This is a genomic window from Bacillus cereus group sp. MYBK216-1 (assembly GCF_051916495.1).
GTDB lineage: Bacteria > Bacillota > Bacilli > Bacillales > Bacillaceae_G > Bacillus_A > Bacillus_A thuringiensis_K.
The window spans coordinates 57,672-115,342 of record NZ_JBQAGT010000004.1 but is presented as its reverse complement, the minus strand read 5'-3'; the positions used below and the strand labels follow the sequence as shown (position 1 = coordinate 115,342).

The following is a 57,671-nucleotide window of genomic DNA, read 5'->3' as shown; positions in this document are numbered from 1 at the left end:
AAGCCACCGCCGAAGTCTCCTCCGCCGCCAAATCCACCGAATCCTTGATTTGCACCAGCATGACCAAATTGATCGTACTGCGCACGCTTTTGATCATCACTTAACACTTCGTATGCTTCTTGTACTTCTTTAAACTTTTCAATTGCATTTTCTTCTTTACTTACGTCTGGATGGTATTTTTTAGCCAAACGACGATACGCTTTTTTAATTTCATCTGTTGAAGCGCCCTTGCTAAGTCCAAGGACCTCATAATAGTCTCGTTTACTCATAAATTTACAACCCCCGAATCTTTCACATAAACGTAATTTTAACACCGAAAGAAAGTGCTTTGCAACAAAGTTTCCTCACTTACAGTATGCAAAGCGAAAACTTAAGATCCTCACACATCGCTTCTCATTCGTGAAAAAAGCCAAAGTCAAGGCACGCTTGACTTTGACTTTTTGTCATCTTACTTATTATGTTTACAGTTGAATTACTTGTCTTCTTTTACTTCTTCAAACTCAGCGTCAACTACATTATCTTTCTTCGCGCCAGCGTCTTGTGCACCTTGCGCACCTTCTGCTTGACCAGCAGCAGCTTGAGCTTGCTCGTATAATTTAACAGTTAACTGTTGTACGATTTCTTGTAAAGCATCTTTTTTCGCACGAATTTCTTCAAGCTCGTTTTTCTCAATTGCAGCTTGTAATGCTTCTTTTGCTTCTGTTGCTTTTGCAACTTCAGCTGCATCTACTTTACCTTCTAAATCTTTTACAACTTTGTCTGTTTGGAATACAAGTTGGTCAGCTTCGTTACGAAGTTCAACTTCTTCCTTACGTTTTTGGTCAGCGTCAGCATTTGCTTCCGCTTCTTGTACCATACGTTCTACTTCTTCATCAGAAAGACCTGAAGAAGATTGGATTGTAATAGCTTGCTCTTTGCTTGTTCCTAAGTCTTTCGCACGTACGTTAACGATACCGTTCGCATCAATATCGAATGTTACTTCGATTTGTGGAATACCACGTGGTGCTGGTGGAAGGTCAGTTAATTGGAAACGACCTAACGTTTTGTTGTCAGCTGACATTGGACGCTCACCTTGTAATACGTGAATGTCTACTGCTGGTTGATTATCAGCAGCTGTTGAGAATACTTGTGACTTACTTGTTGGAATTGTAGTGTTACGCTCGATTAATTTCGTGAACACGCCACCCATAGTTTCAATACCTAAAGAAAGTGGAGTTACGTCTAATAATAGAACGCCTTCTACATCACCAGTAAGTACGCCACCTTGAACTGCAGCACCTAATGCTACAACTTCATCAGGGTTTACACCTTTATATGGCTCTTTACCAGTTTCACGTTTAATAGCTTCTTGTACAGCTGGGATACGAGTAGATCCACCAACAAGAATAACTTTATCTAATTCGCTTGGAGCAAAACCAGCGTCTTTTAATGCACGACGAGTTGGCTCTAATGTTCTTTCAACAAGACCTGCTGAAAGCTCTTCGAATTTCGCTCTTGTTAACGTTAATTCTAAGTGTAATGGACCAGCAGCTCCAGCACTAATGAATGGTAATGAAATTTGAGTTTGTGTTACACCAGAAAGATCTTTTTTCGCTTTTTCAGCTGCATCTTTCAAGCGTTGAAGCGCCATTTTATCTTGGCTTAAATCAATGTTATTTTCTTTTTTGAACTCAGCTACTAAGTGATCGATGATAACTTGGTCAAAGTCATCGCCACCAAGACGGTTGTCACCAGCAGTTGAAATAACTTCGAATGTGCCGTCTGCTAACTCAAGGATAGATACGTCAAATGTACCGCCACCTAAGTCATATACTAAGATTTTTTGTTCTTCATCTTGTTTTTCTAAACCGTAAGCAAGTGCTGCTGCTGTTGGCTCGTTAATGATACGCTCAACTTCTAAACCAGCGATACGACCAGCATCTTTCGTTGCTTGACGCTCTGCATCGTTGAAGTATGCAGGTACTGTAATAACAGCTTTCGTTACTGTTTCACCTAAGTATGCTTCAGCAGAAGCTTTTAAGTTTTGTAAAATGATTGCAGAAATTTCTTGAGGTGTATAATCTTTACCTTCAACTTCTACTTTGTAGTCTGTACCCATATGACGTTTAACAGACATGATTGTATTTGGGTTTGTAATTGCTTGGCGCTTTGCAACTTCCCCAACTTGACGTTCTTCATTTTTGAAAGCTACAACAGAAGGTGTTGTACGATTTCCTTCTGGATTTGGGATAACCTTTGGTTCTCCACCTTCCATAACAGCTACACAAGAGTTTGTTGTACCTAAGTCAATACCGATAATTTTACTCATGGCGAATCCTCCTAGTTTTATGTAAATTATTGATTTACTTTTACCATTGATGGGCGAATCACACGGTCTTTTAGTTTATAACCTTTTTGGAATTCTTCTACAACCGCGTTTGATTCAAATTCACTATCTTCCACTTGCATAATAGCTTGGTGTTCATTAGGATCAAACTGTTTACCAACAGCTTCAATCACTTCCACACCTTCTTTATTCAGTGCTTCTAACAATTGACGATGCACCATTTCCATACCTTGTAACAAGGATTTCGTTTGCTCATCAGTCGCTTCCACTTGCATCGCTCTTTCAAAATTATCAAGAGCTGGCAAGATGTCTGAAACTAGACTTTGTGCTCTATATTTTTCAGCAGCCTGTTTATCCATTTGGACACGGCGCTTATAATTTTCAAAATCAGCTTGTAGACGTAATGTGCGACCTTCCGTTTCCGTTAGTTTCGCTTGTAACTCATCTACTTTTTCTTGTAAAAGAGCAGCCTCACTTTTTTCTTCTACAGTTTCTTCACTGTTTTCTGGCGTGACAGCTTCTTCAACTTGCGCTTCTTTTACTTCTTCTACCACTTGTTCGTTACGCTCTTCCACAATATTCACCTCCTTAAAAGGTATTAGGTATCATGCACAGCATGATTACCTAAGGATTATATATTACACACAGCAATGAAAATTTCATCACTTGAGCGAATGTATTACTCTCATTTACTTTTTAAGCCCATCAGTAAATTGTCTCGTAAATAACTGTAACAAACTAATTACACGAGAATATTGCATTCTCGTAGGACCTAAAATAGCAATTGTTCCAAGTTGCTCTTCGCCGATCGAATATGTTGCAGAAATTAAACTACAATCCTCCATAGCCGTCGAAGAATTTTCCCTACCAATTTTCACTTGAATCCCGACTTGTTTATGACGCAAAATGTCATAAAATTCGGCTTCATTATCAATCATGGTAAGTAAAGATCTAACCTTTTGAATGTCATGGAACTCTGGCTGCGAAAGCATATTTGCTTTTCCTCCAAAGTATATCTTTTCCGATAACGGAACTTGAAATGTACCATCCAACATTTTTATTGCACTATCGTAATTATGAACATACCCACGTAAAACTGTAACAATCTCTTTAAAGATTTTATTATGAAGTTCTTCCATCGGTACGCCAGATAGCTTTTCATTTAAAATATTAACCATTTTTTCTAAATCTGATAAATCAACAGATTCCGGAACGGTAATCGTTTTACTTTGTACATGCCCTGTATCAGTTACAATAATAGCGACTGCAGTTTGACGATCAAGCGGCACAATTTGTACATTTTTAAGTTTATTTGTACTTAACTTCGGTCCAAGAACAATGGCCGTATAATTCGTAAGTTCTGATAAAATTTGAGCAGATTGCTGTGCAATTTTTTCCGCTTCAAAAATTCTTTCGGCAAATAAATCTTTAATTTGTACAATTTCAGCGTTTGGTAAGTTTTGCGGCGCTAAAAGATGGTCTACATAAAATCGGTAGCCTTTCTCAGAAGGAACACGTCCAGAAGAACTGTGCGTTTTTTCAATAAAACCTAATTCTTCTAAGTCCGCCATTTCATTTCGAATAGTAGCTGAACTAAATGTAATTTCATCTTTTTTAGCCAACGTTCTAGACCCAACGGGCTGCGCTGATCCAATAAAGTCATCAATAATTGTTTGTAAAATTAAGAGCTGACGTTCCGTAAGCATCTCATCATCACCTCTGTTAGCACTCTTTGTCTTTGAGTGCTAAATCTATTAATAACTTACCAAAATTGACATTCAATTGTCAACGGAAACGTCACGAAATAATGAAAATTTTTCACACCTATGGAACATTTAATTAGTCAATCAAAAATGATTGGAATACTTCATTCCCTAATAATTTTCCTTTTCGCGTTAAACGTACATGTCCATCTTCCTCTTCAAGCAATCCCTGCTCTTGATTGCTTTGTAACTGCTTCGCGAAAACTTGATCCATCTCCACATTAAATTTATTGCGGAACGACGTTTTAGAAACACCTTTTGTTTTTCGAATCCCTAAGAACAGTTCTTCTTCCATTCTTTCTTTCTCCGTCACTTTGTGAACATCTAAATACGGAAATCTTGTTTCATCAATTTTATTAAAATATTGCTTCAGGGGACCTACATTTTGAATACGTTCCCCGTTCACATAACTATGAGCTCCAGCTCCAAATCCATAATACTCTTCATTATTCCAGTATGTGAGATTATGTCTACTTTTATTGTCACCTTTTGAGAAATTACTAATTTCATACTGGTTATAACCGTGTTTCTCCATTTCATCCATTACTATTTCATACATTTTCGCTTCATGGTCTTCACCCGGAAGACGCAATTTCCCTTTGTTCATTAAGTTATAAAACACTGTTTTTGGTTCCACAATTAATGAATATGCCGAGAAATGTTGTACACCAAGCATAAAAGCAATATCTAATGTTTCTTTTACATCTTCTATCGTCTGTCCTGGCAAAGCATAAATAATATCTACATTAATATTTTTAAAGCCTACTTCCTGTGCTTCTCGAATCGCTAGGAATGCATCTTCCCTCGTATGCTTGCGCCCAATTTTCTCAAGCAGTTCATCACGGAACGTTTGCACACCAAAACTAATTCGATTCACTCCACCTTCTAGCAGTACATTCAACTTCTCTTTCGGTAGATCTCCTGGATTCGCTTCAAATGTTAATTCACAATTCGGGGCGAACGGACGCAAATGACGATTAATAATCTCGAGTAATTTTTTTGTCTGCTCCATATTTAACGCTGTCGGAGTTCCCCCGCCCACAAAAATCGTTTTCATACTATCAAACGGAACTTTTTGAACCGTATTTATTATTTCCTTCTCTAGATAATCTAAATATTGATCAACCGGTTGGCGTTCAATAAACACTTTATTAAAATCACAATAGTGACAAATGTGCTGACAAAACGGAATATGAATATATGCAGCTTGTACCAAATATAACTCCTACCTTTCTAAAAAGAAAACCTCCGCACTCCGGAGGGTTCTCTACTTCTCTAACGTATTACGAATTTGTTCCATTCGCATTTTTCCCCAATCATACATCATTTCAACGATCGGTAAAAGTGACATGCCTAGTTCCGTCATATAATACTCAACGCGAGGAGGAATTTCGGGATATACTGTCCGATCAACAATCCCATCTTCCATTAACTCTTTTAATTGGTTCGACAAAACTTTATGAGAAATGCTTGGGAATAACCGTTGTAATTCACTGAAACGATGCGGCCCTTCCACACCAAGATGCCACAGTATCACAACTTTCCACTTTCCACTAATAATAGAAAGCGTCAATTCCTTTTCACAATTAAAATTACCATTTTGTATTTTATCTTGAATATCTTTTCGAATATTTTCGGACATTAACAGTCTCCTAACTCTATATGAACTAAAAAGCTCTCTCATTATTGTAAATGAGAGCTGCTCAGATGTCTAAAAAGTAATTATACAGAAAAAAGAAGCCGCACAAACGACTTCTTTTTTATTTCAAATATTAGTTGTCATCCATTTTCAGTACAGCCATGAATGCCTCTTGTGGTACTTCTACAGAACCAACAGACTTCATACGTTTTTTACCTTCTTTTTGCTTATCAAGAAGTTTACGCTTACGAGAAATGTCACCGCCGTAACATTTTGCAAGTACGTTTTTACGCATCGCTTTAATTGTAGAACGTGCTACAACTTTATTTCCGATAGTCGCTTGAATTGGCACTTCGAACTGTTGTCTCGGAATTAATTCTTTTAATTTCTCTACGATTACTTTACCACGGTCATACGCTGAATCACGGTGTACGATAAATGATAAAGCATCCACTTGTTCATTATTTAAAAGAATATCCATTTTCACAAGTTTAGATGGTTTATAGCCAATTAACTCGTAGTCAAATGATGCATACCCTTTCGTATTTGATTTCAATTGATCGAAGAAGTCATATACGATTTCTGATAACGGGATTTCATATGTTAATGTAACACGCGTTTCATCTAAATATTGCATATCAATAAACGTTCCACGTTTACCTTGGCAAATCTCCATTACAGCTCCAACATAGTCATTCGGAACCATAATTGAAGCCTTCACAAACGGCTCTTCTACACGATCGATAGACTGTGGATCTGGCATATTAGATGGGTTATCAACTATAACATCTTCACCGTTAGTTAAATAAACTTTATAAATAACGCTTGGCGCTGTTGTAATTAAGTCAATCTTAAATTCACGTTCAATACGTTCTTGAATGATTTCCATGTGAAGAAGTCCTAAGAAACCACAACGGAAACCAAATCCTAGCGCTTGAGATGTTTCTGGTTCAAACTCAAGAGCAGAATCGTTTAACTCTAATTTTTCTAATGCATCACGTAAATCGTTATAACGAGCAGAGTCAATTGGATACAGACCACAGAATACCATCGGGTTTAACTTACGGTAACCTGCTAACGGCTCTGCAGCTGGACGTTTCGCATGTGTAATCGTATCACCAACGCGTGTGTCACCAACATTTTTAATCGATGCTGCTAAGAAACCTACATCACCTACTGTTAACTCGTCACGTTGTGTAGTTTTCGGTGTAAATACACCTACTTCTGTTACTTCAAATTCCTTACCCGTTGCCATCATACGTACTTTATCGCCAACTTTTACTGTTCCATTTACAACACGGATATAAGCAATTACACCGCGGTACGGATCATATAAAGAGTCGAAAATCATACATTGTAACGGCTCTTCTGAATCACCCGCCGGAGCTGGTACTTTTTCAACAATTTGCTCTAAAATTTCTTCAATACCAATTCCAGCTTTCGCAGAAGCAAGTACCGCTTCTGATGCATCTAAACCAATTACGTCTTCCACCTCTTGACGTACACGTTCCGGATCCGCACTTGGTAAGTCGATTTTATTAATAACTGGTAAAATTTCTAAATTATTATCAAGCGCTAAGTATACGTTTGCTAACGTTTGCGCTTCAATACCTTGCGCTGCATCTACTACAAGAATCGCGCCTTCACAAGCCGCTAAACTACGTGATACTTCGTACGTAAAGTCGACGTGTCCTGGTGTATCAATTAAATGAAGAATATACTCTTCACCATCTTTTGCTTTATAGTTTAATTGTACTGCGTTTAATTTGATTGTAATACCACGCTCACGCTCTAAATCCATAGAGTCAAGCAACTGAGCTTTCATTTCGCGTTGTGTTAACGCGTTTGTTTTCTCTAAAATACGGTCTGCTAACGTTGATTTTCCGTGGTCAATATGAGCAATAATAGAGAAATTACGAATTTTGGACTGTCTTTTTGCTCTTTCTTCTTTATTCATCTATGTTCTCAACTCCTAATAGTCTCGCCAATATACACTAGCACTGATTATATCAATAGAGCAACAAAGATTCAATGAAAACTCGTGCTGCTTACGATACAAATCATTCTATCTATATCTTATGCGAATAAACCATAAGAGACAAACCCTTTTCAAATTTTAAAACGGCTGTCTTACAAATCAGTAAAACAACCTTCTCCCATGTTACTCTTAGCTAAAAATTTCTTTTATTTTCCCAACAACTATATCCGTTCCGAACTTCGTCATTTCATAAGCTACACTTGCTACAGCCATCCCAATTCCTTCTACAACATTAAAACTTCTTAAACGTTCTAATTGTTGTTGTTTTTCTGAGGCCGAAAACGAGCTACCCAAAATTTCTGATTCAGCACCTGTACTTTCTGTCCCTGTCATATGAGCGATTTGTTCATATGACAATTGCTGATAGCCTTTCATACTTTTCAAACCATGATTAGCAAGTGCCACTCCTGCTATCATCATAAGTAAACATAAAGCTACACTACATATACACAAAAGCGTAAAGCGACTCAAACGATAATCATCTGTTCCCCTCAATGTGTATATGCTCCCGTATTATCTTGATTAATTTGATGATGCAGCGCCGCATTTAAACCACTCGCTATTACATTCGCCATATCCTCAATAAAAGTATCTACTTCTTTTGGGGTTACCATTAAATTATGACCAAGAGGAGATAGCACCTCATAAATCAGCCTTCTTTTTTCTTCTTCTTCTAACGTACCAACAGCACCTAAAAACATATTTCTGCTCTTTTCATCCGGCATATCTTCTTCTGTTAATTTTTTCTTTTCTCCAAATGAAAATCCCGCTGGTAACAAAGATCGTGAAGGTTTATTTCCTTCTTTCATCTCCCGGCCAAAATGTTTCAAAATAAAATCAATCGTATCACTTGTAATCGAAACAGCATCGACCACAGTCGGAACACCAATTGCGATAACAGGGATACCTAATGTTTCTTTACTTAGTTCTTTACGTTTATTCCCAACCCCCGATCCGGGATGAATTCCAGTATCAGAAATTTGTATCGTGCTATTTACTCGTTCAATAGAACGGGCAGCTAATGCGTCAATCGCAATTACAAAGTCCGGGTTCGTCTTCTCAATAATCCCATAAATAACATCGCTCGTTTCGATCCCTGTAATCCCCATTACCCCCGGCCGAATTGCACTAACAGGCCTAAACCCTTCTTCTACACTTTCAGGCTGTAATTGAAACAAATGTCTCGTTACTAATACATTTTCTACAACTATCGGTCCAAGAGCATCTGGTGTTACATTCCAATTCCCAAGACCTACAATTAAACAGCTTGCTTCTTTTGTAACGCCAATCTCTTCTAAGAAATAAGAAAATTCTTTTGCAAAAATACGCTCCACTTTTTGTTGAAGTTCTGTATCTTGCTGACGTATACCTTGAACTTCAAGCGTTAAATAATTTCCAGGCTTTTTACCCATCGCTTCAGAGGCAGCCTCATCAATTGTTACTTTTGTAATTATAGTACCTTCTTCTTCCCTCTCTTTTACAATAACTCCCTGTATCCCTTTTTGTTCTTCTTGGCTTTCTTGCAACATTTGATGAGCTTCTACAGCTAGGTCAGTTCTAATGCTATATTTACTTAAATCTAATGGTTCTTTCATCGTATCTCCTCCGTAATTCATAGTAAATATCGTTAGATTTCCCAAAGTTATATAAGGTCATTCTTTCCTTTACGTGAAATTTCATGGATATACTATTGCAATTCTCTTCACCGTTTGATAGAATATCACTTGTTCTATGTAAGAATCGAGTCATTCGATTGCACCAGGGAGGTGAAAAGTATGGCAAACATCAAATCTGCTATCAAACGCGCTAAACTTAGCGAAGAGCGTCGTGCACATAACGCTTCTATCAAGTCTGACATGCGTTCTGCTGTTAAAACTGTAGAAGCTTTAGTTACTAATAACGATCTTGAAAATGCTAAAGAAGCTTTCAAAACTGCTTCTAAAAAACTTGACAAAGCAGCTCGCAAAGGTCTTATCCACCAGAACGCTGCAGCTCGTCAAAAATCTCGCTTAGCGAAACAAGTAAACGCGTAAGGCGTTTAAAAAACGATCCATTTGGATCGTTTTTTTATATACAAAAAAGTTCATATACTTAGTACATGAACTTTTTTGTGTCATCACATATGATTTAATCGCATTAAGAAAAACTCGAGCACAAGCTTCTTATCCATCTTTCCCGTCTTCATACTATAATCAGCTTCCGCTAATTCTATAATCACTTTTTTTAATTCTTCAAAAGAGAAAAACTTCGTTTGATTCATTGCCAACTTTACACGATACGGATGTACACCAATATGAGATGCAATTTGATTTTGGCCATAACCACGTTGCTGTAGCTCTTTCACTTGATACAACAAGCGGAATTGACTCACTAATAACGCAAGCAATTTAATCGGTTCTTCCTGCTGCGTAAATAATCCATCCAAAATTTGCATTGCACCTGCAATATCTTTTTTCACCACTTTTTCTGTCAAAGCAAATACATTTTGCTCAACTGATTTTGGCACAAGCTCTGCAACAAGTTTCGTCGTAATCTCTCCGCCCATACCAACGTATAACGTTAACTTGTCCATTTCCTTCGCCAACATTGTTACATTACTCCCCACAAGCTCTAGCAACAAACTAACAGCCGCGTTATCAATATGCACATGTACTTCATCTGCACGAGCAACAATCCACTTCTGAACATCCTGCACTTGCATCGCATTTGCTTCTACTACATCTGCTGTTTTCTTTAATAGTTTTGTAATTTTTTTTCGCTCATCAAGTTTTTCGTAAGGCGCAACAAAAACAAGAATAGAAAATGGGGAAGGTTCACCAATGTATTCTTCTAAAATTTTTATATTTTGCTCTAACTTTTCTTTTTGCGAAGTCAAAAATAGCGGTGACTTTATTAACAGTACTTTCCGTTCTCCGAAGAAAGGAAGCGTACGCGCATCCTCAACCACATCTTCTAAATACGCTTCTTCTAAATCATATGTCACAACATTAAACTCTCGATCTTCTTCTTCAAGTGCTTCTGTCGTAATAAGCTTTATCGTTTCATTTATAAAAAAAGCTTCCGTTCCATATAGTAAATATAACGGAGCAAACTGTTTCTTTTTAATTTTTTTATGTATATCACTCATACTTTTTCCTACTCCCTAACTTGGCAATATATATTTATACTAATGCCCTAGCTTTTGTTTTACAAGTACAAAGGAACAGGCTTTATAACCCGTCCCTTTATTTATATTAAACGCCACGCAATAAGCCCCGGGTTTCTTATTGGTGTGCGGTAATCACCTTCCCTTTATTATTCACAATAAAAATTTGAGTATAAGTGCCAACTGTTAACATGCTTGGAAACGAAAAACTCACATTACTTCATGATTTAAAAGTAACAAAAAAGCTCGTTTTCTCTTCATATGGAAATTGTAGATTTTTTTCTGACAATATTTTATACTAAAGTGGAATGTTGGGGAGGGATTCTAAATGAATGATTTTGAACAAAACGTTCAAAGTAAACGCAATGACGCTATTGATTCAGGGGTAGGATTTATCGTCTCATTTGGTTTTTTCGCAACACTTTTCATCATTGCAACTGTTATTAAATTTATCGGTTCTTAAAGACTGCCACTTCATGGCAGTCTTCTCTTTTTCATCTATTATGTGTTTTATCATATGTGATTTTACTTTTAAAGGTTCCATTTTTCCCTTTAAAAACATAGGAAATAGCACCTTGCTCGTCCGTGCGCCATATCGCACTCCCCATCTTCTCAAAACGCTCTATCACTTCTTTATGCGGGTGTCCATACCTATTCTGCTTACCAACAGATATAATCGCTACACGAGGCTGTATGACGTTCAAAAAAGGCTCTATAGATGACGTATTACTCCCATGATGAGCAACTTTTAAAACATCTACTCGTAAATTTGGATATGCCTCTACTAAAATCTTCTCCCCGTCTTCTTCCAAATCGCCTGTAAATAGCCACTTCAGCCCTCCAAATTTTGCCCATATTACAATTGAAGCGTTATTTTCGCTTTTTTCTTTTCCTTTTGGAGCTAAAACGAAAAATTCTGCTTCATTTACACTCCAATTCTCCCCTTCCCCCACTTCAGTTATTTTCATTTCCTTTTCTAATGCCTGTTTCTTTACTACTTTTTCTAATACTGCATCTTTTCCCTTCCGGCCAAATACCACTTCTTTTACAGGTATATATGATAATAATTCTTGCGCAGCACCTATATGATCTGCATCTCCATGCGTTACGATTAATTTATCAATTGTTTTAATACCTTCTTTTTGTAAATAGGGTATTAAAATATCATTCCCAACAGAAAATTCATGCTTTTTTTGCTGCCATTCTTCCTTATTCACACGAAGCGTTCCACCTGTATCAATAAGATAAATTCCTTTATCATACGGAAGGCGAATTAATATTGCATCACCTTGTCCAACATCAATAAATGTTACACTTCCGCTTCCTCTAAAATATGGATATACATAATGACATGTGCTAATAAAAAGAAATACACTGGCAACTATACAAACTATTTTTTTCGGCGCTCTCCTTTCCCAAACCATCAATATACTGACAATACTCGCGCAATATACAGCTACAAGATTGAAGGGCGTTTTCCCGAAAATAAGCTGGGTAAATGGTAAACTTTCACAATAACTCAGAAAATCATTAGACATACTCAAGCCTATTGATAATATATCCGCAAATTCTTTTGCGAGAAACGGGACAATTGGCATACACAGTAAAATAATAATGCTACATGGTAATACAATGATAGATAAAAACGGAACGTATAAGAGATTGAGGAGAATGCTATATGGAGAAAAATAACCAAAGTGATATAACAAAATCGGAGTACTAACGAGCTGTGAAATGATAGAAATATAAATAGAATTTCGGATTACTCCGTTGCTACTCCCTAACAATAACGGAGCAGACAAAAGTAAAGCGAAGCTACCTACAAAAGAAAACTGAAATCCAATATTAAAAACAAGATAAGGGTCATATATAAGCATACATATAGCTGTTACACTTAAAGCATCTAAACTAGATAAACGAATCGAGCACATAAAAGCAATCAACATCAAAACTCCTGTTATAGAAGCTCTTATAACAGAGGGTGACGCCCCTGCTAAAACCATATACAAAGGAATACAAACGATAAGGCAAATTGTTGCTACCTCCCTTGTCACACCGCTTCTTAGCAAAATAAAATATACTATCACCATTAACAATACAATGTGCGAACCTGAAATTGCTAACAAATGTACAAGACCAAATTGTTGATATTGCTCTTCCACTTCAAACGTCATTTGTTGTCTATCACCAAATAGTAATGCATTCATAAAAGCACCTGATTGCTCTGGAAACATTTCTGTAACTTTCGAGATTGCTTGTTGCCTCAAAAGAAGAATCCATTGCGTGAGCGATAGTGATGTTTTATAGCATTCAGAAATATATGTAGCCTCAAATGTGAAATAAATATGTTGTTTGTATAAATAATCACGGTAATTAAAACCATGAAAATTCCGAGCTGTTTCCGGTTCTTTCCTCTCACCCTCGAATACACATGATATCCCTATGTATAATTGTTGCATTTTTTTCTTTTCCAAGGCTGATTTGATTCTATAACTTAACTCCACTATATTTTTATTCTGATCTTCAAATTGAAAAGATAGGCGATCCCCATTAACAAGCGGTGTATTTTGTATAACCCCTCTTGTAACTCCATAGGACTCCCCTAGAGGCTTATTCCACGTTTGAACATAGGAAGTGTATATAGCGCTACTAAAGCACGCTACAATACAAAAAATGAAGGTTTTACGCGAAGTGCGATATAAACAGAAGAAAACATTTAAAAAGAGGCAAAAAACTATCAATAAAAGTGACGAGGAAAAGGCAATTGCAACCCCTATTATAAACGAGATTGCAACATACCCCCATTGTTCCTGCAACTTATACTCACTCCTTATAGCATCATTTTTGCTTTCGTGAATACATGCTGTAATTCTTCCATTGATAAATTATCTTTTTCTAAAGGCGCAAATAATTCTTTTAACTCCTTATAACGTTTTTGCTCCTCTAATGCAGCAATATCATATTCTAGCGGAACGTGCTTCACTGTTACATTCGCTTGTTCGAATAATTCTATGGCGTATGGATGATTTTTATAATCCTGCGCATAATAAACCGCTGTAATACCACTTTGAATAATTGCCTTACAACATTGTAAACAAGGGAAATGCGTAACGTAAATTTCTGCTTCCTCTGTTTTCGCACCAAACTTGGCACATTGTAATAAAGCATTCATTTCGGCATGAATTGTCCGAACACAATGATTATCGATTACGTAACAACCATCATCTATACAATGTACACCACCTTTAATTGAACCATTATATCCACCCGCAATAATTCGTTTATCGCGAACGATTGTTGCTCCTACCGCAAGCCTTGTACATGTACTACGTAACGATAGTAGATGGCTTTGCGTCATAAAATATTGATCCCATGAAATTCGTTCCATATTTTCACCTACTTTTTTGTCTACTTGTAGTGTAGCGAAAGAAGAAAAACTTCGTCAATCTTTTACGGAATAATAATTTGATCTTTTATCTTTTCAAGAGATTTCGCACCAATCCCATCAATCTCTAATAAATCTTCTATTTTCTGAAACGGACCATGCTCTTCTCGATATTTCAAAATACTTTCTGCCTTTCTAGAGCCAATCCCTGTAATTTTTTCTAATTGCTCTTTCGCCGCTGTATTTATTCGAATCTTGCCATCTTCCTTAGAAGAAGTAAGCATCCCTTGTTCTGACTCATTTTTACTCGGTATATAAAGAAGCATTTGATCTTGTACAATTTGTGCTAAATTCACTTTTTTCATATCTACCTCTGATAAAAAACCACCAGCCTTTTGAACCGCATCCTTTACGCGATCTCCTTCCTCCATTTCATATACCCCTTCTTTATTAACCGCTCCTTTCACATCAATTATAATTGTTCTTTTCTGTTCCTTTGTATCCGACATTTTCGGTTTACTCTTTTTTTCTATATCCTTCTCTTGTACATTCATTGTAATAGGCGTTCGTTCTACACTCTGATTCGTTTTCCAAAAAACAAGAAAAAGTAAAGTTCCAATAATAGCTACTAAACCTAACCACTTTTTCGGAAAATCCCACATCATTTTACACCTCTAATCATAAATTTATAACATCATTCATATTGTTTAGGAGAAAGCTGTTACGAAGGAGGGATGAAACTTTGAACATAGGAATTATAGGGACAGGAAACATGGGGAATATACTAATCGATGCATTTTTAGAAACCCGTGCTGCCAAACCTTCGTGCCTTACAATCATTAATCGGACGCCTGCCAAAGCATATCATATAAAAGAAAAATACCCTTCTGTTCATATAGCAAAAACTATCCCGGAAATAATCGAACAATCACAACTGATCTTTATTTGTGTTAAGCCGATAGATATATACCCTATCCTAAAAAAATACACTGAACATTTTTCTGATGACACGTGCTTAGTTTCTATTACAAGTCCAATATCTCCATCACAATTAGAGACTCTCGTACCTTGCCACGTCGCGCGTATCATTCCAAGTATCACAAATCGCGCGCTCTCTGGCGCCTCACTATTTACATTTGGAGATAATTGCTCTGAAGAATGGCAACAAAAACTACTTCGTCTATTCAAAAATATTTCGACACCTCTTGTAATAGAAGAAGATATAACGCGCGTTTCATCTGATATAGCAAGTTGCGGTCCTGCTTTCTTTAGTTATTTACTACAATGCTTCATTAACGCTGCTGTAGATAAAACAAATATTACACACGAAGAGGCTACTACTTTAGTAAGTGAAATGGTCGTGGGGATGGGGAAATTACTTGAAAAAGAAATCTTCACATTACCTACCTTACAAGAAAAGGTTTGCGTGAAAGGCGGCGTTACTGGGGAAGGCATCCGGGTTTTAGAAGAACACGTTGGAGATATGTTCCATAAGTTAATTGAGCGAACACATGAAAAATTTGATGAAGATTTAGAATGCGTTGATCAGCAATTCAATAAACACACATAATAAATACGTCATTTTCATTCCAAATCCTTTTTATAAATACTTACTTTTTTACAATACATTTTCACTTCAACTACTATTCCCACACTTTACGCATACAATCTTCAGATTATGCTAGAACTAAAAATATATCTTCTTTATAAAACAAAAGCAACCTTCTCGGTTGCTTTTGTTTTATCCGTTTTTCTTCGCCATGAAGAAAATACGCTCTGTTTGTTCTGTAACTTCAAGTCGCTCAAAATCACCTGTTACACGAAGCACTGTAAAACCTGCTTCTTCAAGCCATTTCGTTAACTCTTCCACTTGATATGCACGTTGCACGTGACATTCGTCAAACCGATGGTACACATCTTCTTCCGGATCTTGAACAAAGAATGTTAAATCATGCTCTACACTATTTGATTCTTCACCAGGGAAGCAATTCCAAATAAGAGATATTTCTTCTCCATTTACTGTATACGTTTCATTTTGAAATACATGATGTATTTTATATAAAGAATGTACATCAAATAAAAACAAACCACCTTGACGTAAATGGTGAGATACTCTTCTAAATGTTTCTTGTACTCCATCTTCTTGCAATACATAATTTAATGAATCACAAAAGATGGTTACACAATCAAACTCACCTGGAACATCAAGCTCGCGCATATCTTGTTGATAAAAAGGAATAAAGTATCCCTCTCCTCCTAGTTTTTGCTGAGCGACTGTTAACATTTCTTCTGAAAGATCGACACCTATTAAATCGTAACCCTTTTGCACAAGCGGAAGGGTTACATTACCCGTACCGCATGCTACATCAAGAATTTTTACCTCTTTCATATCTGCCTGCTGTAAACTTTCCTCTGTAAATTCCACCCATTTATCATAAGGGACATCATTCATTAGTTCGTCGTACAACAATGCAAATTGTTCGTATTTCATTGGCCTAACTCTTCTGTAATATCTTCACGTGGCACGTCGCCCCATAGACGCTCTAAATTATAGTGATTACGCTCATCTTTATGGAATACATGAGCAACTACATCTCCAAGATCAACTAATACCCAACGTGCTTCGTCAAATCCTTCCATACGTTGTACGTCGATTTGGAACTCATGTGCTTTTGATTTAATTTCACGTGCAATTGCTTGCACTTGTTTATCTGAATTACCGTGACAAATAATGAAATAATCTGCAATTGGTGAAATACCTTGCATATTTAGGACAACCATATCTTCTGCTCTCTTATCATCAGCTGCTTTTGCCGCTAATACTAATAAATCTTTATCGTTCATTTACTCATTTCCTCCTTGATAACTGCATTGTATGTTTGGAATGTTAATGGATAAATCGTCTGATCTTTTTCCATTAAAAATTGAATTGTTCTCTTTAACGCAAATAATAAAGCTTGATTTATATCCGTATATGCGAGTTTACGAGCCTCTTCCACTCCTGGAAACTTTCGCCCCGGTTCAATGTAATCAGCTACATAAATCACTTTATCTAACATCGTCATGTTCTCATGACCACTTGTATGATATGTAATAGCTTGCAAAATTTCAGAATCCGTAATGCCTACTTCTTTTTCTACTAAGTATGCCCCAACAGGTGCATGCCATAACTCTTTGTTATAGCAAAGTAAATCTTTCGGCAAATCTTCACGTTTAATAATCTCTTCCATCTCTGAAATTGCTCTACATTTCGCATAATCATGGAATATAGCTGCCATCTCTGCTTTTTTCTCGTCCACACCGTATAACTTAGCAAGCTCAATCGCTGTCTCCATTACACCAATTGTGTGTATATAACGTTTTTCATGCATTTGTTGTTTGACAATATGCAGTGCATTCTCACGATTCATACAACCCATTCCTCTCGATATATACCTGTACTTTTTCAGGAAGTAAATATTTACATGTTTTTTTCTCCTTATATCTCTCACGTAATAAGGATGAAGAAACTGCAAATTCCGGAATTTCCACTGTAGTAATCTTATATGGTGTATGCAATGTATACCCAGGTCTTGCAACTCCAACAAACGTTACAAGATTAAGTAAAGCTTCAATGTTATACCACTTCGGTAAATACTCAACCATATCCCCACCAATAATAAAGTGAAACTGCACATCCGGATATTTCTTCGTCAATTGTAACATAGTGTCATACGTATAAGATGGGCCCTTCCTACTTAGCTCTTCTAAACAAATAGAAAAGTGTTCTTCTGCATCAGTCGCGAGCTCTAACATATGTAAACGACTTTCCACACTTGTAATATTCCGCCCTTGTTTATGTGGCGGAATCTGGTTTGGCAAGAACCATACTTCTTCCAAGTTCAAAGCGTGATATACTTCATTTGCAATTAGCAAATGTCCATAGTGAGGCGGATCAAATGTACCGCCAATGATGCCAATTTTTCTCAAAAGAAACGCCCCTTCCTTTTACATACAGCAACTCTCCTCGGTTAGGAATGAAGAGAGTTGCTATTAATAAAAGTTCAATTGGTTTCGCTCTGTACATCATTACGCATCAGCAATAAAAATAGCGCATGCTAGTCTTTTTATCGAGGAAGCTTAATTTGTTTATTTTCTCTTGATTCTTTGTATAAAACGATTGTGCTTCCAATTACTTGAACGATTTCAGCACGTGCACCTTTTGCAAGTTCTTCTGCAACCTCACGGCGATCGAATTCACAGTTCTGTAGCACACTTACTTTAAATAGCTCACGAGCTTCTAAAGTATCTGCGATTTGTTTAATCATATTTTCATTTACTCCGCCTTTTCCTACTTGAAAAATTGGTGTTAAATGATGTGCTTGTGCACGTAAAAATCTTTTTTGTTTTCCTGTTAACATATATGTTAGCCTCCAAGCTTTCTTATAACTAATTGTTTCATTCGTTCGATATTTGGCGCGCGGCCTGTCCACATTTCAAACGCAAGTGCACCTTGATAAACAAACATATCAATACCATTTTGAATGATTGCACCTTGCTCTTTCGCCTCGCATAAAATTTTCGTTTCAAATGGGTTATAAATTATATCTGATACAATCGTCCCTTTTTTTAACGAAGAAATTTGTAACGGCGTATGTTCAACACGTGGATGCATACCTATCGTTGTCGTCTGAATGATAATATCATAATTCCCTTGCTCTTCTGTTGCTTTTTCTAAAGATAAAGGAACAGAATGAACAGTAGCCGTACATGCAGCAATAAGTTCTTTCGCCTTATCTACTGTACGATTGGCTACATCAATCTCTTTCACACCTACATCGGCAAGAGAAAAATAAATCGCTCGACTAGCACCACCTGCGCCAAGCAATAAAATACGTTTCTCTTGAAGTGGTTCACTACTAACGGACTGCAATGCTCGGACAAAACCAATTCCATCTGTATTGTAGCCAATCAACTTTCCACCCTTATGAACCACTGTATTTACCGCACCAATTTGTTTTGCTAGCGGGTCAATCTCATCCAAATAATCCATAATCGCAACTTTGTGCGGAGTTGTTACATTAAATCCTGAAATACCTAATGCTTTTAAACCTCTTACTGCTTCCCCTAGCTCTTCCTCTTTAACAAGAAAGGCATGATAATGGGCATCCATATTCAAGTGTTCAAATGCATCGTTATGCATAACGGGTGATAGTGAATGTCCAATTGGATTTCCGATTACACCATATAATTGTTTCATAAATCCCTCTCCATATTAAATTAAAGATTTACGCAATGAAACACTTACTCCTTTTGGTACGTGTGCAACAATTTTTGCTCCCGGTTCGTTCACAGTAACCCATCCTAATCCAGAGAATACAACATCCGTTTTTGGTTCACGAATATTAAACTCGTATTTCACTAGCTCTGGCATATTTTCTAATTCTTCTGGTGTTGGCGGGCTTAGTAAATCTCCAGCATGATTTTTATATAATTCATCTGCTTTCTCAAGCTTTGTACGATGGATTGTTAAACGATTCGAGAAGTGACAAGTAAATGCACGACGACCGCCACTTACATAATCAAAACGTGCCAGTCCACTAAAGAACAATGTTTGTTCTTCATTTAATTGGAACACCATCGGCTTAATTTCTTTTGTTGGTGTAATAAGCTTTAAGCTTTGTTTTCCAACATAGTGAGCCATTTGATGGTGGTTAATAATACCTGGCGTATCATATAAAGAAGATTCTTCATCTAACGGGATATCAATTAAATCAAGTGTTGTTCCTGGGAAATGAGATGTTGTAATTACATTTTCAGTCTCATCACTAAATTCTTTAATCATACGATTAATAAATGTCGATTTCCCTACATTCGTACATCCAACAACATAAACATCTTTGCCGCCGCGATAATACTCAATAGCATCTGCTAGTTCAGCAATTCCTTGTCCCTTCGCTGCACTAATTAAAAAGACATCTTCTGGTTTTAATCCTAGCTGCTTTGCACTATAGCGCATCCAATGCTTTACTTTATCATGTTTTACTGACTTTGGAATTAAATCAGCTTTATTTCCAACAAGTAATACTTTATTATTCCCTACGAAACGATGTAAGCCAGGTAACCAGCTACCATTAAAATCAAAAATATCTACAATTTTGACTACTAATGCATCTGATTTTCCAATTCCATTTAAAATGCGTAGGAAGTCATCATCTGTTAACGATACATCTTGAATTTCATTATAATGTTTCAAACGAAAACAGCGTTGGCAAATGACTTGTTCTTTTTCTAAAGATGAGGCAGGAGCATACCCCACTTCGTTTTTATTTTCTGTTTGAATTTCTACACCGCAACCAATACATTTAATTGTTTCAGTCAAACTTTATTCCTCCCAGTTAATTAAACCTTTTTTCTTCATATTTTTCATAATTCTTCGTTCGATTTTTCGATTAAAGCGCGTTACTAATCCGTCCGTTTGTGCCACCGGTACAACTAAAATTGTATGAAGGCCTACTCGGTTTCCACCAAGCACGTCAGTCAGTAACTGATCTCCAATTACTACAACTTCATCTGGCTGCAAACGCATCTCTTGTATCGCACGCTTAAATGCGCGAACAAATGGTTTACGTGCACTATGAATAAATGGAATACCTAATGGATCAGCAAAATCTTTCACACGTTGCTCATTATTATTTGAAACGACCGTTACTTGGATGCCTTGCTCTTTCATCTCCAAGAACCATTTTTCAAGTTGCGGCGTTGCATTAGGACGATCCCATTCAATTAAAGTGTTATCTAAGTCAGTAATAACGCCTTTAATCCCACGTTTTTTTAAATCTTCTGGTTGAACATGATATACATTTTTTACATATTCATTTGGTAAAAATAGTTTCAATTTCTTTCACCTCTTTGAGGATTTTTCATAAAATTTTTCGACAACATTTTTCGATATATAACCTGTGGATAAAATTGTACACATTTTCCACATTAATTTTTCAGTTAATTTGGAATTTACTAACAAACTATACACACTTTATCCACCTAGGTATGTGGATAACCACTCGTTTGTGGCTGTCATATTTTTTTGGTACATTAAATGCATCAACGAATCAATCCTTATATTATTAGGAGGTGACTCACCTTGAAAACAAAACATATGGAACAGTTATCCACTGAGTTACTCACTGAGTCTTATTATAAAGCAAAAGAACTAAAATTAAATCCCGACTTCATTTTACTTATAAAACAAGAAATCATTAGACGCTCATTAGAGGACAAGCTTGTCAAATCATCTTGATTACATATAGAGTGAAAGTTTAATCAGCCCGTACCAATTAAACAGTTAAAGGATACATTATTGGATGCCCTGTAAAAAGAGCCATCCTACGATGGCTCTCGAATAAACAAGTACTCCCATCTAGGGGATTTCATCATTAAGTATCTTTGCCCATAACTCTTACTTACGGTTATAAAAGCTTTTCTTTATTTATGAGCTAAGCGAGTAGCTATTTTTTCACCAAGACGAAGCTCTTGTCCACTCTTTAATTCCTGCACTACTTCTATCATATCTTTTTCAAACAATAACACAACTGTTGAACCAAATGTAAAGTATGCCATTTCTTCACCTTTTTGAACAGTGTCTCTCTCATGCAAAAGCTCAATACTATTAACAAACATGGCACCTACTTTTACAAGAGCCATATGCTCGCCATCACTGCTTACTTCTGTAACAGAACGATAATTTTTTGACAGTGGTTCTTTCCCGTATTCCATACCAGCTGCATTTACCGGATATGATTTTCTACCGAGTACAAATCTTTCAGTCACAGAACCAGAAAGCGGACTATGAATACGATGATAATGACTTGGGCTTAAATAAATAACCATATATGTACCACCTGCATATCGCTGTGCACGTTCTTCATTACCTAGCATATCCACAATCGAATAACGCTTTCCTTTAATATCAAATGTTTTTGTATCCTCAATAGGACCATGATCTGCAAAAACACCATCAACAGGACTAACGATACTCGATGCATCTGCATCAATACTACGCTTTCCTTCTTTTAGCTTACGCGTAAATAATTCATGCAATGTTCTATATTCCTTCAAACCCTTTTCCATCTCATCTTGATTAATTTGAAAAACTTTCGCATACGATGGAATAATGATAGAGCTCAAACGAGATTGTGCAAATTTACGTAATATATAAGAAGTAAAGCGACCATTTGTAAGTTCTATCATAAGTCGATATAATGTACGTCGCAAATTGCGAAACCCCCTAATCAGTCTATAACTTTAGTTTTCCCTTCTTTTCTTTCTATATCATATGTAAAATTGGTTCTTATTCCCACATATCATATAAAGCAGCCTTATTATACATACAGAAAACTAAGTATGGTATTATTCTTAAATTATTTAGCACCTTCTAATATTACAGATAGAATCCGTCATTTTCAACAGTGAACATGTATTTCTTCTTAGCATAACGCGTTTTCTTTTCTTATTTACAATAAGAAAAGCAGCCCATTTTAAAATATGGCTGCTTCTAATACACTTTACTCTTTCGCTTTTTTCTCTTTCTCTGCCCTTACAAACTCGTGGAACATTTTCATTAAAGCACGCTTTTCGATCCGTGATACGTAGCTTCTAGAAATACCAAGTGCCTTAGCGATTTCCCGCTGTGTTTTCTCCTTATCTAGCCCAAGTCCAAAACGTTTCACAATCACTTCTTTTTCTCTTTCGTCTAAAATATCGATATACTCTTTAATTTTTTCTAACTCCATACTAAGCTGAATCATATCAATTACATCTTCAGACTCTGATTTTAATATATCAATAAGCGATATTTCATTGCCCTCTTTATCTTGCCCGATCGGATCATGAAGTGAAACATCTTTTTTCGTTTTCTTTAGTACACGTAAATGCATCAAAATTTCATTTTCAATACAGCGTGCTGCATACGTCGCAAGCTTCGTTCCCTTTCCTGCAGAATAGCTCTCGATCGCTTTAATGAGCCCGATCGTACCAATTGAAATTAAATCTTCTGCATCTTCTCCTGTGTTCTCAAATTTTTTAACGATATGAGCTACAAGCCGTAAATTATGTTCAATTAAAAGATTTCTCGCTTGAGCATCACCTTGCTCCATTAACTCTAAGTACTTTCTCTCATCATCTGATGATAACGGCTGCGGGAACGCATTATTCTTTACATAAGAAACAAAGACAAACACTTCTCGAACCATGTATCCAATTGCGGCGAATAGACTCAAACCTTTCACCTCCGCCAAAATAGTGGTCTTTATTATGTGTATGTGGGCGTGAGGTTGTTTGTGTCTGTACAGTTTATTTATAAAACTCAACACTTCCAACATTTAAAATATTTTATCGTTATATTATAATTAAATAAAATTGTTATTTATATGAATATGCTATTAAAGGGGACACTATTCATGATTACATTAGATCGATTATTAAATGTAACAATTTATTTAGGGGTATTTTTACTTTTCATTTCGTTCATTACTTTTGTTATTAAAAGAGGGCCTGATTTATTATTTTTTCAATTTGGAATTTCTTTATTTTTTGGAGCTCAAATTATAACTGGAATAAATTTTTTTCATAACTATGGTTTCTCGTTTCACTCAAAACTAGAACTACTTATCTTTATTTTCTATGTAATTGGAATTATTACATGTATACTACTGTTCTTTCACTTTCAAAATCCGTATCGAATTTTTTTATTAATTTGTAGTTTTTTATTTTTAACTGGTTCCAATTATTACTTTAAAGAAACATTAAATTTTAGTAAAAAAACTCCAAATCAACATAAAACTTTTTTAAGTACACAAGAAGACTCTTTTCCAAAAGAAGTCCGTAAATTTTCAGAGGATTATAATAACATAATAAGGAATGATTTTTATGAAATACCGATGATTCCTACTGAATTACAGATTACAAGCAAAAAAGATTCTTCCCATAGTACATCTTTCTTAGTTGAACTTCATAATAGCGAGAATGAAATTACTGATGACTCTGTACAATTAACTCCATCAGACCGTTTTTATATACTGTTAAATACACAAAAAACAAAAATATCAAAAATAGTATATGAAGGGCAGAATTTTTTCACATTTACAGTCACACTAAAAGCTTTTAATTTACAGCAAGAACCAGAAATTCATAATATGTTTTTAGAAATAGATAAACGTAGAGCAATGAATCTTCTTAATTTTGAAATTAAAGCCCATACTAAAGAATGGAACGTAATATTTAAAAGTGATAATTCTTCTTCCCATCTTCCTATCACATTTACTTTTGAAAAACGAACAGGCAAAGTATAAAAATAAAAAGAGTTATTTTCTTTGAAAAATAACTCTTTTTATTTTACTTACTCCAAATCTTTCTCCCAGTTTTGGCATCAATATAACGAATTTCTCGACTACAATCAAAAGGTTCTTTATGTTTTTCATCTGTCGTTTGTTTGTACAGTAGTTTGTACTTGGTTTCCTCTGCATCATGATCTACAAACCATTCTAATTTAACTCGGATAGCCTCTCTGTATATTTCTAATGCTTTTTCTTTTGTTACTTTTGGTGTTGTTTCATATGTAAGTAATTCTTTTATAAAGTTGCCACACTCTCCAGAGTAGTGCATCACAGCACCATTTTCTGCATTGATGTTGATCATAATATATTTCCGCTCTACATGAATGTCATTTACATAGATTGAAAAGGAAAACCTCTCTATCCCCTCTTCCTCCTCATAATTATCCCAAAGTTGAACATACTTTGTCGCATCTGGGATAATATGCTCTAAAAATTGAAGTGCCTTGCTTAAACATTGCTCTCTTGATAAGATTGTTTTCCTTTTTTTCTCATCCTTCCACATAAAAAAAGAAAGCAATTGATTTGTTTCTTTATCTAGAGTAATTACAACGAATTCATCATGTTTCAACATTGGAAAATGTTTTTTATAAAACTCATCCATTGAATATGAATCCTTCTCTTCTATTTCTTTTTGTAATTCTTCTTTTAATACAAATTTTATCCGGACTTCATCCTCATCTACTTTTTCATCTATTTTGACAAACTTCCCCTTGTCCCAATCAAATAAATCAAACACATCTTTTTTTTGACTACTCTTTAGCGGTTTATCAACAAGTACTGTAGAAGGTAATTTATAATGTTCTGGCCCGTATAAATCTTTGCCTGTACTTGCATCAATAAATGCATGACTAGGCTCTGGTTCATATACAAGATGGTACCCTTTTACTTCTTCCCCGTTTTCATACTCCCACGAAGAGTATGTTAAATCTACAAATACAAGTCTCATATCTTGTCTAGCTTTCAAATTTTCTAAAACGACGTTCTCCTCAACAATTTCACTTGGCCATGACGGCTTTTTCTCTATCGCTTTTTGTCCATTATAATGGAAATTCACAATATTTCCTGAAGGATGAACTCGCACAACACACCCTGTATTCGGCAATGGATAGCCATTCACTTCTTGCATATAATTTACTTCTTTCCAACTGCGCCTGTCATCCTTAACAGTTACATATGTATAAAATTCAGATCCTTCTTTTGTATATTTTTTTAAGAATGTATTTGCAATCGCTCTTGCTTTATTTTCCTCTATCGCTTCCTCACCGCTCGAAAAAGCTTTTTCATCCTCTATCCTAAGGTCAACTAAACTACCAGTATGTCTATTCAACGTAATCTGTATTGTTCTCTCCTCATCCGCTTTATGCTCCCACCATAATAGATGATATGGGTCATCCACACCTTCTTGATCATCTACAACAAGCCTATAATCATCTGGAATGTTAATAATATGAGCCACCTGCTCTTTTCTTTCTTTATCTTTTTGATTCATCATACCGCTCCCTTTATTACAATTTAAGGTAATTATAACAAACACAACCAAAAAATATAAACAAAAAAAGACTAGAGATATCTCTAGTCTTCTACTTCGTCTCACGATGCAACGTTACTCGCTTTAATCGTGGACAATATTTTTTTAGTTCGATGCGCTCTGGATTGTTTCGTTTATTTTTTTTAGAAATGTAATTACGATCACCGCACTCCGTACAAGCTAGTGTAATATTTACACGCATATGTAATTCTCCTTTCTTTTTAAGATTGCAAACTAAAACGTAATGATTACGATTTATATATTATATAACTTCATTCTATTTGTCAATTACAAAACAAAAGGGTCTAAATAGAACCCTTTTGTTTAAGTAATCTATGCTTTGTATTAAAATGTTTCGTATGTAACAAACTCACTAATCGGCTTTCGATATCCTCGTGGGCGAGTTTTAGTCGTATCACTTTTTCCTATCGTAATCATTAAAACAGGTACTATATGCTCCGGCATATTTAATTCACTTTGTACTGCTTTTTCATCGAAACCAATCATTGGACATGTATCATAGCCATAATATTTAGCTGCGTACATAAAAGTCATCGCGCTTAACGAAGCATTTCTAATCGCTTCATCCTCCATGAAACGCTCTCCTTTTCCTTCATATAAACCTTTCGTTTGCCTAATTGTATCTTCATATTCACATTCATCAATCATTTTTAAAACTTTCATACCGAAGTAAATATTTTCAACATTTTGGTATGCTTTTTTATCACCACAAACGAGCACTACCGCTGATGCACTCGATACTTTATATTGACCGAAAGCTAATTCTTTTAATCTTTCTTTTCGCTCTTGATCACGAATTACAACATAATGTGTGTGCTGCAAATTATAGCAAGATGGAGAAAGCTTAGTTAACTCAAATATTTTTTTAAAGTCCTCATTAGAGATTTCTATACCTTGTATAAATTTCATTGCAGAACGTCTAGCAATTGCTAATTCTTCAAAGTTCACCATATATCCTCCTCAATAACTATAAATTTAACTATAAATTTAAATATACATTAATTTATACAAATGGATAAATAAAATAAAAACACTTTAAATTCGAATAATAATTATGATTAACAGCAAAAAAGACAAAAAGCTGAAACAATTAGTTCATACGAAATTCACACGAATCTATTACTATAGAAACTGTACATAGTGAACTTATTAACAATCACGTTTATTTATATAAAATCTTACTCGAAAGGAGTTGAAAGTATGAAAACTAAATATCGCTTTATGATCTCATCATTTGCTGCTTGCGCTTATATGATTTGGTATTTAGTATAATAACGACCTCACTTGCAAATAGGAAAAGGTGTGTATATAAATGGAATATAATCAATCAACAGTTAACTACTGGAAAGCTTTTGTATTACCATATACATTTGCTTTAGAAGAGTTAAAAACTAAATTTGAAATTATGAACCGGGAAGCTCAATTTCTAGAGGATTACAACCCGTTTGAACATATAAAAACAAGACTAAAACAACCTGAGAGTATTATTAAAAAACTAGAGCGCAAAAGCTTATTACCAACAGTTGAAAACGCTCAAACACATTTACAAGATATTATTGGTATTCGTATTACATGTTGCTTCGTAGAAGATATCTATCATTTGAAAGAAGTCATTCAAAAACGCGAAGATATGGAAGTCATAGAAGTAAAAGATTATATCGCTAACCCAAAACGAAACGGATATAAAAGTTTACACATGATTATTAAATACCCTTTATCATTAAATTCTGGTACAAAAGATGTATTTGCAGAAATTCAGTTACGTACACTGGCAATGGACTTTTGGGCAAGTTTAGAACACAAACTTTATTATAAATATGAAGGGAAAATACCGGAGTATTTAAAAGATGAACTACATGATGCAGCAATGAAAGCTGAAGATCTTGATAATAAAATGGCCACAATTCGTCAAGATATTGATGATATTGAGGCATGCTCAAATCAAATTATGCTACCACTATAAAAAAAGGTTCTCGCCAATGAGAACCTTTTTTTATACCATTTTGGGAAATATGACTCCTACACTTATTAAAGTTTCACGTTATTTTTTCTCTATTATTCGAACCTCTTCAATCTTCCATTTATCCTCTTCTTTTCCAAGGGCATACTGTACTTTCTTTTGAAGAGTAATGCTGTCGTCTACTTCCTTTTCTTTCGTTTCAACAATAACATACCCTACTTTACTAACTTTCATATCTATATGTTCCAATTCAATTTTCTTATTTCCCTTTTGAAATGCGGCTTCTTTTTGTATTTTTAAGTCTTCGGCACTAGGCATCTTCTTTGAAAATAACTCCATATGTTCTGCAAGATTTTTTTCATTCGTCGTTCGCACAAATGCATTAATAACATCTTGAATAGATCTCTCTTCTTCTTTTGGTATTTGTACCTTTTCCTCAGTTTTTTGAGTAGTAGATTTTTGTTCTACGTTATTCTCTTCTTGTTGACATCCAACTAGTAATACTACAAATACTAAAAGGAACCTTAATTTTCTAAATAATTTTTCCATATTCCCAACTCCTAAAAAGAAAAGTGAGGCATTTCGCCTCACTTTCGCTCTTAATTAGCGTCTTCCTTTATTCGGATCGCCACCGCCAACAATATCAAAGACACGTTTCGCTATATTTGTATTCTCTTGAACGCCAGAGAACAAGTATTTACCTGGACCAAATGCATACACGTTCACATCTTCCCCTGTATGTCCACCCGTTGTCCAGCCTGTAACCGAGCGCTTATTGAAAATATCTTCAATTGCATTATCAATCTTTGTTACATCTTTTGACGGAGCTATATCATTTACAGCTTGAATTTCTTCTGGAGTTAATTGTAAATCAATATACTTTTTCAATGTTTCTTCTACATTTGCACCTTTTGCAATCTCATTTGCCATAAAGTCTGGTGTGCGCTTTGCAGCTTTAATTGGTTCTACTTTAAAGTTATACTCGCCATTGGCACCTAAAGATAAGCCACCAGTAGCGTGATCTGCCGTTGCAACAACTAACGTATTTTTATCTTTTTTCGCAAACTCAATCGCTGCTTTGAAAGCTTTTTCGAAGTCTTCCATTTCACTCATTGCACCAACAATATCATTATCATGTCCAGCCCAGTCGATTTGACTTCCTTCCACCATTAAGAAGAAACCATTTTTATTTTTGTTCAAACGCTCAATTGCTGCATTAGTCATTTCTTCTAATGAAGGTGTTTTTTCATTACGGTCAATCATTTTATCTAATCCACCTGGTGCAAATAAACCAAGAATTTGATCATTTTTATCATTTAACAATTGATCTCTATCCGTTACATAGCTATAACCAGATTTCTTAAACTCTTCTGTAAGATTACGATCTTTTCTAACAAAGTTCTTTACGCCGCCGCCAAGCATAACATCTACCTTATGCTTCCCTTTAATTTTTTCATCAAAATAATCATTTGCAATTGCGTCCATATTTTTACGGCTAATGTCATGCGCACCGAAAGCAGCTGGTGTTGCATGTGTAATTTCAGAAGTTGCAACGAGTCCCGTTGATTTCCCTTTTTCTTTCGCTTGCTCAAGAACTGTTTTCACTTCCGCTTTATCATTATCAACTGCAATTGCAGCATTATATGTTTTAATCCCTGCTGACATAGCTGTTGCTGCCGATGCAGAGTCTGTAATATTTTCATGTTCATCTTCTGGGTATGTTTTTTGTGTTCCTACAAGATGCTTATCAAATTCTGTAGATTCCATTTCAAAGGTTTTCGGATTATCTTTCATATAACGGTGAGCCGTCATATATGAAGGGCCCATACCATCCCCAATTAATACGATAACATTTTTAATCTTTGCATTGCTTCCGTTCTCATCTGCATTAACCTCACTAGAACGAGTAAAATTCCATGTTGCTACCGAAGTAACTGCTAATGATGCCACAACTGCAAATGGCCATGCTTTTTTCACAAACTTTTTCACTGTCTTGTCCCCCTAATTAGGTTATTCATTTCCCACTATCAAATTTAATGGAAGACTATTAAGAGAAAATTAGCTGTATGTAAATTTTTTGTTAACTTATGTAAATATCAGTTATAATTTGTATAACTTTGTCTTTTGGTATCAATCATCCCGCCCTTTACAATTTAAATATAAACAAGTTGGATTTCATTTATTAACCTAAATCTCTTTTTTACATTTTGACTCTATTTTTATGAAAATAAATAGAAATGCGGTGAGCCTTTATGAAAATAGTAAAGCTAAATGAGTCTTTTATTTTTGAATTACTTAATCTTTGCAAATCTGTTGGATGGTTACACGATGAAATTTTTATGAAAAAACAATTCGAAATGTATCTTTCTATCGGCACACTTGTAGGTTACATTCATGAAAACAAACTCATTGCGACTGGAGGAGTATTTCCCTTTACACGTAACTTCGCTTCCATTGGTATGTTAATCGTTCACCCTAATTTTCAAGAACGAGGAATAGGGCGCATGTTGCTAAATCATTGCTTGGAACAAATTCATCCAAAACAACCCATTGCACTTATTGCGACAAAAGCTGGCGAACCTCTATACACATCATGCGGATTTCAAACAGCAACAAAGATTCATCGTTTTGAAAAGCAAACTATTAAGACGGACCCTTCTCACTTACAAGAAGTACAAGAAGAAGACCTTATATCTCTTACTTCTCTCGATCAAATTGCAACTGGTATGAATCGTTCTCTACTTTACTCTTTGCTACTACCAAGGGCCGTACACTCTTTTAAAATTGAAAGAAATAACTGTATAGAAGCTTTTTCATTATGCATACAAAAGGGCAATATATTATGTATCAATCCACTTATCGCCAAGCAAGAAAAAGATGCTATTCAATTATTAAAAAAGATATGTGAATGTTGGAATGGTATAGTACGAATTGATGTCCCACACTCACAATTTACATTTCGTAAATTTCTTCAAACAGAAAATTTCCAAGAAACGCTCCTTTCACCGCTTATGATAAAAAATGGTAGCCGACTTCCTGGAAATCGTAATATGCTATTTGCTATGATAGATACAGCGTTATGTTAGAAAGGAGACACCTAATTGAAGCCATTTAGCTATTTTATGGTAGGTTGTCTTACTCTTACACTATTAGTAGGATGTAGTGCAACAGAAAAGCCAGTAGAACAAGTAAAGCAAGTGAAAAATACAATTACAGCGAAACTAGCTACCGAGGAAAAAATGGTAGAAATAGATGGTCAAACCATTTACTTTAAAAAAATTGGTAATGAAAAACCACCTTTACTTATGATTCATGGCTTTGGAGGGTCATCAGATGGTTTTCAAAAGATTTACTCCGATTTAGCAAAAGATCATACAATTATTTCTGTAGATGCTTTAGGATTCGGGCGCTCATCTAAACCAATGGATTTTTATTATTCTTTTCCAACTCATGCAAATTTGTATTATAAATTAATGAAAAAACTAGGGTATGATTCATTCGCAATACTGGGTCATTCCATGGGGGGAGAAATTTCTCTAAATTTAACATATTTATATCCTGAAGCAGTTACTCACCTTATTTTAACTGATGCTACAGGTGGCCCTCATACATTCGTTAATAAACAAGGCTCACCAAAACCACAATTGTCGACTGATTTAAATGCCGTTTCTTCTATTGCAGATTATGATGAAAGCAAAGTGAAATTCAAACGTAATGATGAAGAGCATTATAATAAAATGAAATTATGGCCTAGGCGTCTTAAAATTAATGCAAATGAAATGAAACAGCCAACTTTAATTATATGGGGAAGAAATGATAGTAGCGTTTCATGGAAAGAAGGAGAAACGTATCATCAATTCTTAAAGAATAGTACCTTCCATATTATCGAAAAAGGTTATCATGCACCGTTTCGTCAAGAGCCACAAGAATTTGTTGGTTATGTAAAAGAATTCTTTAAAAACAATCCGATACAATCTGAAAAATAACATAAACGGGTATCTCATTTTGAGATACCCGTTTTCATATATTAAGCAGCTTGCTTTTGGCGTTTTTGAGTTTTTGATCCTAATACTTTTGGGATAACGAAGCCGTCAATTCCAAATTTACCAGCATTCATACCAGAAACCAGAACGAACATAGATAAGATAACCATTTCAGGATTCACTCCAATTGACCCACTAAACATATAGGAAAAGTTCATTACAAGGCCAAAAAAGACCGCTGTTTTTGTTAAACAGCCTACAATTAAACCAATTCCTACTAAAATTTCTCCCCATGTTACAAGTGTATTAAACAAATCTACATTTGGAATTGCAAATTCTTGTAAGAATGATGCCCACCAAGATTGAACAGCCGGTTGTGCACCTTTAGATTTTTCAATTGCACCTTGCAAATAACCTGTTGCATCGAATCCTTTCCCTTGTAGTTTACCGATTCCAGCCATTAACCATGTGTAACCAAGATATACTCGAATTACTGCTAATACAAAAGAAACTGCTTTGTTTTCTCTTAAAAATTGAATAACCATATCTTCCTCCTAAAGTTGTAATTAAATTAGTTACAGATAATATAATAACATTAGTTACTTATTTTTCAAACGTTAATTATGAATAATCCGTGACATGTGTATGAAACATTAAAAACTAACGTTTATATAGTAACTTTTATTACCTGTAAAAACTTGAACATATCATACCACAGGTGATAATCATTTTCATTGAAAAAATTGTAAAAAAAATGTGAGTTAAATGTGAAACACGTTTATTCGAATATAGAATAAACGTGTTTCACACTAATTATAGAATCGAAATGTATGTGTCTCCTCATCAATTAAACTTGCTTCTTGAAACGCTTCTTCTAACGTTTTCCCATGGTTAATAACCCCATAAAATAAGCGTATAGTAAACATAAGTGCTGCATTTCCATCTACATAATCAATCGATCCAATATACGATTTCGCACCACTATGTAAAAAAGATTTTGCTAGATTTTGCTCCCCTAACGTGCACCCGCTATTTACAATATGTGTATTATGCAATTTTGCATATTCATAAATTTCTTCTGTACCAAAATACCCTCTCGGTTCATCTTGTTCATATACTTCTTCGCCTAACTCTTCCATGACAAACTTCCCTTCTTCACCATGAAAGCAAAAAATAATATAATTAATACCATTAAATAAGTTCTTTCCAGAAAGAACTTCCACAAAATCTTTCGGTCTACCAATCCAATATGTCACAACCCTTGCACCAAAATATTCAAGAGATGCTCGGATTGATTGCGCCTCTAAATCCGAATTAAAACCAACTACTAATGCAATATTCAACATACAACCCCATCCTATAATCAGCCCTTATCAATCAGAATTTTATGGTATAAATCCATTTCATATATGCCCGTTTCCTGCAAAAAATCTGATCTAGTTAAAACGACTTTCTGTAAATATTGCCTATATGCTGTAATTGTTCCATCGTGGGATACAATGCAAATTCTTTCAACACTCAGTTCATAACACCAAAGAAGAAATTCATCTACTATTTGCTGAAAACTATTCTTTGAAATAGTGTTTATACCTTCCTTCCATAACTGATTATTTGAGCTTTTCTCTATCGAAAAATGCGGAAATAACTTTGTTATCATTCCCTGATCTACTATATAATCGCACGGTAATGTTCTCGCTTCTTCTCGATAAGGAAAAATACGCGGGGATACATATGGATGGACGATTTTTTGACAAGCTACCTTCTCACTCCATATTGTCGCCGTTTGTAAAGTTCTAAGTGTAGGACTAGCAATTAATATATCCGTTTCTTGCAATGGCACATTGCATTGAAGTAATTTAGCCTGATTCCTTCCCTCATCCGTTAATGGGGGATGCAACACTTGTAAACTTGACGGCAAGTCCTTTGTATGTTCTCCTTCACCGTGCCGAACAAAGACGAGTTTCATACCCACCCTCCTCTCTCTATGAAATCCTTCAACATAATTTCTTCCCTATCTCATCCATTATTCCTGCTATATAAAAAACCGATATGTCAAATACTTTTTACAAGAGAGAGGGGAATCACAAATATGAAATGGATAACCATCTTAATCGGAATGATCATATGGGTATATATAAACGGATTTTTTAGTAGTGATAAAACTGCTAATCCTTGGATTACAGATGATGAACGGGAAACAAAAATTAAGCAGAAAGCAATTATTGCAAGCTGGTCTGGTGTTTTTATGTTTTGTATCATTAACCTCTTAAACAAATGGTTAGGTGTAGAAACGAGCAACGCGTCACCTTACTTACCACCTTCTGTCGCAACTATTTTAAAAGAAAATGTAGAGCTACAAATTTTATTTATGCTATTTATTACGTATGGCATATTTTACGTATACTATAGAAGAAAACTAAGTGCTTAACTTTTATCTCATGATTATCCTCCTAAATGGTTATAGTAATTAGGACGAAATGAAAGGAGCGATATAAAAATGAGTAACTCGAATGATTTTTTAGATACACTGCATGAAAAACAAGCAAAAGATGAACAAAATAGAAAGCGCCAAGGGAACGGAAACCCAGCGAAAAAAAAGCCAAATAAAACGCATAAATAACAATAAAAACCTGCCTAAAATTATCTTTTAGGCAGGTTTTTTATTCTTCTTTTACCGAAATGACATTTTCCCAATTCCATTTCTCATAATACCACTCTGGTACATCTATATTTTCAATCCACTTCTTTTCTTGCTTTCCATCACTATTGGCAAGCCATACATTGGCTTTCTTACGGTCTGAACGTATCCATATTAAGTGATTGTTCTTCTTTATAAAGATTGGATGATAATCACCCTGCTCATGAGGTGGCTTTGTAATTTGATGTTGTTTATCGCTTGTACGATCAATCTCATATAAAGATGGCAGTGGCCTTTTTTCCGGCGGAGTTTCTATTCCTGCCTCTTTTGCCCTCGAAACGATAATTACTTTGTGGTTCTTCCATGCAAAATCCCAATCGACATATCCTTTCGGCGTAAATGTGTTCTGCTGAAGTACTGGCAATTCTTTTACTTTTAAATGTTTATTCTCTAACGCAACTCTCCCGCTTCCTTCAATATAGGCTAATATGTTGCTAGATGGCGCCCATTTGAACCATTGTGTGTTTAATAACATTTGGTCTATCTTTTCAAACCGGCTGCCATCTGCTCGAACTAAGCAAAGCGTATTACTATCAGCTGACCATGAAGCTGTCGGTACCGCTAAAAATGAAATCCACTTTCGATCTGGTGACCACTCAAATCCACTTGCAACTAGCGCTAGAAAATCATCATGCTCATTTGGCAATGCATACAACTGCTTCATTTTGTGAGGATTCATATGTGCATCTTTTTGCACTTCATATAGCTGGGCTCCTGTCCATCCTGTTGGAAGTAAGTGTGCTTCAGATGATATAAGAAAGTTCTTTCCATCAGGGTACCATGCATAATCACCTACACCAGCTGATACATTTTCAAAATCAGCATTCTTTTTTTCTACCTCAAATGTATGTAATGTACCTGTAAATATAAATGCAATTATATTTTCTATTGGTGACCATTGATAATTTGATACTTCTAAGTGAAACGGCGTAACTTTCTTTCCATCTTTCAGCCGATATAACTCAAGAGTACTTTGTTTCTTCCCTTTTACATATGCTAGCCACTCCCCATCATATGACCATTTCGGTCCTGTTATGTATTCTCCTTTTGTAAGTTGTTTTTCTTTTCCATCAACTTTAATCCAGAGGTCATGATGACGAATAAAAGCAATTTTCACTCCACTATTTTCTGCTTTAGTAATAGTAATTGAACTTAAAAATATGAATAATAATGCGGTGACACTTGCTATAGCCTTTTTCATAACACTCCTCCATTTCCCTCATAGCATTCCTCAATGTCCACCTACAATATGTGAAAAATACCTATTCGACATAATCAGAAAAAATTTCTCAAGAAATTTTCAATTCATAGAGGATTAGTATGAATTATACCGAAAATATAGTTTAGCTAACATCCGATTATGTAATTTAAGAGAAATTTGTAAGATTATATTTCGGAATATTAGCACTTTTTATTAGGGGGAGTCTCAATGAAAAAAACTACATCTACACTATTAAGTATGGTACTCGTCTTTTCTAGTTTTGGAGCTTTAAGCGCTCATGCTGAATCAATACAAAAGGAGAAGCAATTTAGTCCACAATTAAAAACAACGATTGAACAGTGGGGAGAACATAAAATTGCTCAAAATGTTGAAACGAAAACAACAAAAGAAATATCTGTAATTGTAGAATTGCAACATGCGCCTCTTGCTGCGCAAAGTAACATTCAGCATGCTCCAGATTTACAAAATAGTAATGCACAGTCTTATCATGCCGAGCTAAAAAAAGCACAACAAGAGACGACTAAGAAAATAAAAGAAAAAGCACCTGGTGCAAAAATTAAAGAAGTTTATAATACGTTATTTTCCGGTTTCTCTATTTCAGTTCCAGGAGATCAAATTACTGCTCTTGCTTCTTTACCTGAAGTAAAGACAATCTATCCGAACTTAACATATAAATTGCACGAAACAACGAAAAGCGCTACTAACGAAGAAGTACCTAATATCGGTGGACCGACAATTGGTGCGCCTAAAGCTTGGAATTTAAAAGACCCCTCTGGCAAACCTCTTGATGGAAAAGGTATGAAAGTAGCTATTATCGACTCTGGCGTAGACTATACACACCCTGACTTAAAGGCAAATTATATTGGTGGATATGACACTGTCGATGAAGACAACGATCCAATGGATGGTAACGTACATGGTACTCATGTAGCTGGAATTATTGCTGGTAATGGAAAAATTAAAGGCGTTGCTCCAAATGCTTCTATTTTAGCTTATCGTGTCATGAATGACGGTGGTACTGGTACAACAGATGATATTATTCAAGGTATTGAACGAGCGATTCAAGATGGTGCTGATGTGTTAAATCTATCCCTTGGACAAGATTTAAATGTACCTGATCAGCCTGTAACTTTAACGTTAGAACGTGCAGCAAAGCTTGGGGTTACTGCAGTCGTTTCCAATGGAAATGATGGTCCAAAACCTTGGTCTGTTGATGCACCTGGGAATGCAAGTAGCGTGATATCAGTTGGAGCATCTACAGTTTCTATTCCGTTTCCAACATTCCAAATAGCTGGTTCCAGCAAAACCTACCAAGGATTACCGTTATCAAAATCAGATTTCCCAATAGGAAATGCTTCTGCACTTGTATATGTTGGCTATGGTAATCCAAGCGATTATGCAAAACAAGATGTGAAAGGAAAATTTGCACTTGTTTTACAAGGTACTTCTAGTACGTTAGTAAAAGCTGAACAAGCGAAGCAAGCTGGTGCAATTGGTGTACTATTCATTTCTACAGAAAAAGAAATCAATATTATGCCTGAATACTTTACACGTGAAAACCTAGCCCTTCCAGTTATGCAATTATCCAATGTAAACGGTGAAGAGTTGAAAAACTTAATTACAAAGCGCAAGAAAAATATAAAAATTAGACAACCGGTTCCGACTGAATTAATTGGAAACTTTAGTTCCAGAGGTCCGTCACAAGGAAGCTGGCTTATAAAACCAGATATCGTTGCACCTGGCGTACAAATTACTAGTACAGTACCACGAGGCGGCTATGAATCGCATAACGGAACAAGTATGGCTGCTCCGCAAGTAGCTGGAGCGGTTGCCCTCCTGCGTCAAATGCACCCTGATTGGACGACGGAACAATTAAAAGCATCACTTGCCAATACAGCAAAAACTTTAAAAGATGTTAATGAAAATACGTATCCTGTTATGACGCAAGGATCTGGCTTAATTAACATTCCAAAAGCTGTTCAAACAAATGTATTAGTAAAGCCTAACAATATCAGCTTCGGTCTTATAAAGCCAAACAGTGGTAAAGTAAAACTGATGCAAAATATTACGTTACAAAATCTTTCTAGTAAAAAGAAAAGCTTTTCAACTCGTGTAGAATTACTAGATGCAACCACAAAAACAAAAGTAAAAGCTTCTGTTCCTTCATCGATTAGCGTACAACCAAATAGTAATACGGAAAAACCATTTACTATCACTGTCGATAGCTCACTACCACAAGGTGTGTATACTGGGAATGTATATGTAAAAGAGCAAGGAGCAAAAGAAGAAATTCGAATTCCATTTACATTTAGTATCGATCCTAAAGATTATAAACGAATTGATGGTCTCGAAATTGTGAATTCTACTTTTAGTCCAAACGGGGATAACATATTAGATGATAATCTCATCAACTACTATTTAGTTTCTCCTGTTGAAGATGTAACGTTACATGGTAACTTAGTTACAAAAGAACGTGTGACATACGAAGGAATCATTTATGAAGGTAAAAATGAAACAGCAGGTTATAAACCGTTCAAATGGGATGGTACAAAAGTAGATGGATCACCACTCGCGGATGGTTTATATCAAATTGAAGCAGTTGCTTCTAATTCTGGCGGAGAAACAAAGCAAACAGCTGCTGTATTCCTTGATCGAACTGCACCTAAGTTAACACATGAGGTTGACCAAGAAAATCTTGTAATTAGAGGAAAAGTTGATGATATTCTACTAGATTGGATGTCAGAATCTGGTTGGATAGCACCTGGCATTCCAGTGAGAATGCAATATGAAACTAACGGAAATGGTGTATGGGAACAGGCATTCCTGAACCCTTGGGAGAAAAGCTATGACATTTATTTCGATCGTACTCAATTACAAGAAGGAAAAAATACTATTCACATTGTAGCAACTGATGCAGCTGGCAATACCTCTAATTTAACTGTTAATTTAGAAGTGAAATAAAGTGAAACTTTAATCAGTGGAGATTTCGTTCATCCCCACTGATTATTAGCCTTCACCAATCGGGGGTTCACGAGCAGTTAGGCTCCCATCTTACTTCTTTACTTCCACTGAATTTTGAGGTAGGAATTTTACTGCTCATTAACACGGGATAAAAAATTTTTGTTGACAATTTTTTTAATATAGTTTTATAATACAAAACATAGTTTAGTTGAACGAATTATATATCGGCTTTGAAGGAATACTAGTAGCGACTTATATCACTGTCTCAGAGAACTGATGGTTGGTGCGAATCAGTACATATACAAGCGTGAATTACAATTCTGGAGCTTCTTTCCCGTAATGCTTTTTATGCATGAAGAGAAAGACGGATCTTTCCGTTATCGTAAAGTGAGTGGTAAACAATTAGTTGTTTACAAATAGGGTGGTACCGCGATTTTTATCGTCCCTATCGGATTTTCCGATAGGGACTTTTTTGCATCCATCCTCTTACACAATTTCATATATACGCGTTGAAAGAATCGCAGTAGTATCTTATATCCCTGTTACAGAGAGCTAATGGTCGGTGGAAATTAGTACATATATAAGTATGAATTACAATTCTGGAGCTTCTTTTTCGTAGTGCTTTTATGTATGAAGGAAAAGACGGAATTTTTCCGTTATCATTAATTGAGATGTAAGTATATTTTCACTTACAAATAGGGTGGTACCGCGATTCTTTCGCCCCTATCGGATTTTCCGATAGGGGCTTTTTCTATTTCTCATAGAAACATATGTTAAATAATTCCGAATCTTATGATAAAATTTTATAAGCGCTTACAAAAATGAAAGGAGGTGATACAAGCTATACGAAATCGATATTCAATTTTATTGAAAAAAAGGAGGATGTCTAAATGACAAAGAAAACAGAAATTCCATCGCATTTAAAACCATTCGTATCCACACAACATTATGATCAATACACACCGGTGAATCACGCTGTGTGGCGTTATATTATGAGACAAAATCATAGCTTCTTAAAAGACGTTGCTCATCCAGCCTATGTGAACGGACTACAATCATCTGGTATTAATATAGATTCAATTCCAAAAGTAGAAGAAATGAATGAGTGTTTGGCACCAAGTGGCTGGGGCGCTGTAACGATTGACGGACTTATTCCCGGCGTAGCATTCTTCGATTTTCAAGGACACGGATTACTACCAATCGCAACAGATATTCGGAAAGTAGAAAATATCGAGTACACACCAGCTCCAGATATCGTACACGAAGCCGCAGGACACGCACCGATTTTACTTGATCCTACATATGCAAAATATGTGAAACGTTTTGGGCAAATTGGTGCAAAAGCTTTCTCTACAAAAGAAGAACATGATGCATTTGAAGCTGTTCGTACATTAACGATAGTAAAAGAAAGTCCTACTTCTACTCCTGATGAAGTTAAGGCTGCTGAAAATGCTGTAATTGAAAAACAAAACTTAGTTTCTGGTTTATCAGAAGCTGAACAAATTTCACGTCTTTTCTGGTGGACAGTAGAATATGGATTGATTGGAAATATAGATGATCCAAAAATATATGGTGCTGGTCTCCTTTCTTCTGTTGGCGAAAGCAAACATTGCTTAACAGACGCTGTAGAAAAAGTTCCATTTTCTATCGAAGCATGTACAGGGACAACTTATGACGTAACAAAAATGCAACCACAACTATTTGTTTGTAAGTCCTTTGAAGAATTAACAGATGCGCTTGAAACATTTTCTAAAACAATGGCCTTTAAAACAGGTGGAAAAGAAGGTTTAGAAAAAGCAATTCGCTCTGAGAACTATGCAACAGCTGAGCTAAATAGCGGATTACAAATTACAGGTACATTTAGCGAGACAATTGAAAACGATGCAGGTGAATTAATTTACATGCGAACAAATTCGCCAACAGCATTAGCGCTTCATAATAAACAGTTAGCGAATCATTCTACTTCTGTACACAGTGACGGATTTGGAACACCAATTGGATTACTCACTGAAAATATTGCATTAGAAAATTGTACAGACGAACAACTACAATCATTAGGAGTTACAATTGGAACTATCGCTGAGTTTACTTTTGCAAGTGGTATTCATGTAAAAGGAACAGTAACAGATATTGTGAAAAACGATAAGAAAATTGCCCTTATTTCCTTTATCGATTGTACAGTTACTTATAACGCCCGCGTTTTATTTGATGCTTCATGGGGCGCATTTGATATGGCTGTTGGCTCACAAATCACTTCAGTATTCCCAGGTGCCGCAGATGCAGCAGCATTTTTCCCAATGGATGAAGAAGTTCAAGAAATTCCTGCTCCACTTGTACTGAATGAACTTGAACGTATGTATCAAACAGTTCGAGATATTCGAAGTGAGGGGATTTTACATGACGCGCATATCGATCAATTAGTAGCAATTCAAGAAGTATTAAATAAATTTTATGCGAAAGAATGGTTGCTGCGCCTTGAAGTATTAGAGTTACTTTTAGAGCATAACAAAGGGCATGAAACATCGGCAGCATTACTACATCAACTTTCTACTTTCACAACTGACGAAGCTGTAACACGCCTTATTAACAATGGTCTTGCGTTACTTCCAGTAAAGGATGTGAAAAATGATGCTAAGATTAACTGAAGAAGAAGTTCACGAGGAATTATTGAAGGTAGATAAATGGATGGTAAAAGATGAGAAATGGATTGAACGAAAATATATGTTTTCCGACTACTTAAAAGGAATCGAATTTGTCTCTGAAGCCGCCAAACTATCAGAAGAACATAATCACCATCCATTTATCCTTATCCAGTATAAAGCAGTTATTATTACTTTGTCATCTTGGAATGCAAAAGGTTTAACGAAACTAGATTTTGAGCTTGCAAAACAATTTGATGAACTATTTTTACAAAACGAAAATGCAATTATAAGAAAATAAAAAAGAGAAGCCTTTTTAGGCTTCTCCTTTTATTTTGAAATGGATACAATGTCCAAATGGATCCTCGACTTGTAATATTCCATCTTTGTACGTAGCAATCTTGCCAATATTTTTTAAGCTTTCACATACTTGCTCTTTTTGTTTTTCATCCGCTAGTACAATTGTGAAATATTTTAAACCAACAGAACCTGGCATTTGCGGTGGCACCCCTTCACCTTGCCACGTATTTAAGCCGATATGGTGATGATAACCACCTGCTGATACGAACAACGCTCCATTACGAGCTGGGATCGTTACTTCAAAACCAAGACCATCAACATAGAAACGTTTCGCTTCCTCTAAATCAGCTACATGGAAATGAATATGCCCCATCACAGTACCAGATGGAAATCCATTCCATGTACTTCCTTGCTGTAATAATTCTTCACCAGCTAACGGGTTACTAACAAATGGGAGTTCTCCATTCTCATCACGCCAAACTTCTTTTTGTCGATCATGATAAATTTCAATCCCGTTTCCATCTGGATCAGCTAAATAAAGAGCTTCACTAAAGTAATGATCGGCTCCGCCATGTAGTGGATATACCATCTCTACAAGATGACGAAGAACATTCGCTAAATCCTGTCTACTTGGTAATAAAATTGCGTAATGATATAACCCTGTTCTTGCTCTTTGCTTCGGAAAAGCTTCTTTCTTTTCTTCAATGATAAGAAGTGGTTCATCATTTTCATTCCCAAATGTAACGACTGCTTCTTCTTCTTTTAGCACCTTCATACTTAGTACTTCCGTATAAAACTCTAGTGATTTCTTTACATTAGATACGTATAAATGAACAACATCAAGTGTTGTATCGGGATGAAGTTGAAAACTCATCTTGTTAGCCCCCATTTAAATTAGTTCTTCTTTGACATTTTTTCTTTTAAGAAATTATCTACAAAACCATCAGCTTTTGCAACAAATAAGTATGCACCCATTGCTAATAATGCAAGTTCTAATTCGAAACCAGGATTTTTTCCATCTCCCAATAAACCAGCTGACCATTTCACTTTTACGATTGCTCCAACCATAACAAGTGCAAATAATAATCCAATATATCTTACACCTAAACCTAGAATTAATAATAGGCCTCCAACTAATTCAAATGTTGCTACACCGTATGCAAGTCCTCCTGGTAAACCAATGCTTGTAAACCACCCTGCAATATTGTCAATTCCTGATTGGAATTTTGTTAAACCGTGCATGAAGAATGTTACCCCTAACACGATACGAATAATTAAGTTACCAATATGTTGATTCATTTCTTTCTCTCCTTTATAGTTTTCTTATACAAATCTTTTATTTATATTACAAAACATACACTAATTTTTTTTATTCGTCAATTCATTTTCACTGGGAAAATATATATTTTTTTTGCTATGATACAAATAGTTGTTTACAAAAAGGAGCTTGATTTTATGAATATTGGTTCTGCAATACGTGAAATTCGTCAACGTAGAGGCATAACAATCGCACAAATTTGCGAGGGAACAGGTCTTTCTAAAGGATTTATGAGTCAGGTTGAAAATAATAAAACATCACCATCTATTTCAACTTTAGAAACGATCTCCAACTTTTTAAACGTTCCCCTTCCCTATTTATTGTTAGAGCAAAAAGATCGATTAAAAATTGTCAAAAAAGAAGAACGGAAATACAGTGTATACGGAAAAGATGAACAAAGAATTGAACATGTCGCTGAGCAAGGGGGCCTTCGCCTATCTTTAGTAGAAATACCTACTGGATTCCCGAAAGAAAACTCACCAAATGCCCATGAAGGGGAAGAATGTCACCTTGTATTACGCGGAAAACTAGAAGTTCAGCACGGTGAAGATATTGCAATTGTAGAAGAAGGTGATTCTTTCTCATGGAATGCATGCGTTCCTCATATTGTTCGTAATATAGGAGAAGAAACTGCATTACTACTCATCTCTAGTTATGCGGAAAATCGAAAACGTGTTTACTAAATAATAAAAAAGAAGCCTGCTAAACAGGCTTCTTTTTTATCCCCTTATAATTCCATAACTTGTCCCCACTAGTACAGTCTTTTCGTGTTGATTGCGATAAACTGACTCGATTGAAACTTTTTTATAGCCTTCCATTTGCTCAACATTTGTTAAAGTTAATTCACAAGTGATTGTATCTCCTGTGAAAACTGGTCTAATAAACTCACTTACTAATTCTCTTGCTATGTAATGTAATTCTTCGCCTACTTTCGTTCCAATGCTAGCAGTCAATAAACCATGGACCATTAATCTTCCATTTTCATCATATTCCACATGGTGTCTGCCTTTATCTCCGGTAATATTTGCAAATTCAAAAACCTCTTCCTCAGTAAATCTTCTTTCATATTTAAATACATCCCCAACTTTTATGCTCATTTTTATCCCCCTAACAATAAACAGAATTTTCTTTTATTTTATCATAAAATGAGCCTCAATCCATTCTCTATTATCAATAGCCTCAAAATTACCTCGCTAAACTTTTTACTTTTCATTCATTTATCGGTGACCATCTCTTCTCGCGACTTGATATCCATAATACGCACATGTTCCATTTCTCGATAGCTCTCTAACTTCAAATCCACAGCTTCTATAAAAATCAAAATTGTTCGCAGAAGTATGTGCAAACCAGTCACCATGTGGTAGCTTTTGCAAACAAAGAGCGACAAGTTTCTTACCTAATCCCTTCCCTCTATATTCACATTTCACAACTAAATTTACTATGTTCGCGACCATGATTCCATCAGAAATGACTCTAACCATCGCAACCATCTCTTCTTCATCCCAAATTGTGAATGCCCATGTTGAATTTTCAAATGCTATCGTGAATTTTTCAATTTGCCAAGAAGGGATATTATCATTGCTCCAACCGGCATCTTCGAATAAAGTCTTAATTGCATATGCAGGTACACCATTCGTTCCCTCACGAATAATAAGTCCATTATGATAAATGTACATGTAATCCCCCCTTTATTTTTATATACCATTCTTCAAAAAATGAAATTAACCTTTTTTCATCCAATGCGCCTAATGGAATAAACGAGAACATCCATCCCATGAAATGAAGTTGTTTTCTCATAACTAAGCCCCGTTTTTCTAGCAACAAAGATTGAGGCGGGGTGGTCTGGATTAATAAGAGAAATTAATTTATTCATTCGTAACGCTTGGAAGCCATAGTCTCGAAATGCTGCCGCTGCTTCTTTCGCATAGCCTTTTCCCCAATACTGAGGTAATAACCAATAACCAATTTCAATTTCCTCTTTTCCATCTATCTGCTGCTTTACTAATCCTGCATGACCAATCCGTATCCTCGTTTCCTTTTCAATTAATACAAATAAACCGAGGCCATTTTTATAGCTAGGAATTACCCACTCCTCCAAACTTTTTTTACATTGCATATATGTTTTTAACGTCCCATTTCCAATATAGCGCATTACTTTTTCGTTTCCCCATAGTGAAGCGTAGAACTGTAAATCATCCATTGTATATTTACGAATTTGTAAACGGTCTGTATGAAACATTCCTTCACTCCTTTCTACTAATTTCTTCTTAATTTCACGATCATATTTTGTATGCACAATAAATGTTACCATTTATTATAAATGAATCAACTACATAACGCAGAATATTCAATCTTATAGAAACAAAAAAAGCAGTAGACAAATATTGTCTACTGCATCCATATCATAACTAGCATAAAGAAAACTACAATTGAGGGGGGTGTAGGATTTTCAAATATACTAGATACTTATCCCGTTCTAACGGGCGGTAAACTTTCCAATTGTTTCAAGTGAAAAGTTTACCGCACATAAGAACTTCCTTCGTTCATTAAGATAGTATTGCTAAATAATCATATACACGCTTAGCTTTCTCTCCACCCATTCGTGCATGCTGAAGAAGAGAAATACCATGAGGACCAGATGCACGTAATGCTTCTGGTTGAGCTACTAAAATAGCTTGTACGACTTCTAATTCCCCAAGCATAGCTGCCGCGAAAATATCCATACGAGCACCCTTTTCTAGTAAATAAAGAGCAATATCTTTACGACCTACATGTGCCGATGCGCCTAACGCACTTTCCCAATCTGATCCACCCCAATTATAAGAGGCGTGAAGTAAGCTTGGTGATTCAACCAATAGCTCTTGTACTTTCTCTAAATCCCCGTGAGCTGCCATAACAAATTCTCTTACTAATTCAGTGGTAATACGCTCTTCTGTTTGCATCGCTCTTCTCCCCTTTTAAAAATTCGTTTCGGTGTAAAAAAAGGCTTGTCACTTCCCTGAAAAATATCTACATCTATGCCAAATACATGTTGAAACATTTCGTGGCATAGTACTTCTTCTGGTATACCATCATACTGAATTTTTCCTCGCTTTAATACAAGTAAACGATCGCTATATTGAGCAGCTTGGTTAATGTCATGTAAAACCATTATAATTGTCATTCCAAACTCCTCATTTAATCGTTTCACAAGTTCCATTACTTCCAACTGGTGAACGATATCTAAAAAGGTTGTTGGTTCATCCAATAATAAGACATTTGTACGTTGCGCTAGCGTCATCGCAATCCAAGCACGTTGCCGTTCCCCTCCTGATAAAGAATGTAAAAGACGATATTCATACCCTTCAAGATTTGTAACAGACAATGCCCAATCAACAATTTCTTCATCTTCTTTATTTAAGCGGCTACTCCATGATTTATGTGGACCTCTTCCGAACTCAATTAGTTCTTTCACTGTTAAATCTAATTGATGATCATGCATTTGTGGTAACATTGCTAATTGCTTCGCTACATCAGCACTCTTCATCATATGAATATTTTTCCCATCTAAAATGATGTCCCCTTCGCTTTGTTTCAGTAGCCTTGCTATTAAACGAAGCAAAGTAGATTTTCCCGATCCATTCGGACCAATTAAACTAACGATTTCTCCAGCCTTAATATGTACATTCATATTTTGCATTTGAAATCTTTCAGAGTGTGCGTAAAACACTTTGTTAACGGAAATCACTTTGTTTTCCTCCTCTATGAATTAAATATAAGAAGAACGGACCACCTAAGAAGGACAGTAAAATACCAACAGGCAATTCGATTGGGTCAAACCAACTTCGAGCTATTGCATCCGCAAAAACAAGTAATACCCCGCCGCCAAGGCATGATAAAGGTAGCAAATATCTATAATCATTTCCAACTAATAAACGTAGCATATGTGGTACGACAAGACCGACAAATCCAATAAGACCAGACACACTTACTGCAATTCCAGCTAATAATGTACTTACTACGATTAAATAAAACCGACTTTTTTCCACATTATGTCCTAATAACTTTGCCATTTCATCTCCAAGCATTAACACTCGAATATGCTTAATACCAAAGAAAGCTAATATAATGGCGAATATTGCATAATAAATAATCATGTTTAAATGTGCCCAACTTACACCACCAATACCGCCCGCTAGCCACGGTAACACCGATTGTACTTTGTCACTATGTAATAACATTAATGCTGACGTTGCTGCACCAATTAATGCATTGATCGACACCCCTACTAAGACGATTCTTGAAGGTGGTGCCCCTTTTTGCCATGATAAAGCATAAATAACCATCGCTGTTATGAAAGCTCCTAAAAACGCCCCTAGTGGTAAAAAAGCTAGATGCTGTGGGAATAAAATCATGATGACAATTGCTACAAGGCCTGCTCCAGATGAAACTCCGATAATACCAGGATCTGCAAGAGGGTTTCTCATAACCCCTTGTAGCAGTGTACCAGATGCAGCTAAACATGTTCCTACTATAAACCCAATAAGCACTCTCGGTATGCGAAGATCCCATACAATTCGATGAACTGTCGAACCTTCCTCTTGTATACCTGTTAAAATATCTCGTACAGAAAAGGATAAACTTCCTGCGAAAAGACCGTAAAAGAGAACTAGGATTGTTAATACAACTAAAGTGAATGCTATTATCCATCTTTTTTTCGCAAAAGGATGTTCCTTTTCTCTTACTACTTCACTACTTTCCATACGTATCATTTCCTTACATCTTGTATACTTTTATACATAAAGTCCATTGCTTCTGTAACTTTTGTACCAGGATTAGATCCAAATAAATCAGGTGGCAAAATAACTACGCGGTTTTGTTTTACTGCCGCTAAATTTTTCCACGCTTCATTTTTCATCATTTCGCCTTCGAATGCTTTTTTCACACTTTTTGGATCTCCGTGTGTAATTAAATAAATCACATCTGGATTCGCCTCAATAATACGTTCTATACTTAGCTGTGCATATTGCGGATATTCTTTCGTTTCTGGAAAATCAGAAGCAATATTTTTCCCGCCTGTTTTTTCTAAAATATCACCTGATAAAGATGTTGGTAATGCCGCTAAATAAGTACCTGGTGCGCCATACACTAGCAATGCTTTCACATCGCTCTTTTTCTCATATTTCTTTATTTGATCATTCATTTTTTGATTAATTGCTTTTGCTTTATCTTCTTTCTTCATTACCGTTCCATATAATTCAATATTCTTTTGAATATCTTGTACAGAATTCGCAGAAGAAATGATAACTTGCGTTCCTTGTCTTTCAACCGTTGGCACATTCTTTTGGAATCCATTGTTAGCAACAAGTACATCGGGCTTTAAACTAGCAATTTGCTCAAAGTTCGGTTGATGTGCATTCCCAATTACTTGTGCTTTCTTTAACTCCTCTGGAAGAGTTAATTTCGTATCTGGGCGACCTACTATGTTTCCACCTAAAGCATGAATAATATCCATGTCTCCCATACTTAATGTTGCAAAACTTTCTGGCACTTTATCGAATGTTACCTTTCTTCCTGATAGGTCGGTAATTTCGATTTTCTTTTTTCCTTTTTCTGTTTTGGTTGCAGACGCTTTTCCGTCCCCTTTGGCACTGCAACCTATTAACAAGAAAAAAATAGATAAAATCGCTGTAAATAGCGTAATAGATTTTTTCATTTCTTCACCTCTAATTGATAATGATAATCATTAACCACTATTCTACTTTAATTGATAAGGATTATCATTGTCAACACGAAACGCATACATTTTTCTACAAAAAACAAAAAGCGTGACAAAAAGATTTTTTCTTTTCGCCGCGCTCTAGTTAACAATATTATTCACATTCATTTTCCTCTAGCTGTTCACGCATCACTTTCACACGCTGAAAGAAAAAGAACGATAAACTTAAAAATATAACGATGCTCCCCATCATAACAAAAAATTGGATTGTCTCTTTTGCTCCACTCGGAATCAATAAGCCAACCATTAACAATGTACTTACAGCGAGAAGCATTTGTCCAAACCGAGTATAATCTTCTATTTTTCCTTTTAATTCTTTCATTATATTCTCACTCCTCCATTTCACTGTATCATATTCTATGAAACTGAAAGACCAGTAAATACAGCCATTCTGGGAGATGTTTTCCAATAAAAAAAGAGCCGCTTTTACTGCGGCTCTTTTTTTATCATTATTCACCTTTATATGCTTCCATATAAATTTCTTTCAGCTCTGAAATAAGCGGTAACTTTGGATTAGCAGTTGTACATTGATCTTCAAAAGCTCTTTCTGCTAATACTCCAACAACCTCTTCAAATTGCTCTTTATCGACTCCTTGTCCCGCAATACTCATATTAATATTTAAGCTTTTTCCAAGCTCAATAATTGCTTGGACGAGTGATTCCACCCCTTCTGCTACCGAACTTGCTGGAAGCCCGAGCATTCTCGCTATATGTGCATATCTTTCATCTGCCACAAAGTGCTCATATTTTGGGAACAATGCGTGTTTTCTTGGCTTAATAGCATTATAGCGGACTACGTGCGGCATTAGAATGGCATTTGCGCGTCCGTGCGGAATATGGAATTCTGGTCCAATCTTATGTGCTAAGCTGTGATTAATACCGAGGAAAGCATTTGCAAATGCCATCCCTGCAATTGCAGAAGCGTTATGCATTTTTTCTCTTGCTTCTTCATCATTTCCATCTTTATATGCTCTCGGTAAATATTTGAATACGAGATCAATAGCTTTTAATGCTAATCCATCTGTATAGTCATTTGCCATAACAGACACATACGCCTCAATTGCATGTGTTAAAACATCCATACCAGTATCTGCTGTTACATGTGGTGGTACTGTCATTACAAATTGTGGATCAACAATTGCTACATCTGGTGTTAATTCATAATCTGCGAGCGGATACTTTATATTATTTTTCTTATCTGTAATAACCGCAAATGGTGTCACTTCTGATCCCGTTCCTGATGTCGTTGGAATCGCAACAAACTGCGCCTTATTTCCTAATTCCGGATATTTACATGTACGTTTTCTTATATCTAAAAATTTCTGTTTAATGCCATAGAATGTCGTTTCTGGATGCTCATAGAATAACCACATTCCTTTTGCTGCATCCATAGCTGAACCACCACCAAGTGCGATAATTACATCTGGCTTAAAACTTCTCATCATTTCCGCACCTTTAAACACAGTTTCATCTGATGGGTCCGGCTCAACCTCAAAGAAAACTTCCACTTTCACATCATTTACATGTTTACGTAAATAATGCGTAACCGTATCTACATATCCATGCTCAACCATTCCTGGATCCGTTACAATAAATGCTCGTGAAATGTTAGGCATATTTGCTAAATAAGCTGTAGCATGTTTTTCAAAATAAATTTTTGGTGGCAGTTTGAACCACTGCATATTCTTTTTTCTATTTGCCAGCCTTTTTATATTTAATAAATGAGTCGCTGTTACATTTTGGGAAACTGAATTCTTTCCGTATGAACCACAACCAAGTGTAAGTGATGGAATAAATCCATTATATATATCCCCTATTCCACCTTGTGATGAAGGTGCATTTACAATGAGACGGCAAGCTTTCATACGTAACCCAAATTGCTTTTGCACATCTTTATTTGTAGAATGGATAACTGCTGAATGTCCTAAACCACCGAGATTTAACATTTCTTCGCAATATGCAAATCCTTCTTCTAAGGAATTCGCTTTTACACAAGCTAATACTGGGCTCAGTTTCTCACGAGATAGTGGATACGCTGCTCCGATACCTTGTATTTCAGCTACAAGCATTTTTGTATTTTCAGGTACAGTAATCCCAACTAATTCGGCAATATACTGTGCTGATTTCCCAACAATATCACTATTTACTGCACATGTATTTTCGTTAATAACAAGCTTTTCTAATTGCCTTCTCTCTTCTTCTGTTACAAAGTAACAATTGTTTGCAATCATTTCTGTTTTCACATCATCGTAAATTTCCTTATCTACAATGATTGCTTGCTCAGATGCACAAATCATACCGTTATCAAATGTTTTTGATAAAATTAAATCATTAACTGCTCTTTTTACATGCGCCGATTTCTCTATGTAGCATGGTACATTACCAGGGCCTACACCTAGCGCTGGTTTCCCAGTAGAATAAGCCGATTTCACCATACCAGCCCCTCCAGTTGCTAGAACGAGTGCTACACCATCATGGTTCATCAATTGTTTCGTCGCTTCAACAGACGGTCTTTCAATCCATTGAATACAGTGTTTTGGGGCACCAGCTTTCATCGCTGCATCATATACGGTTTTCGCTGCTGCCACAGAACATTTTTGTGCGGAAGGATGAAATGCGAAAATAATTGGATTTCTTGTTTTTATCGCAATTAACGCTTTAAACATTGTTGTCGACGTTGGATTCGTTACTGGTGTTACTCCAGCTACTACACCGACAGGTTCCGCGATTTCTATTATTTCTTCATGAGGATCTTCGTGAATAATCCCTACCGTTTTATCTTGCTTTATACTATGCCAAATATATTCAGTGGCAAAAATATTTTTAATGCATTTGTCTTCATATACACCACGGCCAGTTTCTTCAACTGCCAATTTTGCTAGCGGCATATGTTGATCAACACCTGCTAATGCCATTTCATGAACAATGTTGTCAATTTCTTCTTGTGTAAAACTTTCTAATGCTTGTAAAGCTTGTTGACCATTATTTACTAGCGTATCAATCATCTTTTTTACTTCCTGCATTTCATTTACAACTTTCTCTTTGACTACCATGTGAATTTCCTCCTATTCTACTATTACGGTCCTTATATGTCCCTGTAGGTCAAAATAAGTCCCAATTAACACAAAAAAATAGAGATGCTTTCCTACATGAATTTCATTGTTTGTGAAATATTTCACAAGTTTATTTGTGAGTAACATTTCCTGAATTCAATATACACGAAATCATTTCGTTTGTGTATGTCTATTTTGTGAAATATTTCACAAAATAACATAATACAAAATACACTGCTAATATTAGCAGTGCATTTTGTATTATGCTAGCGCTTGTGCTAAATCTTCAATTAAATCTTCACCATCTTCAATACCGACAGAAATACGAATTAATGTATCTGTAATTCCTAATTCTTTGCGGCGATCCGCTGGGATTGATGCATGTGTCATTTGAGATGGAATAGAAATTAAACTTTCTACCGCTCCTAAGCTTTCAGCAAGTGTAAAGTATTGTAGTTTCTCAAGTACTTTATTTAATGTTTCTTCACTATCTACATCAAATGAGATAATAGCACCAAATCCGTTTGCTTGTTCTGTTGCTAATTCATGATTTTGATGTGATTCAAGACCTGGGTAATATACTTTATTTACTTTTGGATGATTATTTAAGAACTCAGCAATAGCACGTGAATTCGTTTCATGTTCTTCCATACGAATTCCTAATGTTTTTAAACCGCGAAGTAGTAAGAAGCTATCTTGTGGCCCAAGAATACCTCCTGTTGAGTTTTGTACAAAATGAAGATCTTCTGCTAGTTGTGGGCTATTTACAACTACTAAACCTGCAACTACGTCACTATGACCTCCTAAATATTTCGTTGCACTATGAAGCACAATATCTGCTCCTAAAGAAATCGGCGACTGCCAATATGGCGTCATGAATGTGTTATCAATAATTGTTAATAGGTCTTTCTCTTTAGCAAGAGTAGATATTTTCTTAATATCAGTAATTTTTAGTAGTGGGTTCGTTGGTGTTTCCACATAAATTGCTTTCGTATTTGGACGAATTGCTTCTTCAACTTCCTCTAAGTTTGTTGTATCTACAAATGTATGCTCAATACCGAAACGGTTTAATACTTTCGTAATAACGCGGTATGTTCCACCATAAACATCATCTGTTAAAATAACGTGGTCACCTTTTGAGAACAACATAATTGTCGCTGTAATAGCAGCCATTCCTGAACCAAATGCAAATCCAGCATGCCCGTTTTCTAATACAGCAATCATTTCTTCTAAAGCTGCACGTGTTGGGTTACCTGTACGTGAATATTCATATCCTTGATGCTTACCAACTGCTTCTTGTTTGTACGTACTTGTTTGATAAATCGGTACGTTTACAGATCCAGTTGAAGGTTCTCCTATGCGAATACCATGAATTAACTTTGTCTTTGCTCTCATTTTTTATTCCCATCCTTTGTATATGTCTTTACTTAAATAGCGCTCACTGCTATCAGGAAAAATGGTTACAATATTTGTACCTGGTGGTGCCTTCTCTGCCTCCAGTAAGCTCGCATGAAATGCTGCTCCTGAAGAGCTCCCAACGAGAAGTCCTTCTTTTTGCGCTAATTCTTTCACTCGTAAAAATGCATCTCGATCAGAAATCGTATGAATTTCATCAAAATAAGATGTCTTCAAAAATGGCGGGATAAATTCCAGTCCAATTCCTTCGGTCTCATGTGAACCAGCCTTACCACCATTTAAAATAGATCCTTCTGGCTCTACGATAACTGTTTTAATATCTATATTTTTTTCTTTCAAATAAGATGCAGTCCCCATAAACGTACCGCCAGTTCCTGCTCCAGCAACAAATATGTTAATCTCTCCATTCAATGCGTCCCACAATTCAGGTCCTAATGTTTTAAAATATGCACGAGGATTTGCCTCATTTGCAAATTGACTTGGAGAGTATGAATTCGGTATTTCATTTACTAACTCTTTTGCTTTTGCAATTGCACCGGTCATTCCTTGCTCAGTCGGTGTGTGCACGACCGTTGCACCTAGCGCTTTCATTAATTCTTGTTTTTCAATACTAAATTTCTCTGGTACACAAACGATAACACGTAAATCATATTCTAATGCTGCAAGTGCCAGTCCAATACCAGTATTCCCAGCAGTGGGTTCAATAATTGTTCCACCTTGGGTAACAAGCCCTTTTTCTAGCGCATCTTCGATTAATTCTCTTCCTAAACGATCCTTAACGCTTCCGCCTGGGTTATAAAATTCAAGCTTTGCAAATAAACGGACCCCTTTCGGAAGTGGAAAACGAGTAATTTCTACAATTGGTGTATGACCAATTAACTCATGAACTCCACGATATACATTCATCGTGTTCTCCCCCTTGTTTGCCAATAAAGAAAAGGCAACTGTATGTATTTTCTTTATATGAGACAGTTGCCTTTTTGTTACATTACTTTAACTCTTCTAACACTTTTACGATAAAGTTTGTAGAATGAAGAGCTGCTTGATCTAAAAACTGATCAAATGAAACATTTGATTCTTTACCAGCAATATCAGAAAGTGCGCGAATGATAACAAACGGAATTTCATATTGGTGGCATACTTGTGCAACAGCTGCTGCTTCCATTTCTACCGCATAAAGATTTTCAAATTTATCACGGATGGCTGCAACGCGGTTCGGATCACTCATAAATGAATCACCTGTTGCAATCATACCTTTTACAACTTGAATATTTTCTTCAGCCTGCATACATTTCTCAGCTAATGCAACTAACGCCTCATCAGCTTTAAATCCAGGCGGCATTCCTGGTACTTGACCATATTCATAGTTAAATGCTGTTACATCTACGTCATGGTGACGAACTTCAGTGGAAATAACTACATCACCAACGTTTAGAGAGTGATGGAATCCACCTGCTGAACCAGTATTAATTACTTTTTCAGGCTTATATTTTTCTAATAAAATTGTCGTTGACATCGCTGCATTTACTTTACCAATACCAGACTTTAACAAGATTACTTCATGCCCTGCTAATAGCCCTTTCGTAAATTCACAACCTGCAACCGTTTCTGTCTCTGCTTGTTCTAATTTGTCACGTAAAATACGTACTTCTTCTTCCATTGCTCCAATTACAGCAATTCTCAATCTAATCCCTCTTTCTATTGCTTAGTTGCCTCCATTACCCAAACGAAATGATTTAATCTCGTGAACGTTACATGGAAGCCATTGTTTTCAAAAATAGTCTGCATAACTGGAATACGTGTATAGTATTCCGTTTGCAAATCGTTTGCTAACTGGTGGAAACCTCTTTGTTTTGCTGTTTCAACAGTTTTATCATATGCATCTTGATCTGCAAATATCGTATCAGCAAACACTATTTTACCACCTTTGTTTAGCAATTGACTATACTTCGCAATCGCTACATTTTTTTCATCATCTGTTAAATGATGAAATGCATAGGTGCTTACAATGGTATCAATTGAATTTGGAACTTCAAATGAAAGAAAATCACCGTCTGTAATTGAAAATTCTTTTGGCAATTTCTCTTTTGCAATCATGCGCATTTCACGCGACGGTTCTATACCGTAAACTGTGCGGCCAGCAAGTAATAATTTATTTGTTAAATTACCTGTACCGACACCAAATTCTAATACATTACCAAATGACTTGTTAACTACATCCTCTAGAATGTCCTCATAATGGGCGAAAACTTCTTTATATTGTATATCTTCGCCTTGTACAAATGAGTCGTACGTATGAGCCCACTCATCAAATAAACCATTAAATTCTGTACCCATAAAAATCCCCCTTTTTCTTATCGGTTTTATCAGTATGATATTCCCTCTTTCTAAAAATGTCAATTGAAATGTACATGGTATTTCCTTCTTTTCTTTGTTACACTATAGTTGATTACATAGGAGAGGGGCCGTCTTCATGTCATTTACCTTTGAAATGTTAGAAGATAAAGTAGAGTTTTTTGAAGCGGGAGACTTAGCTTCTTTAGAACGAAAAATTAGTGAACAAATTGATAATAATAAAGCACTTATGCTTGAAGTTCATCACATCTCACATCAAATGGTTATGGATCCTGAAAGCAAAAGACCGTATTATAGCGCGGTTGTTCATTTTAAATTAAAGAAATTGCGTTAACAAAAAAGAGAAGCTCCTAAGGAGCCTCTCTTTTTTAGTTTAGAGTTTGAACAAGTACTGGTTTCCAGCCCTCATTGTCTACCCAATCAATATTTACATAATATCTTTTCCCACTTTGCTTATCTTGAACATCACCATAAGCTTTGCTCTTTCCAGTTTTGTCTCTTCCAACAAAATGGAATACTAATTGCTCTTTCGGTACTTCAATACCCGCAGCAATTGCACTTTGCATCTCATTCCAATCTGATGACCCCTGTTTAAACGTCATCGCCGGTGATGAACCTTGTTCTGTTCCTACAGCTTTCCAAGAAGGTTTTGTGTAAGCCTCTTTTGCCTTGGATACAGTTTTTTCAGCTGATACTTTCTCGTTAGCTTTCGCTTCTTCTTCAGCTTTTTTCTGTTCTTCTTCAGCCTTTAACTTCTCTTCTTCAGCTTTTTGCTTAGCTTCTGCTTGCTCTTGTTCTTTTTCTTTTTTCTTAGCAGATTCTTTATCTTCTGATTTTCCAGCTTTCTCATTCTTTGTTGTTTGTTGAGAGACTTTCTTATCAGTAGAAGATGCTTGCTCTTTCGTACTAGGAACGAACAATTGATATGCTACAATAGCTACTAATAGTAATACAATAGCGATTGCAATATTTAAAACACCGTTTTGACGACGTTTTTGTTGTTTCTGTTGGAATCTTGATCCTCCTGCCATTCTCCAAACCTCCATGCAGTTTTTCCTAATTGCTATTGTAACATTAAATCTAGAAAGGTTGAACATTTACAATGATATTTTCATGAAATGAAGACATTTCACTATAAATTGCAAGATTACTTTTCATTCTCCAATTGATAGATTGCTCCTACCATATCTTTAAAAATAGGTGTAACTTTATTCACTTTGCTATCAGTCTCTAGATCAACAACAACTAAAGCATATCTTGGATTCTCATACGGAAAATAACCTGCAAACCAGCGATTCACCCTCGTCCCTTTCCCTGTTTGCGCTGTCCCGGATTTTCCAGCGACACTTAGTGGCAACGAACGGAATGCCGTTCCTGTTCCTTTCTCCCTTGTTACAACGCCTCTTAATAACTCTTGTAATGTTTTCACTGTTTCATACGAAAGCTGTTTTCCATTTAACGTATGACTCTCAAATGTAAAAAAATCCGCTCCATTTTTATATACTATTTTTTCGACAGCTTTCACTTCCATCTTTTCCCCATTCCTCGCAATCGTCGCCATCATATTTGCAATTGCTAGAGGTGATATACGTACATCTTTCTGTCCAATTGCTGTTTGTTCTACCGCTTTTTTACTATTTTTATTTTCTTCATTCCCCCAAATAGTAGTACCCTTTTCTTCCGGCATTTGCTCAAAATGAGGTGTATGAAATACAGAACCTTTCCATCCAACCTTTTCATTTGCTCCTAAAGCTGCTACGTATGTTTCTAGCACCGTCTTATCCTTTTGT

At 35.8% G+C, this 57,671-nt stretch carries 64 protein-coding genes and 2 other annotated features (2 of these 66 cut by a window edge); of the genes, 15 read left to right on the top strand and 49 right to left on the bottom strand.

The features are described from left to right. The 9 genes from dnaJ to gpr form a co-directional block, all read right to left on the bottom strand. Positions 1 to 269, bottom strand: the beginning of a protein-coding gene (dnaJ, locus tag ACTFRH_RS14990; RefSeq protein WP_000043947.1) for a chaperone protein DnaJ. It extends 847 nt beyond the left edge of the window; 269 of the gene's 1,116 nt are visible here — the first part of the coding sequence; the start codon lies at positions 267 to 269; its stop codon lies beyond the left edge, outside the window. A 203-nt stretch (positions 270 to 472) separates the two neighbouring features. Beyond that, positions 473 to 2,308 carry a chaperone protein DnaK gene (gene dnaK / locus ACTFRH_RS14985; RefSeq protein ID WP_000034700.1) on the bottom strand — a complete coding sequence of 612 codons (1,836 nt, stop codon included), beginning with the start codon at positions 2,306 to 2,308 and terminating at the stop codon, positions 473 to 475. A gap of 26 nt (positions 2,309 to 2,334) precedes the next feature. Beyond that, positions 2,335 to 2,901 carry a nucleotide exchange factor GrpE gene (gene grpE / locus ACTFRH_RS14980; RefSeq protein WP_000392710.1) on the bottom strand — a complete coding sequence of 189 codons (567 nt, stop codon included), beginning with the start codon at positions 2,899 to 2,901 and terminating at the stop codon, positions 2,335 to 2,337. Between the two features lie 114 nt (positions 2,902 to 3,015). Next, the gene (gene hrcA / locus ACTFRH_RS14975; RefSeq protein ID WP_000954941.1) at positions 3,016 to 4,032 is read right to left on the bottom strand and encodes a heat-inducible transcriptional repressor HrcA; all 1,017 of its coding nucleotides are present in this window, start codon (positions 4,030 to 4,032) and stop codon (positions 3,016 to 3,018) included. Between the two features lie 133 nt (positions 4,033 to 4,165). Then, positions 4,166 to 5,305: a radical SAM family heme chaperone HemW gene (gene hemW, locus ACTFRH_RS14970; RefSeq protein WP_440048765.1), complete on the bottom strand. Its 1,140-nt coding sequence runs from the start codon at positions 5,303 to 5,305 to the stop codon at positions 4,166 to 4,168. 51 nt (positions 5,306 to 5,356) lie between these two features. After that, a complete protein-coding gene (locus tag ACTFRH_RS14965) occupies positions 5,357 to 5,731 on the bottom strand; it encodes a winged helix-turn-helix transcriptional regulator (protein WP_001293539.1) in 375 nt (124 codons plus the stop codon). A gap of 130 nt (positions 5,732 to 5,861) precedes the next feature. Next, positions 5,862 to 7,685 carry an elongation factor 4 gene (gene lepA, locus ACTFRH_RS14960; protein ID WP_001030949.1) on the bottom strand — a complete coding sequence of 608 codons (1,824 nt, stop codon included), beginning with the start codon at positions 7,683 to 7,685 and terminating at the stop codon, positions 5,862 to 5,864. Between the two features lie 210 nt (positions 7,686 to 7,895). Next, complete coding sequence (locus tag ACTFRH_RS14955; protein WP_001215036.1) at positions 7,896 to 8,261, bottom strand: YqxA family protein; 366 nt, start codon at positions 8,259 to 8,261, stop codon at positions 7,896 to 7,898. Continuing rightward, positions 8,258 to 9,361: a GPR endopeptidase gene (gene gpr / locus ACTFRH_RS14950; protein WP_000662623.1), complete on the bottom strand. Its 1,104-nt coding sequence runs from the start codon at positions 9,359 to 9,361 to the stop codon at positions 8,258 to 8,260. The genes ACTFRH_RS14955 and gpr overlap by 4 nt, the downstream gene beginning before the upstream one ends. A gap of 180 nt (positions 9,362 to 9,541) precedes the next feature. Here gpr and rpsT point away from each other — a divergent pair, with 180 nt between their 5' ends. Further along, on the top strand, positions 9,542 to 9,799 hold the full coding sequence (gene rpsT / locus ACTFRH_RS14945; protein ID WP_001274011.1) for a 30S ribosomal protein S20: 258 nt from the start codon (positions 9,542 to 9,544) through the stop codon (positions 9,797 to 9,799). Between the two features lie 83 nt (positions 9,800 to 9,882). On the opposite strand, the gene holA is transcribed toward rpsT, so the two are convergent. Further along, a complete protein-coding gene (holA, locus tag ACTFRH_RS14940) occupies positions 9,883 to 10,893 on the bottom strand; it encodes a DNA polymerase III subunit delta (RefSeq protein WP_001279923.1) in 1,011 nt (336 codons plus the stop codon). A 346-nt stretch (positions 10,894 to 11,239) separates the two neighbouring features. Between holA and ACTFRH_RS14935 the strand changes: the two genes are divergently transcribed. Further along, positions 11,240 to 11,374: a YqzM family protein gene (locus ACTFRH_RS14935; protein WP_000997609.1), complete on the top strand. Its 135-nt coding sequence runs from the start codon at positions 11,240 to 11,242 to the stop codon at positions 11,372 to 11,374. A gap of 31 nt (positions 11,375 to 11,405) precedes the next feature. Here ACTFRH_RS14935 and ACTFRH_RS14930 read toward each other — a convergent pair whose 3' ends face one another. The 3 genes from ACTFRH_RS14930 to ACTFRH_RS14920 all read right to left on the bottom strand — a co-directional run bounded on the left by ACTFRH_RS14930 (position 11,406) and on the right by ACTFRH_RS14920 (position 14,961). Beyond that, on the bottom strand, positions 11,406 to 13,727 hold the full coding sequence (locus tag ACTFRH_RS14930) for a DNA internalization-related competence protein ComEC/Rec2 (RefSeq protein WP_001157842.1): 2,322 nt from the start codon (positions 13,725 to 13,727) through the stop codon (positions 11,406 to 11,408). A gap of 14 nt (positions 13,728 to 13,741) precedes the next feature. Continuing rightward, entirely contained in the window at positions 13,742 to 14,299 is a 558-nt protein-coding gene (locus ACTFRH_RS14925) for a ComE operon protein 2 (protein ID WP_000439771.1), read from the bottom strand. Between the two features lie 62 nt (positions 14,300 to 14,361). Beyond that, complete coding sequence (locus ACTFRH_RS14920; RefSeq protein ID WP_000989933.1) at positions 14,362 to 14,961, bottom strand: helix-hairpin-helix domain-containing protein; 600 nt, start codon at positions 14,959 to 14,961, stop codon at positions 14,362 to 14,364. 77 nt (positions 14,962 to 15,038) lie between these two features. Between ACTFRH_RS14920 and comER the strand changes: the two genes are divergently transcribed. Continuing rightward, entirely contained in the window at positions 15,039 to 15,866 is an 828-nt protein-coding gene (gene comER, locus ACTFRH_RS14915) for a late competence protein ComER (RefSeq protein ID WP_001020536.1), read from the top strand. A 171-nt stretch (positions 15,867 to 16,037) separates the two neighbouring features. Here comER and ACTFRH_RS14910 read toward each other — a convergent pair whose 3' ends face one another. From ACTFRH_RS14910 to ACTFRH_RS14875, 8 genes are all read right to left on the bottom strand, one after another. Next, on the bottom strand, positions 16,038 to 16,787 hold the full coding sequence (locus tag ACTFRH_RS14910; RefSeq protein ID WP_000873073.1) for a class I SAM-dependent methyltransferase: 750 nt from the start codon (positions 16,785 to 16,787) through the stop codon (positions 16,038 to 16,040). Next, a complete protein-coding gene (rsfS, locus tag ACTFRH_RS14905; RefSeq protein ID WP_000998173.1) occupies positions 16,784 to 17,140 on the bottom strand; it encodes a ribosome silencing factor in 357 nt (118 codons plus the stop codon). Before rsfS ends, ACTFRH_RS14910 begins: the two co-directional genes overlap by 4 nt. After that, positions 17,137 to 17,706 (bottom strand): bis(5'-nucleosyl)-tetraphosphatase (symmetrical) YqeK, encoded by a 570-nt coding sequence (yqeK, locus tag ACTFRH_RS14900; protein ID WP_001078477.1) that lies wholly within the window; start codon positions 17,704 to 17,706, stop codon positions 17,137 to 17,139. The genes rsfS and yqeK overlap by 4 nt, the downstream gene beginning before the upstream one ends. Then, a complete protein-coding gene (gene nadD / locus ACTFRH_RS14895) occupies positions 17,696 to 18,265 on the bottom strand; it encodes a nicotinate-nucleotide adenylyltransferase (RefSeq protein WP_001226043.1) in 570 nt (189 codons plus the stop codon). The genes yqeK and nadD overlap by 11 nt, the downstream gene beginning before the upstream one ends. 137 nt (positions 18,266 to 18,402) lie before the next feature. Beyond that, entirely contained in the window at positions 18,403 to 18,696 is a 294-nt protein-coding gene (yhbY, locus tag ACTFRH_RS14890; protein WP_000955224.1) for a ribosome assembly RNA-binding protein YhbY, read from the bottom strand. A 5-nt stretch (positions 18,697 to 18,701) separates the two neighbouring features. Then, entirely contained in the window at positions 18,702 to 19,535 is an 834-nt protein-coding gene (gene aroE / locus ACTFRH_RS14885) for a shikimate dehydrogenase (protein WP_000812084.1), read from the bottom strand. Between the two features lie 15 nt (positions 19,536 to 19,550). After that, positions 19,551 to 20,657, bottom strand: a complete 1,107-nt coding sequence (gene yqeH / locus ACTFRH_RS14880) for a ribosome biogenesis GTPase YqeH (RefSeq protein WP_000140800.1) — start codon at positions 20,655 to 20,657, stop codon at positions 19,551 to 19,553. Positions 20,658 to 20,660: 3 nt separating this feature from the next. Beyond that, positions 20,661 to 21,173 carry a YqeG family HAD IIIA-type phosphatase gene (locus tag ACTFRH_RS14875; RefSeq protein ID WP_000765314.1) on the bottom strand — a complete coding sequence of 171 codons (513 nt, stop codon included), beginning with the start codon at positions 21,171 to 21,173 and terminating at the stop codon, positions 20,661 to 20,663. Positions 21,174 to 21,419: 246 nt separating this feature from the next. Here ACTFRH_RS14875 and ACTFRH_RS14870 point away from each other — a divergent pair, with 246 nt between their 5' ends. Next, entirely contained in the window at positions 21,420 to 21,575 is a 156-nt protein-coding gene (locus tag ACTFRH_RS14870; RefSeq protein ID WP_000850094.1) for a sporulation histidine kinase inhibitor Sda, read from the top strand. Between the two features lie 185 nt (positions 21,576 to 21,760). Here ACTFRH_RS14870 and ACTFRH_RS14865 read toward each other — a convergent pair whose 3' ends face one another. Both ACTFRH_RS14865 and sigK read right to left on the bottom strand, forming a co-directional pair. After that, complete coding sequence (locus ACTFRH_RS14865; protein ID WP_001254988.1) at positions 21,761 to 22,549, bottom strand: phosphatidylserine decarboxylase; 789 nt, start codon at positions 22,547 to 22,549, stop codon at positions 21,761 to 21,763. Positions 22,550 to 22,839: 290 nt separating this feature from the next. Continuing rightward, positions 22,840 to 23,553, bottom strand: coding sequence for an RNA polymerase sporulation sigma factor SigK (gene sigK / locus ACTFRH_RS14860; protein WP_000051382.1), 714 nt, complete (start codon positions 23,551 to 23,553; stop codon positions 22,840 to 22,842). A gap of 150 nt (positions 23,554 to 23,703) precedes the next feature. On the opposite strand from sigK, the gene ACTFRH_RS14855 reads away from it, so the two are divergent. Beyond that, on the top strand, positions 23,704 to 24,624 hold the full coding sequence (locus ACTFRH_RS14855; RefSeq protein ID WP_003302736.1) for a hypothetical protein: 921 nt from the start codon (positions 23,704 to 23,706) through the stop codon (positions 24,622 to 24,624). A 43-nt stretch (positions 24,625 to 24,667) separates the two neighbouring features. Here the strand turns inward: ACTFRH_RS14855 and ACTFRH_RS14850 are convergent, their stop codons facing one another. The 3 genes from ACTFRH_RS14850 to ACTFRH_RS14840 all read right to left on the bottom strand — a co-directional run bounded on the left by ACTFRH_RS14850 (position 24,668) and on the right by ACTFRH_RS14840 (position 27,169). Beyond that, positions 24,668 to 26,161 carry a YcdB/YcdC domain-containing protein gene (locus ACTFRH_RS14850; RefSeq protein WP_003302734.1) on the bottom strand — a complete coding sequence of 498 codons (1,494 nt, stop codon included), beginning with the start codon at positions 26,159 to 26,161 and terminating at the stop codon, positions 24,668 to 24,670. An 88-nt stretch (positions 26,162 to 26,249) separates the two neighbouring features. Then, complete coding sequence (gene rpmG / locus ACTFRH_RS14845; protein ID WP_001265617.1) at positions 26,250 to 26,399, bottom strand: 50S ribosomal protein L33; 150 nt, start codon at positions 26,397 to 26,399, stop codon at positions 26,250 to 26,252. 143 nt (positions 26,400 to 26,542) lie between these two features. Then, positions 26,543 to 27,169: a nitroreductase family protein gene (locus ACTFRH_RS14840; RefSeq protein WP_000245986.1), complete on the bottom strand. Its 627-nt coding sequence runs from the start codon at positions 27,167 to 27,169 to the stop codon at positions 26,543 to 26,545. 361 nt (positions 27,170 to 27,530) lie between these two features. Here ACTFRH_RS14840 and ACTFRH_RS14835 point away from each other — a divergent pair, with 361 nt between their 5' ends. Beyond that, positions 27,531 to 28,181: a GTP pyrophosphokinase gene (locus tag ACTFRH_RS14835; protein ID WP_000456230.1), complete on the top strand. Its 651-nt coding sequence runs from the start codon at positions 27,531 to 27,533 to the stop codon at positions 28,179 to 28,181. Positions 28,182 to 28,259: 78 nt separating this feature from the next. Here the strand turns inward: ACTFRH_RS14835 and ACTFRH_RS14830 are convergent, their stop codons facing one another. Both ACTFRH_RS14830 and ACTFRH_RS14825 read right to left on the bottom strand, forming a co-directional pair. Beyond that, positions 28,260 to 28,727 carry a hypothetical protein gene (locus ACTFRH_RS14830; protein WP_000413045.1) on the bottom strand — a complete coding sequence of 156 codons (468 nt, stop codon included), beginning with the start codon at positions 28,725 to 28,727 and terminating at the stop codon, positions 28,260 to 28,262. A gap of 54 nt (positions 28,728 to 28,781) precedes the next feature. Then, positions 28,782 to 30,167 (bottom strand): alkaline phosphatase, encoded by a 1,386-nt coding sequence (locus ACTFRH_RS14825; RefSeq protein WP_000714913.1) that lies wholly within the window; start codon positions 30,165 to 30,167, stop codon positions 28,782 to 28,784. 263 nt (positions 30,168 to 30,430) lie between these two features. Between ACTFRH_RS14825 and ACTFRH_RS14820 the strand changes: the two genes are divergently transcribed. Next, positions 30,431 to 31,264 carry a GNAT family N-acetyltransferase gene (locus ACTFRH_RS14820; protein ID WP_000706690.1) on the top strand — a complete coding sequence of 278 codons (834 nt, stop codon included), beginning with the start codon at positions 30,431 to 30,433 and terminating at the stop codon, positions 31,262 to 31,264. A 15-nt stretch (positions 31,265 to 31,279) separates the two neighbouring features. Then, positions 31,280 to 32,164, top strand: a complete 885-nt coding sequence (locus ACTFRH_RS14815; protein ID WP_000802153.1) for an alpha/beta fold hydrolase — start codon at positions 31,280 to 31,282, stop codon at positions 32,162 to 32,164. Positions 32,165 to 32,205: 41 nt separating this feature from the next. On the opposite strand, the gene ACTFRH_RS14810 is transcribed toward ACTFRH_RS14815, so the two are convergent. The 3 genes from ACTFRH_RS14810 to ACTFRH_RS14800 all read right to left on the bottom strand — a co-directional run bounded on the left by ACTFRH_RS14810 (position 32,206) and on the right by ACTFRH_RS14800 (position 34,127). Then, the gene (locus ACTFRH_RS14810) at positions 32,206 to 32,706 is read right to left on the bottom strand and encodes a DoxX family protein (protein ID WP_000236609.1); all 501 of its coding nucleotides are present in this window, start codon (positions 32,704 to 32,706) and stop codon (positions 32,206 to 32,208) included. A gap of 264 nt (positions 32,707 to 32,970) precedes the next feature. Next, positions 32,971 to 33,507: a hypothetical protein gene (locus tag ACTFRH_RS14805; protein ID WP_000931926.1), complete on the bottom strand. Its 537-nt coding sequence runs from the start codon at positions 33,505 to 33,507 to the stop codon at positions 32,971 to 32,973. A gap of 17 nt (positions 33,508 to 33,524) precedes the next feature. After that, positions 33,525 to 34,127, bottom strand: a complete 603-nt coding sequence (locus ACTFRH_RS14800; RefSeq protein ID WP_000779734.1) for a histidine phosphatase family protein — start codon at positions 34,125 to 34,127, stop codon at positions 33,525 to 33,527. A 123-nt stretch (positions 34,128 to 34,250) separates the two neighbouring features. Between ACTFRH_RS14800 and ACTFRH_RS14795 the strand changes: the two genes are divergently transcribed. Both ACTFRH_RS14795 and ACTFRH_RS14790 read left to right on the top strand, forming a co-directional pair. Continuing rightward, positions 34,251 to 34,589 (top strand): hypothetical protein, encoded by a 339-nt coding sequence (locus ACTFRH_RS14795; protein WP_000871283.1) that lies wholly within the window; start codon positions 34,251 to 34,253, stop codon positions 34,587 to 34,589. 69 nt (positions 34,590 to 34,658) lie between these two features. Beyond that, positions 34,659 to 34,781 carry a DUF4023 domain-containing protein gene (locus ACTFRH_RS14790; protein ID WP_000071861.1) on the top strand — a complete coding sequence of 41 codons (123 nt, stop codon included), beginning with the start codon at positions 34,659 to 34,661 and terminating at the stop codon, positions 34,779 to 34,781. Positions 34,782 to 34,821: 40 nt separating this feature from the next. Here ACTFRH_RS14790 and ACTFRH_RS14785 read toward each other — a convergent pair whose 3' ends face one another. After that, positions 34,822 to 36,060, bottom strand: coding sequence for an eIF2A-related protein (locus ACTFRH_RS14785; protein ID WP_000709064.1), 1,239 nt, complete (start codon positions 36,058 to 36,060; stop codon positions 34,822 to 34,824). Positions 36,061 to 36,288: 228 nt separating this feature from the next. Between ACTFRH_RS14785 and ACTFRH_RS14780 the strand changes: the two genes are divergently transcribed. From ACTFRH_RS14780 to ACTFRH_RS14770, 3 genes are all read left to right on the top strand, one after another. Continuing rightward, positions 36,289 to 39,042 (top strand): S8 family peptidase, encoded by a 2,754-nt coding sequence (locus ACTFRH_RS14780; RefSeq protein WP_000754189.1) that lies wholly within the window; start codon positions 36,289 to 36,291, stop codon positions 39,040 to 39,042. 221 nt (positions 39,043 to 39,263) lie between these two features. Next, positions 39,264 to 39,492, top strand: a binding site (T-box leader). 50 nt (positions 39,493 to 39,542) lie between these two features. Continuing rightward, positions 39,543 to 39,770, top strand: a binding site (T-box leader). A 162-nt stretch (positions 39,771 to 39,932) separates the two neighbouring features. Continuing rightward, positions 39,933 to 41,687, top strand: coding sequence for an aromatic amino acid hydroxylase (locus ACTFRH_RS14775; RefSeq protein WP_000163215.1), 1,755 nt, complete (start codon positions 39,933 to 39,935; stop codon positions 41,685 to 41,687). Then, entirely contained in the window at positions 41,668 to 41,982 is a 315-nt protein-coding gene (locus ACTFRH_RS14770) for a 4a-hydroxytetrahydrobiopterin dehydratase (protein WP_000979536.1), read from the top strand. The genes ACTFRH_RS14775 and ACTFRH_RS14770 overlap by 20 nt, the downstream gene beginning before the upstream one ends. A gap of 15 nt (positions 41,983 to 41,997) precedes the next feature. Here the strand turns inward: ACTFRH_RS14770 and ACTFRH_RS14765 are convergent, their stop codons facing one another. Both ACTFRH_RS14765 and ACTFRH_RS14760 read right to left on the bottom strand, forming a co-directional pair. Further along, positions 41,998 to 42,855 carry a VOC family protein gene (locus tag ACTFRH_RS14765; protein WP_000009836.1) on the bottom strand — a complete coding sequence of 286 codons (858 nt, stop codon included), beginning with the start codon at positions 42,853 to 42,855 and terminating at the stop codon, positions 41,998 to 42,000. 20 nt (positions 42,856 to 42,875) lie between these two features. Beyond that, positions 42,876 to 43,280 (bottom strand): DoxX family protein, encoded by a 405-nt coding sequence (locus ACTFRH_RS14760; RefSeq protein WP_001071553.1) that lies wholly within the window; start codon positions 43,278 to 43,280, stop codon positions 42,876 to 42,878. Positions 43,281 to 43,436: 156 nt separating this feature from the next. On the opposite strand from ACTFRH_RS14760, the gene ACTFRH_RS14755 reads away from it, so the two are divergent. Next, positions 43,437 to 43,982 carry a helix-turn-helix domain-containing protein gene (locus ACTFRH_RS14755; protein WP_001020693.1) on the top strand — a complete coding sequence of 182 codons (546 nt, stop codon included), beginning with the start codon at positions 43,437 to 43,439 and terminating at the stop codon, positions 43,980 to 43,982. A 36-nt stretch (positions 43,983 to 44,018) separates the two neighbouring features. On the opposite strand, the gene ACTFRH_RS14750 is transcribed toward ACTFRH_RS14755, so the two are convergent. From ACTFRH_RS14750 to ACTFRH_RS14690, 13 genes are all read right to left on the bottom strand, one after another. Beyond that, the gene (locus ACTFRH_RS14750) at positions 44,019 to 44,396 is read right to left on the bottom strand and encodes a MaoC/PaaZ C-terminal domain-containing protein (RefSeq protein WP_000025015.1); all 378 of its coding nucleotides are present in this window, start codon (positions 44,394 to 44,396) and stop codon (positions 44,019 to 44,021) included. A 120-nt stretch (positions 44,397 to 44,516) separates the two neighbouring features. Next, positions 44,517 to 44,975: a GNAT family N-acetyltransferase gene (locus ACTFRH_RS14745; RefSeq protein WP_000276119.1), complete on the bottom strand. Its 459-nt coding sequence runs from the start codon at positions 44,973 to 44,975 to the stop codon at positions 44,517 to 44,519. 56 nt (positions 44,976 to 45,031) lie between these two features. After that, a complete protein-coding gene (locus ACTFRH_RS14740) occupies positions 45,032 to 45,610 on the bottom strand; it encodes a GNAT family N-acetyltransferase (protein ID WP_000256013.1) in 579 nt (192 codons plus the stop codon). 235 nt (positions 45,611 to 45,845) lie between these two features. Continuing rightward, a complete protein-coding gene (locus ACTFRH_RS14735; RefSeq protein ID WP_001192765.1) occupies positions 45,846 to 46,241 on the bottom strand; it encodes an ankyrin repeat domain-containing protein in 396 nt (131 codons plus the stop codon). Next, a complete protein-coding gene (locus tag ACTFRH_RS14730) occupies positions 46,208 to 47,026 on the bottom strand; it encodes an ABC transporter ATP-binding protein (RefSeq protein WP_000626529.1) in 819 nt (272 codons plus the stop codon). The genes ACTFRH_RS14735 and ACTFRH_RS14730 overlap by 34 nt, the downstream gene beginning before the upstream one ends. After that, complete coding sequence (locus ACTFRH_RS14725; RefSeq protein WP_002164188.1) at positions 47,013 to 48,041, bottom strand: FecCD family ABC transporter permease; 1,029 nt, start codon at positions 48,039 to 48,041, stop codon at positions 47,013 to 47,015. Before ACTFRH_RS14725 ends, ACTFRH_RS14730 begins: the two co-directional genes overlap by 14 nt. A gap of 5 nt (positions 48,042 to 48,046) precedes the next feature. Then, the gene (locus ACTFRH_RS14720) at positions 48,047 to 48,994 is read right to left on the bottom strand and encodes an ABC transporter substrate-binding protein (RefSeq protein ID WP_000748478.1); all 948 of its coding nucleotides are present in this window, start codon (positions 48,992 to 48,994) and stop codon (positions 48,047 to 48,049) included. A gap of 157 nt (positions 48,995 to 49,151) precedes the next feature. Continuing rightward, the gene (locus ACTFRH_RS14715) at positions 49,152 to 49,379 is read right to left on the bottom strand and encodes a YrhC family protein (RefSeq protein WP_000661266.1); all 228 of its coding nucleotides are present in this window, start codon (positions 49,377 to 49,379) and stop codon (positions 49,152 to 49,154) included. A 127-nt stretch (positions 49,380 to 49,506) separates the two neighbouring features. Further along, positions 49,507 to 52,110 carry a bifunctional acetaldehyde-CoA/alcohol dehydrogenase gene (gene adhE / locus ACTFRH_RS14710; RefSeq protein ID WP_000260496.1) on the bottom strand — a complete coding sequence of 868 codons (2,604 nt, stop codon included), beginning with the start codon at positions 52,108 to 52,110 and terminating at the stop codon, positions 49,507 to 49,509. A gap of 261 nt (positions 52,111 to 52,371) precedes the next feature. Beyond that, entirely contained in the window at positions 52,372 to 53,505 is a 1,134-nt protein-coding gene (locus ACTFRH_RS14705) for a bifunctional cystathionine gamma-lyase/homocysteine desulfhydrase (RefSeq protein ID WP_001201908.1), read from the bottom strand. A gap of 3 nt (positions 53,506 to 53,508) precedes the next feature. Then, positions 53,509 to 54,432: an O-acetylserine dependent cystathionine beta-synthase gene (locus ACTFRH_RS14700; RefSeq protein ID WP_001103851.1), complete on the bottom strand. Its 924-nt coding sequence runs from the start codon at positions 54,430 to 54,432 to the stop codon at positions 53,509 to 53,511. Between the two features lie 82 nt (positions 54,433 to 54,514). After that, positions 54,515 to 55,210, bottom strand: coding sequence for a 5'-methylthioadenosine/S-adenosylhomocysteine nucleosidase (gene mtnN, locus ACTFRH_RS14695; protein ID WP_001217024.1), 696 nt, complete (start codon positions 55,208 to 55,210; stop codon positions 54,515 to 54,517). Positions 55,211 to 55,224: 14 nt separating this feature from the next. Beyond that, positions 55,225 to 55,863 (bottom strand): class I SAM-dependent methyltransferase, encoded by a 639-nt coding sequence (locus ACTFRH_RS14690; protein ID WP_000536315.1) that lies wholly within the window; start codon positions 55,861 to 55,863, stop codon positions 55,225 to 55,227. A gap of 136 nt (positions 55,864 to 55,999) precedes the next feature. On the opposite strand from ACTFRH_RS14690, the gene ACTFRH_RS14685 reads away from it, so the two are divergent. Then, the gene (locus ACTFRH_RS14685; protein ID WP_000010984.1) at positions 56,000 to 56,215 is read left to right on the top strand and encodes a YrzA family protein; all 216 of its coding nucleotides are present in this window, start codon (positions 56,000 to 56,002) and stop codon (positions 56,213 to 56,215) included. A gap of 34 nt (positions 56,216 to 56,249) precedes the next feature. On the opposite strand, the gene ACTFRH_RS14680 is transcribed toward ACTFRH_RS14685, so the two are convergent. Continuing rightward, complete coding sequence (locus ACTFRH_RS14680; protein WP_000897101.1) at positions 56,250 to 56,912, bottom strand: YrrS family protein; 663 nt, start codon at positions 56,910 to 56,912, stop codon at positions 56,250 to 56,252. A 116-nt stretch (positions 56,913 to 57,028) separates the two neighbouring features. Beyond that, positions 57,029 to 57,671, bottom strand: partial view of a peptidoglycan D,D-transpeptidase FtsI family protein gene (locus ACTFRH_RS14675; protein WP_000695154.1) — the final stretch only. It continues 1,112 nt past the right edge of the window; the window shows 643 of its 1,755 coding nt (coding positions 1,113-1,755); the start codon falls outside the window, past its right edge; its stop codon occupies positions 57,029 to 57,031.

Coding starts and splice junctions, on each gene's coding strand:
- dnaK (WP_000034700.1), bottom strand. CDS start 2,308: ATGAGTAAAATTATCGGTATTGACTTAGGTACAACAAACTCTTGTGTA.
- hrcA (WP_000954941.1), bottom strand. CDS start 4,032: ATGCTTACGGAACGTCAGCTCTTAATTTTACAAACAATTATTGATGAC.
- ACTFRH_RS14965 (WP_001293539.1), bottom strand. CDS start 5,731: ATGTCCGAAAATATTCGAAAAGATATTCAAGATAAAATACAAAATGGT.
- lepA (WP_001030949.1), bottom strand. CDS start 7,685: ATGAATAAAGAAGAAAGAGCAAAAAGACAGTCCAAAATTCGTAATTTC.
- gpr (WP_000662623.1), bottom strand. CDS start 9,361: ATGAAAGAACCATTAGATTTAAGTAAATATAGCATTAGAACTGACCTA.
- rpsT (WP_001274011.1), top strand. CDS start 9,542: ATGGCAAACATCAAATCTGCTATCAAACGCGCTAAACTTAGCGAAGAG.
- holA (WP_001279923.1), bottom strand. CDS start 10,893: ATGAGTGATATACATAAAAAAATTAAAAAGAAACAGTTTGCTCCGTTA.
- ACTFRH_RS14935 (WP_000997609.1), top strand. CDS start 11,240: ATGAATGATTTTGAACAAAACGTTCAAAGTAAACGCAATGACGCTATT.
- ACTFRH_RS14925 (WP_000439771.1), bottom strand. CDS start 14,299: ATGGAACGAATTTCATGGGATCAATATTTTATGACGCAAAGCCATCTA.
- ACTFRH_RS14920 (WP_000989933.1), bottom strand. CDS start 14,961: ATGATGTGGGATTTTCCGAAAAAGTGGTTAGGTTTAGTAGCTATTATT.
- ACTFRH_RS14910 (WP_000873073.1), bottom strand. CDS start 16,787: ATGAAATACGAACAATTTGCATTGTTGTACGACGAACTAATGAATGAT.
- rsfS (WP_000998173.1), bottom strand. CDS start 17,140: ATGAACGATAAAGATTTATTAGTATTAGCGGCAAAAGCAGCTGATGAT.
- yqeK (WP_001078477.1), bottom strand. CDS start 17,706: ATGAATCGTGAGAATGCACTGCATATTGTCAAACAACAAATGCATGAA.
- yhbY (WP_000955224.1), bottom strand. CDS start 18,696: ATGTTAACAGGAAAACAAAAAAGATTTTTACGTGCACAAGCACATCAT.
- aroE (WP_000812084.1), bottom strand. CDS start 19,535: ATGAAACAATTATATGGTGTAATCGGAAATCCAATTGGACATTCACTA.
- ACTFRH_RS14855 (WP_003302736.1), top strand. CDS start 23,704: ATGAATATGCTATTAAAGGGGACACTATTCATGATTACATTAGATCGA.
- ACTFRH_RS14850 (WP_003302734.1), bottom strand. CDS start 26,161: ATGATGAATCAAAAAGATAAAGAAAGAAAAGAGCAGGTGGCTCATATT.
- rpmG (WP_001265617.1), bottom strand. CDS start 26,399: ATGCGTGTAAATATTACACTAGCTTGTACGGAGTGCGGTGATCGTAAT.
- ACTFRH_RS14840 (WP_000245986.1), bottom strand. CDS start 27,169: ATGGTGAACTTTGAAGAATTAGCAATTGCTAGACGTTCTGCAATGAAA.
- ACTFRH_RS14835 (WP_000456230.1), top strand. CDS start 27,531: ATGGAATATAATCAATCAACAGTTAACTACTGGAAAGCTTTTGTATTA.
- ACTFRH_RS14830 (WP_000413045.1), bottom strand. CDS start 28,727: ATGGAAAAATTATTTAGAAAATTAAGGTTCCTTTTAGTATTTGTAGTA.
- ACTFRH_RS14820 (WP_000706690.1), top strand. CDS start 30,431: ATGAAAATAGTAAAGCTAAATGAGTCTTTTATTTTTGAATTACTTAAT.
- ACTFRH_RS14810 (WP_000236609.1), bottom strand. CDS start 32,706: ATGGTTATTCAATTTTTAAGAGAAAACAAAGCAGTTTCTTTTGTATTA.
- ACTFRH_RS14805 (WP_000931926.1), bottom strand. CDS start 33,507: ATGTTGAATATTGCATTAGTAGTTGGTTTTAATTCGGATTTAGAGGCG.
- ACTFRH_RS14800 (WP_000779734.1), bottom strand. CDS start 34,127: ATGAAACTCGTCTTTGTTCGGCACGGTGAAGGAGAACATACAAAGGAC.
- ACTFRH_RS14795 (WP_000871283.1), top strand. CDS start 34,251: ATGAAATGGATAACCATCTTAATCGGAATGATCATATGGGTATATATA.
- ACTFRH_RS14790 (WP_000071861.1), top strand. CDS start 34,659: ATGAGTAACTCGAATGATTTTTTAGATACACTGCATGAAAAACAAGCA.
- ACTFRH_RS14785 (WP_000709064.1), bottom strand. CDS start 36,060: ATGAAAAAGGCTATAGCAAGTGTCACCGCATTATTATTCATATTTTTA.
- ACTFRH_RS14780 (WP_000754189.1), top strand. CDS start 36,289: ATGAAAAAAACTACATCTACACTATTAAGTATGGTACTCGTCTTTTCT.
- ACTFRH_RS14775 (WP_000163215.1), top strand. CDS start 39,933: ATGACAAAGAAAACAGAAATTCCATCGCATTTAAAACCATTCGTATCC.
- ACTFRH_RS14770 (WP_000979536.1), top strand. CDS start 41,668: ATGATGCTAAGATTAACTGAAGAAGAAGTTCACGAGGAATTATTGAAG.
- ACTFRH_RS14765 (WP_000009836.1), bottom strand. CDS start 42,855: ATGAGTTTTCAACTTCATCCCGATACAACACTTGATGTTGTTCATTTA.
- ACTFRH_RS14760 (WP_001071553.1), bottom strand. CDS start 43,280: ATGAATCAACATATTGGTAACTTAATTATTCGTATCGTGTTAGGGGTA.
- ACTFRH_RS14755 (WP_001020693.1), top strand. CDS start 43,437: ATGAATATTGGTTCTGCAATACGTGAAATTCGTCAACGTAGAGGCATA.
- ACTFRH_RS14750 (WP_000025015.1), bottom strand. CDS start 44,396: ATGAGCATAAAAGTTGGGGATGTATTTAAATATGAAAGAAGATTTACT.
- ACTFRH_RS14745 (WP_000276119.1), bottom strand. CDS start 44,975: ATGTACATTTATCATAATGGACTTATTATTCGTGAGGGAACGAATGGT.
- ACTFRH_RS14740 (WP_000256013.1), bottom strand. CDS start 45,610: ATGGTAACATTTATTGTGCATACAAAATATGATCGTGAAATTAAGAAG.
- ACTFRH_RS14735 (WP_001192765.1), bottom strand. CDS start 46,241: ATGCAAACAGAAGAGCGTATTACCACTGAATTAGTAAGAGAATTTGTT.
- ACTFRH_RS14725 (WP_002164188.1), bottom strand. CDS start 48,041: ATGGAAAGTAGTGAAGTAGTAAGAGAAAAGGAACATCCTTTTGCGAAA.
- ACTFRH_RS14720 (WP_000748478.1), bottom strand. CDS start 48,994: ATGAAAAAATCTATTACGCTATTTACAGCGATTTTATCTATTTTTTTC.
- ACTFRH_RS14715 (WP_000661266.1), bottom strand. CDS start 49,379: ATGAAAGAATTAAAAGGAAAAATAGAAGATTATACTCGGTTTGGACAA.
- adhE (WP_000260496.1), bottom strand. CDS start 52,110: ATGGTAGTCAAAGAGAAAGTTGTAAATGAAATGCAGGAAGTAAAAAAG.
- ACTFRH_RS14705 (WP_001201908.1), bottom strand. CDS start 53,505: ATGAGAGCAAAGACAAAGTTAATTCATGGTATTCGCATAGGAGAACCT.
- ACTFRH_RS14700 (WP_001103851.1), bottom strand. CDS start 54,432: ATGAATGTATATCGTGGAGTTCATGAGTTAATTGGTCATACACCAATT.
- ACTFRH_RS14690 (WP_000536315.1), bottom strand. CDS start 55,863: ATGGGTACAGAATTTAATGGTTTATTTGATGAGTGGGCTCATACGTAC.
- ACTFRH_RS14685 (WP_000010984.1), top strand. CDS start 56,000: ATGTCATTTACCTTTGAAATGTTAGAAGATAAAGTAGAGTTTTTTGAA.
- ACTFRH_RS14680 (WP_000897101.1), bottom strand. CDS start 56,912: ATGGCAGGAGGATCAAGATTCCAACAGAAACAACAAAAACGTCGTCAA.